The 55,940-nt window shown below is 70.8% G+C and carries 51 protein-coding genes, 3 tRNA genes and 1 pseudogene (1 of these 55 cut by a window edge); 29 read left to right on the top strand and 26 right to left on the bottom strand.

Features of this window, described 5'->3' with window-relative positions; translation table 11 throughout:
* Together MTQ12_RS08990 and MTQ12_RS08995 are read right to left on the bottom strand one after the other, a co-directional pair.
* Window positions 1-485: the 5' end (the start) of an aminotransferase class I/II-fold pyridoxal phosphate-dependent enzyme gene (locus MTQ12_RS08990; protein WP_247618325.1), read on the bottom strand. Its footprint begins 694 nt before the window's first position; the window shows 485 of its 1,179 coding nt (coding positions 1-485); it begins with the start codon at window positions 483-485; the stop codon falls past the left edge of the window.
* Window positions 486-516: 31 nt separating this feature from the next.
* Complete coding sequence (locus MTQ12_RS08995) at window positions 517-1,599, bottom strand: C2 family cysteine protease (protein ID WP_247618326.1); 1,083 nt, start codon at window positions 1,597-1,599, stop codon at window positions 517-519.
* A gap of 222 nt (window positions 1,600-1,821) precedes the next feature.
* Here MTQ12_RS08995 and infA point away from each other — a divergent pair, with 222 nt between their 5' ends.
* The 8 genes from infA to MTQ12_RS09030 all read left to right on the top strand — a co-directional run bounded on the left by infA (window position 1,822) and on the right by MTQ12_RS09030 (window position 7,867).
* Entirely contained in the window at window positions 1,822-2,043 is a 222-nt protein-coding gene (gene infA, locus MTQ12_RS09000; protein ID WP_137317958.1) for a translation initiation factor IF-1, read from the top strand.
* An 80-nt stretch (window positions 2,044-2,123) separates the two neighbouring features.
* On the top strand, window positions 2,124-2,237 hold the full coding sequence (gene rpmJ, locus MTQ12_RS09005) for a 50S ribosomal protein L36 (protein WP_247618327.1): 114 nt from the start codon (window positions 2,124-2,126) through the stop codon (window positions 2,235-2,237).
* 181 nt (window positions 2,238-2,418) lie between these two features.
* Window positions 2,419-2,787, top strand: a complete 369-nt coding sequence (gene rpsM, locus MTQ12_RS09010) for a 30S ribosomal protein S13 (protein ID WP_137317957.1) — start codon at window positions 2,419-2,421, stop codon at window positions 2,785-2,787.
* Window positions 2,788-2,822: 35 nt separating this feature from the next.
* Window positions 2,823-3,230 carry a 30S ribosomal protein S11 gene (gene rpsK, locus MTQ12_RS09015; RefSeq protein WP_137317956.1) on the top strand — a complete coding sequence of 136 codons (408 nt, stop codon included), beginning with the start codon at window positions 2,823-2,825 and terminating at the stop codon, window positions 3,228-3,230.
* A gap of 147 nt (window positions 3,231-3,377) precedes the next feature.
* Window positions 3,378-4,376: a DNA-directed RNA polymerase subunit alpha gene (locus MTQ12_RS09020; RefSeq protein ID WP_137317955.1), complete on the top strand. Its 999-nt coding sequence runs from the start codon at window positions 3,378-3,380 to the stop codon at window positions 4,374-4,376.
* Window positions 4,377-4,396: 20 nt separating this feature from the next.
* On the top strand, window positions 4,397-4,963 hold the full coding sequence (gene rplQ / locus MTQ12_RS09025) for a 50S ribosomal protein L17 (protein ID WP_137317954.1): 567 nt from the start codon (window positions 4,397-4,399) through the stop codon (window positions 4,961-4,963).
* Window positions 4,964-5,165: 202 nt separating this feature from the next.
* The gene (locus tag MTQ12_RS15215; RefSeq protein WP_348983863.1) at window positions 5,166-5,894 is read left to right on the top strand and encodes a penicillin acylase family protein; all 729 of its coding nucleotides are present in this window, start codon (window positions 5,166-5,168) and stop codon (window positions 5,892-5,894) included.
* On the top strand, window positions 5,891-7,867 hold the full coding sequence (locus MTQ12_RS09030) for a penicillin acylase family protein (protein WP_348983864.1): 1,977 nt from the start codon (window positions 5,891-5,893) through the stop codon (window positions 7,865-7,867). The genes MTQ12_RS15215 and MTQ12_RS09030 overlap by 4 nt, the downstream gene beginning before the upstream one ends.
* A gap of 51 nt (window positions 7,868-7,918) precedes the next feature.
* Here the strand turns inward: MTQ12_RS09030 and MTQ12_RS09035 are convergent, their stop codons facing one another.
* The 5 genes from MTQ12_RS09035 to purU all read right to left on the bottom strand — a co-directional run bounded on the left by MTQ12_RS09035 (window position 7,919) and on the right by purU (window position 13,303).
* The gene (locus MTQ12_RS09035; protein WP_247618328.1) at window positions 7,919-9,001 is read right to left on the bottom strand and encodes a hypothetical protein; all 1,083 of its coding nucleotides are present in this window, start codon (window positions 8,999-9,001) and stop codon (window positions 7,919-7,921) included.
* Window positions 8,998-10,152, bottom strand: a complete 1,155-nt coding sequence (locus tag MTQ12_RS09040) for a hypothetical protein (protein ID WP_137317952.1) — start codon at window positions 10,150-10,152, stop codon at window positions 8,998-9,000. The genes MTQ12_RS09035 and MTQ12_RS09040 overlap by 4 nt, the downstream gene beginning before the upstream one ends.
* Window positions 10,149-10,694 (bottom strand): hypothetical protein, encoded by a 546-nt coding sequence (locus MTQ12_RS09045; protein WP_247618329.1) that lies wholly within the window; start codon window positions 10,692-10,694, stop codon window positions 10,149-10,151. Before MTQ12_RS09045 ends, MTQ12_RS09040 begins: the two co-directional genes overlap by 4 nt.
* 1 nt (window position 10,695) lies before the next feature.
* Window positions 10,696-12,285 (bottom strand): phenylacetate--CoA ligase family protein, encoded by a 1,590-nt coding sequence (locus MTQ12_RS09050; protein WP_247618330.1) that lies wholly within the window; start codon window positions 12,283-12,285, stop codon window positions 10,696-10,698.
* Between the two features lie 166 nt (window positions 12,286-12,451).
* Entirely contained in the window at window positions 12,452-13,303 is an 852-nt protein-coding gene (gene purU / locus MTQ12_RS09055) for a formyltetrahydrofolate deformylase (protein WP_247618331.1), read from the bottom strand.
* Window positions 13,304-13,466: 163 nt separating this feature from the next.
* On the opposite strand from purU, the gene glyA reads away from it, so the two are divergent.
* Window positions 13,467-14,750, top strand: coding sequence for a serine hydroxymethyltransferase (glyA, locus tag MTQ12_RS09060; RefSeq protein ID WP_282599260.1), 1,284 nt, complete (start codon window positions 13,467-13,469; stop codon window positions 14,748-14,750).
* Window positions 14,750-15,637, top strand: coding sequence for a bifunctional methylenetetrahydrofolate dehydrogenase/methenyltetrahydrofolate cyclohydrolase (locus MTQ12_RS09065; protein WP_137317948.1), 888 nt, complete (start codon window positions 14,750-14,752; stop codon window positions 15,635-15,637). The genes glyA and MTQ12_RS09065 overlap by 1 nt, the downstream gene beginning before the upstream one ends.
* Before the next feature lie 104 nt (window positions 15,638-15,741).
* On the opposite strand, the gene MTQ12_RS09070 is transcribed toward MTQ12_RS09065, so the two are convergent.
* Window positions 15,742-16,224 carry a GNAT family N-acetyltransferase gene (locus MTQ12_RS09070; RefSeq protein ID WP_137317947.1) on the bottom strand — a complete coding sequence of 161 codons (483 nt, stop codon included), beginning with the start codon at window positions 16,222-16,224 and terminating at the stop codon, window positions 15,742-15,744.
* A gap of 93 nt (window positions 16,225-16,317) precedes the next feature.
* On the opposite strand from MTQ12_RS09070, the gene MTQ12_RS09075 reads away from it, so the two are divergent.
* On the top strand, window positions 16,318-17,136 hold the full coding sequence (locus MTQ12_RS09075; protein WP_247618332.1) for an exodeoxyribonuclease III: 819 nt from the start codon (window positions 16,318-16,320) through the stop codon (window positions 17,134-17,136).
* A 97-nt stretch (window positions 17,137-17,233) separates the two neighbouring features.
* Here MTQ12_RS09075 and MTQ12_RS09080 read toward each other — a convergent pair whose 3' ends face one another.
* From MTQ12_RS09080 to MTQ12_RS09090, 3 genes are all read right to left on the bottom strand, one after another.
* A complete protein-coding gene (locus MTQ12_RS09080) occupies window positions 17,234-18,295 on the bottom strand; it encodes a 2,3-butanediol dehydrogenase (RefSeq protein ID WP_137317945.1) in 1,062 nt (353 codons plus the stop codon).
* A gap of 236 nt (window positions 18,296-18,531) precedes the next feature.
* Window positions 18,532-18,762 (bottom strand): YbdD/YjiX family protein, encoded by a 231-nt coding sequence (locus tag MTQ12_RS09085; protein ID WP_247618333.1) that lies wholly within the window; start codon window positions 18,760-18,762, stop codon window positions 18,532-18,534.
* Window positions 18,759-20,996, bottom strand: coding sequence for a carbon starvation CstA family protein (locus MTQ12_RS09090; protein ID WP_247618334.1), 2,238 nt, complete (start codon window positions 20,994-20,996; stop codon window positions 18,759-18,761). The genes MTQ12_RS09085 and MTQ12_RS09090 overlap by 4 nt, the downstream gene beginning before the upstream one ends.
* A gap of 312 nt (window positions 20,997-21,308) precedes the next feature.
* On the opposite strand from MTQ12_RS09090, the gene trpS reads away from it, so the two are divergent.
* From trpS to MTQ12_RS09105, 3 genes are all read left to right on the top strand, one after another.
* Window positions 21,309-22,334: a tryptophan--tRNA ligase gene (gene trpS / locus MTQ12_RS09095; RefSeq protein ID WP_247618335.1), complete on the top strand. Its 1,026-nt coding sequence runs from the start codon at window positions 21,309-21,311 to the stop codon at window positions 22,332-22,334.
* Window positions 22,312-22,914, top strand: a complete 603-nt coding sequence (locus MTQ12_RS09100) for a 2'-5' RNA ligase family protein (RefSeq protein ID WP_137317941.1) — start codon at window positions 22,312-22,314, stop codon at window positions 22,912-22,914. The genes trpS and MTQ12_RS09100 overlap by 23 nt, the downstream gene beginning before the upstream one ends.
* Window positions 22,915-22,982: 68 nt before the next feature.
* Entirely contained in the window at window positions 22,983-24,020 is a 1,038-nt protein-coding gene (locus MTQ12_RS09105; protein ID WP_247618336.1) for a phosphatase domain-containing protein, read from the top strand.
* Window positions 24,021-24,151: 131 nt separating this feature from the next.
* Here MTQ12_RS09105 and MTQ12_RS09110 read toward each other — a convergent pair whose 3' ends face one another.
* From MTQ12_RS09110 to sdhC, 5 genes are all read right to left on the bottom strand, one after another.
* Window positions 24,152-25,333 carry a serine hydrolase gene (locus MTQ12_RS09110; RefSeq protein ID WP_247618337.1) on the bottom strand — a complete coding sequence of 394 codons (1,182 nt, stop codon included), beginning with the start codon at window positions 25,331-25,333 and terminating at the stop codon, window positions 24,152-24,154.
* A gap of 124 nt (window positions 25,334-25,457) precedes the next feature.
* The gene (locus MTQ12_RS09115) at window positions 25,458-26,255 is read right to left on the bottom strand and encodes a succinate dehydrogenase iron-sulfur subunit (RefSeq protein ID WP_247618338.1); all 798 of its coding nucleotides are present in this window, start codon (window positions 26,253-26,255) and stop codon (window positions 25,458-25,460) included.
* Window positions 26,255-28,015, bottom strand: coding sequence for a succinate dehydrogenase flavoprotein subunit (gene sdhA / locus MTQ12_RS09120; RefSeq protein ID WP_137317937.1), 1,761 nt, complete (start codon window positions 28,013-28,015; stop codon window positions 26,255-26,257). The genes MTQ12_RS09115 and sdhA overlap by 1 nt, the downstream gene beginning before the upstream one ends.
* Window positions 28,016-28,044: 29 nt before the next feature.
* Window positions 28,045-28,497, bottom strand: coding sequence for a succinate dehydrogenase hydrophobic membrane anchor subunit (locus MTQ12_RS09125; RefSeq protein ID WP_247618339.1), 453 nt, complete (start codon window positions 28,495-28,497; stop codon window positions 28,045-28,047).
* A gap of 5 nt (window positions 28,498-28,502) precedes the next feature.
* Complete coding sequence (sdhC, locus tag MTQ12_RS09130; protein ID WP_137317935.1) at window positions 28,503-28,880, bottom strand: succinate dehydrogenase, cytochrome b556 subunit; 378 nt, start codon at window positions 28,878-28,880, stop codon at window positions 28,503-28,505.
* 336 nt (window positions 28,881-29,216) lie between these two features.
* On the opposite strand from sdhC, the gene MTQ12_RS09135 reads away from it, so the two are divergent.
* From MTQ12_RS09135 to MTQ12_RS09155, 5 genes are all read left to right on the top strand, one after another.
* Window positions 29,217-30,410: a mannose-1-phosphate guanylyltransferase gene (locus MTQ12_RS09135; protein WP_247618340.1), complete on the top strand. Its 1,194-nt coding sequence runs from the start codon at window positions 29,217-29,219 to the stop codon at window positions 30,408-30,410.
* Between the two features lie 160 nt (window positions 30,411-30,570).
* Window positions 30,571-31,740, top strand: coding sequence for an amidohydrolase (locus MTQ12_RS09140; protein WP_247618341.1), 1,170 nt, complete (start codon window positions 30,571-30,573; stop codon window positions 31,738-31,740).
* The gene (locus MTQ12_RS09145; protein WP_247618342.1) at window positions 31,737-33,053 is read left to right on the top strand and encodes a BMP family ABC transporter substrate-binding protein; all 1,317 of its coding nucleotides are present in this window, start codon (window positions 31,737-31,739) and stop codon (window positions 33,051-33,053) included. The genes MTQ12_RS09140 and MTQ12_RS09145 overlap by 4 nt, the downstream gene beginning before the upstream one ends.
* Window positions 33,054-33,088: 35 nt before the next feature.
* Complete coding sequence (locus MTQ12_RS09150; protein ID WP_247618343.1) at window positions 33,089-34,195, top strand: adenosine deaminase; 1,107 nt, start codon at window positions 33,089-33,091, stop codon at window positions 34,193-34,195.
* Entirely contained in the window at window positions 34,192-34,854 is a 663-nt protein-coding gene (locus MTQ12_RS09155; RefSeq protein WP_247618344.1) for a hypothetical protein, read from the top strand. Before MTQ12_RS09150 ends, MTQ12_RS09155 begins: the two co-directional genes overlap by 4 nt.
* A 28-nt stretch (window positions 34,855-34,882) precedes the next feature.
* Here the strand turns inward: MTQ12_RS09155 and MTQ12_RS09160 are convergent, their stop codons facing one another.
* From MTQ12_RS09160 to MTQ12_RS09170, 3 genes are all read right to left on the bottom strand, one after another.
* Entirely contained in the window at window positions 34,883-35,629 is a 747-nt protein-coding gene (locus MTQ12_RS09160; RefSeq protein ID WP_247618345.1) for a hypothetical protein, read from the bottom strand.
* A 176-nt stretch (window positions 35,630-35,805) separates the two neighbouring features.
* The gene (locus tag MTQ12_RS09165) at window positions 35,806-36,669 is read right to left on the bottom strand and encodes a tyrosine-protein phosphatase (protein WP_247618346.1); all 864 of its coding nucleotides are present in this window, start codon (window positions 36,667-36,669) and stop codon (window positions 35,806-35,808) included.
* The gene (locus MTQ12_RS09170) at window positions 36,666-37,160 is read right to left on the bottom strand and encodes a MarR family transcriptional regulator (protein ID WP_247618347.1); all 495 of its coding nucleotides are present in this window, start codon (window positions 37,158-37,160) and stop codon (window positions 36,666-36,668) included. Before MTQ12_RS09170 ends, MTQ12_RS09165 begins: the two co-directional genes overlap by 4 nt.
* A gap of 416 nt (window positions 37,161-37,576) precedes the next feature.
* On the opposite strand from MTQ12_RS09170, the gene sucC reads away from it, so the two are divergent.
* Both sucC and sucD read left to right on the top strand, forming a co-directional pair.
* On the top strand, window positions 37,577-38,746 hold the full coding sequence (gene sucC, locus MTQ12_RS09175; protein WP_247618348.1) for an ADP-forming succinate--CoA ligase subunit beta: 1,170 nt from the start codon (window positions 37,577-37,579) through the stop codon (window positions 38,744-38,746).
* Between the two features lie 24 nt (window positions 38,747-38,770).
* Entirely contained in the window at window positions 38,771-39,667 is an 897-nt protein-coding gene (gene sucD, locus MTQ12_RS09180) for a succinate--CoA ligase subunit alpha (protein ID WP_247618349.1), read from the top strand.
* Window positions 39,668-39,797: 130 nt separating this feature from the next.
* Here sucD and MTQ12_RS09185 read toward each other — a convergent pair whose 3' ends face one another.
* Both MTQ12_RS09185 and MTQ12_RS09190 read right to left on the bottom strand, forming a co-directional pair.
* On the bottom strand, window positions 39,798-40,805 hold the full coding sequence (locus MTQ12_RS09185) for a hypothetical protein (RefSeq protein ID WP_247618350.1): 1,008 nt from the start codon (window positions 40,803-40,805) through the stop codon (window positions 39,798-39,800).
* Window positions 40,806-41,006: 201 nt separating this feature from the next.
* A complete protein-coding gene (locus MTQ12_RS09190; RefSeq protein ID WP_247618351.1) occupies window positions 41,007-41,399 on the bottom strand; it encodes a universal stress protein in 393 nt (130 codons plus the stop codon).
* Window positions 41,400-41,613: 214 nt separating this feature from the next.
* Here MTQ12_RS09190 and MTQ12_RS09195 point away from each other — a divergent pair, with 214 nt between their 5' ends.
* The 4 genes from MTQ12_RS09195 (at window position 41,614) to MTQ12_RS09210 (ending at window position 48,461) form a co-directional block, all read left to right on the top strand.
* On the top strand, window positions 41,614-43,242 hold the full coding sequence (locus tag MTQ12_RS09195) for a methyltransferase (RefSeq protein WP_247618352.1): 1,629 nt from the start codon (window positions 41,614-41,616) through the stop codon (window positions 43,240-43,242).
* A gap of 166 nt (window positions 43,243-43,408) precedes the next feature.
* Window positions 43,409-45,208 carry an N-acetylglutaminylglutamine amidotransferase gene (locus MTQ12_RS09200; protein ID WP_247618353.1) on the top strand — a complete coding sequence of 600 codons (1,800 nt, stop codon included), beginning with the start codon at window positions 43,409-43,411 and terminating at the stop codon, window positions 45,206-45,208.
* Window positions 45,209-45,212: 4 nt separating this feature from the next.
* A complete protein-coding gene (ngg, locus tag MTQ12_RS09205) occupies window positions 45,213-46,970 on the top strand; it encodes an N-acetylglutaminylglutamine synthetase (RefSeq protein WP_247618354.1) in 1,758 nt (585 codons plus the stop codon).
* A gap of 93 nt (window positions 46,971-47,063) precedes the next feature.
* A complete protein-coding gene (locus MTQ12_RS09210; RefSeq protein ID WP_247618355.1) occupies window positions 47,064-48,461 on the top strand; it encodes an osmoprotectant NAGGN system M42 family peptidase in 1,398 nt (465 codons plus the stop codon).
* A gap of 55 nt (window positions 48,462-48,516) precedes the next feature.
* Here the strand turns inward: MTQ12_RS09210 and MTQ12_RS09215 are convergent.
* Window positions 48,517-48,598: transfer RNA gene (locus MTQ12_RS09215), tRNA-Leu, on the bottom strand.
* A 71-nt stretch (window positions 48,599-48,669) separates the two neighbouring features.
* Window positions 48,670-49,137 carry a thioredoxin-dependent thiol peroxidase gene (gene bcp / locus MTQ12_RS09220; RefSeq protein WP_247618356.1) on the bottom strand — a complete coding sequence of 156 codons (468 nt, stop codon included), beginning with the start codon at window positions 49,135-49,137 and terminating at the stop codon, window positions 48,670-48,672.
* Between the two features lie 168 nt (window positions 49,138-49,305).
* On the opposite strand from bcp, the gene MTQ12_RS09225 reads away from it, so the two are divergent.
* The 3 genes from MTQ12_RS09225 to MTQ12_RS09235 all read left to right on the top strand — a co-directional run bounded on the left by MTQ12_RS09225 (window position 49,306) and on the right by MTQ12_RS09235 (window position 50,080).
* A complete protein-coding gene (locus tag MTQ12_RS09225) occupies window positions 49,306-49,593 on the top strand; it encodes a DUF3618 domain-containing protein (RefSeq protein ID WP_137317919.1) in 288 nt (95 codons plus the stop codon).
* Complete coding sequence (locus MTQ12_RS09230) at window positions 49,586-49,909, top strand: co-chaperone GroES (RefSeq protein ID WP_247618357.1); 324 nt, start codon at window positions 49,586-49,588, stop codon at window positions 49,907-49,909. Before MTQ12_RS09225 ends, MTQ12_RS09230 begins: the two co-directional genes overlap by 8 nt.
* A 95-nt stretch (window positions 49,910-50,004) precedes the next feature.
* Window positions 50,005-50,080, top strand: a tRNA-Lys gene (locus tag MTQ12_RS09235).
* Between the two features lie 165 nt (window positions 50,081-50,245).
* On the opposite strand, the gene MTQ12_RS09240 is transcribed toward MTQ12_RS09235, so the two are convergent.
* Both MTQ12_RS09240 and MTQ12_RS09245 read right to left on the bottom strand, forming a co-directional pair.
* Entirely contained in the window at window positions 50,246-51,499 is a 1,254-nt protein-coding gene (locus MTQ12_RS09240) for a hypothetical protein (RefSeq protein ID WP_247618358.1), read from the bottom strand.
* Window positions 51,500-51,801: 302 nt separating this feature from the next.
* Window positions 51,802-53,541, bottom strand: coding sequence for a hypothetical protein (locus MTQ12_RS09245; RefSeq protein WP_247618359.1), 1,740 nt, complete (start codon window positions 53,539-53,541; stop codon window positions 51,802-51,804).
* Window positions 53,542-53,884: 343 nt separating this feature from the next.
* Here MTQ12_RS09245 and MTQ12_RS09250 point away from each other — a divergent pair.
* Window positions 53,885-53,960 (top strand) — tRNA-His (locus MTQ12_RS09250).
* A gap of 622 nt (window positions 53,961-54,582) precedes the next feature.
* Here MTQ12_RS09250 and MTQ12_RS09255 read toward each other — a convergent pair.
* Window positions 54,583-55,629, bottom strand: a pseudogene (locus MTQ12_RS09255) (recombinase family protein); the annotation flags it as partial.
* Window positions 55,630-55,940: the final 311 nt, after the last annotated feature.

A 55,940-nucleotide genomic window follows, 5' to 3' on the forward strand; every position in this document is an offset into this window, starting at 1 on the left:
AGGACGAGCAGCCCGCCGCCGGCGAGCGCGGACTCGAGGGCGGGCCCGTCGACGTCCCAGCCGTCGGCGGTGCGGATCATCGGCACCTCGCGGATCTCGCGTCCGCACAGCGGCGGCACATTGAAGAACGGCATGTACGCCGGGGTCATGAGGACGACCGGGGTGCCCGGTGCGGTGAACAGGTCGATCATCGCGCGGTACGCGGTGATGACATCGGGCACAGCGGCGACCTGTGCGGGGGCGATGTCCCAGCCGAAGCTCCGTGCGCAGTGCTCGGCGGTGGCCTCGCGGAGATCCCGGAGCATCGCCGGCGGCGTGTAGGTGAAGAGCTCCTTCTCGGTGAGCTCGGCGAGGGCCGAGTGCACGGCCGGGGCGGTGCCGAAGTCGGCCTCGGCGATGAAGGCGCCCAGGGTCTCGGGGATCGCGGTCCACTTGAGGCCGCCGCGGGCGCGGAGCTGGTCCGGGGTGTACTCGGGAATCGTCATGCCTCCACGGTACCGCTCGGTCGGCGGGGCCTCAGCGCAGGCGGGGGCCGACATTGACGCTGATGAACGTGCGGCGGAGCTGGGCCGCGGAGAGGAACAGATCGGTGCGCCGGGGTTCGGCCTCGGCGCCGCCGAGCGGATTGTGCACATGGACCCGCAGCGGCCCGTGCGGGTCGGGTGAGCCGTCCTCGCTCAGCCGGGCGACCCGCCGCACCACGTAGACGTGGCCGTCCATGACGGCGACCGAGCGGTGCGCGTCGTCCTCCCGCGGCACCCGGAACGATCCGCCGGGTCGCACGAGCGTCGAGGCGACGACCGGACGTCCGGCCGCGAGCCAGTGCTCGATCCGCGACAGGCGCAGCGGGACCGGCTGGGCCGGGCACCACCGGCCGGTGAGGAGCCCGAGCGCGACGCCGGCGAAGTCCCCCTGGATCCGCCGGTAGGAGCCGCGCCCGTAGGTCAGTGCGGCCGCCTTCTCCACGAGCGAGGCGGCGTTCGGTCGCAGCCGGCGGTCCCCGGCGCGGTGCGCGGCGGGAACGCGGGGGCTCAGCGTCACCCAGCGGGCCCCCGGCGTGTGGAGCCGCACCTCGACGAGCCCGTTGTCGGTGGGCCGGACGAGCGAGGCGGTGAATCCGGGGCGCATGTGCTCGCAGGCGGCGAGCACTGCGATGAACCAGCAGTCGCTCAGACGTCCCTGCCGGATCGAGAGCGGTCGGACGGGCCGGTTCCGTTCCCCCTCCGCCGGCCGCGCAGCGGCGGACCCGGGGGCGGTGAGGCCGCGCAGCGGCACGGGGACCCAGCGGGCCGGCCCGCGCGGCACCGGTTCGAGCGCCGGCACGGTGTCGAGGGCGCGGGCCACCTCGGCGGCGGAGAGGTCGTGGGCGGCGGCGAGGAGCCGGGGGCCGCGCCGGTCGTCGATGCGCAGGCGGCTGCGGAGGCGCCCCGTCAGGGAGGAGGAGCGGCCGCGGGCGGGACGGAGCTCGGCGGACAGGGCGCCGAGGTCGGCGCGGGGGAGCGGGTCGACGGCGAGCAGCGTGCGGAGCAGACGGAGATCCTCGGCCCGGCGCGCCCGCACGGAGCGGGGCCGACGGACGCGACGACGCTCGGTTGGCATGCGCGACCCGATTCCGGTAGAGTAGTTCACTGGTCTGTTATGGGCAAGGAAAGAACCCGCCGTGTCGCACCCGAGCTTAGCGCACGGAGGCCCGCCGGCGGTGGATTCCCCACCTGCAGATCCCGGTCGAATCGGAACCCGCCCGGGAGACCGAAGAGGATCCGAGATACGAACGATGCGTGGCCGTCCTACGGCCACGGGAAGATGAGGTTGACGAACGATATGGCCAAAAAAGAAGGGGTCATTGAGATCGAGGGCTCTGTTGTGGAGGCTCTGCCGAACGCGATGTTCCGCGTCGAGCTGACCAACGGGCACAAGGTGCTCGCGCACATCTCAGGAAAGATGCGCCAGCACTACATCCGCATCCTCCCCGAGGACCGCGTCGTGGTGGAGCTGTCTCCCTACGATCTGTCCCGCGGACGTATCGTCTACCGGTACAAGTAAACGGTCTTTTCGACAGTTTTCGCCGCTCACAGCCCCCGGGTCCTGGCCCGGGGTCTTCGCGGTGAGAAGAAGGATTAACGATGAAGGTCAAGCCCAGCGTCAAGAAGATCTGTGAGAACTGCAAGGTCATCCGGCGCAACAGCCGCGTCATGGTGATCTGCGACAACCCGCGCCACAAGCAGCGTCAGGGCTGATTCGCTCACCTCGAGCAGATCGACACAGCTGTGCCGCACCCGCGGCGCCAGCGAGCACCACACCCAAGCAGGCCTCGCCCCCTGGACACAGGACGACACCCGCGGCTCGGAGGCCGCGGACCGGTGAGAGCACCGGACAGGTCTGAGCAAGCACCTCCGAACAACCCATGGAGTACACACAATGGCACGTCTTGCCGGAGTCGACCTCCCGCGTGAGAAGCGCGTGGAAGTCGCCCTGACATACATTTTCGGTGTGGGCCGCACTCGTGCGAGCCAGACCCTGACGGAGACCGGGATCAACCCGGACACCCGCGTGAAAGATCTGTCCGATGCCGAGCTCGTGCAGCTGCGCGACTACATCGAAGGCACATTCAAGGTAGAGGGCGACCTCCGTCGCGAGGTCGCCGCCGACATTCGCCGCAAGGTCGAGATCGGCAGCTACGAAGGCCTGCGCCACCGCCGGGGACTCCCCGTCCGCGGCCAGCGCACCAAGACCAATGCGCGCACCCGCAAGGGCCCCAAGCGCACGGTGGCCGGTAAGAAGAAGTAAGCCCTCCAGCCTTCGAATCAGGAGAATCCACACTTATGCCTCCCAAGACACGCGCAGCCTCCGCTGCCCGCAAGACCCGCCGCAAGGACAAGAAGAACGTCGTCAACGGCCAGGCCCACATCAAGTCGACGTTCAACAACACGATCGTGTCGATCACCGACCCGACCGGAGCCGTGATCTCATGGGCTTCCTCCGGTGAGGTCGGCTTCAAGGGCTCCCGCAAGTCCACCCCGTACGCTGCGCAGATGGCCGCGGAGTCCGCCGCCCGCCGCGCCCAGGAGCACGGCCTCAAGAAGGTCGACGTGTTCGTCAAGGGCCCGGGCTCCGGACGCGAGACCGCGATCCGCTCCCTCCAGGCCGCCGGCCTCGAGCTGGGCACCATCCAGGACGTCACCCCGACGCCGCACAACGGCTGCCGCCCGCCCAAGCGCCGGCGCGGCTGACCCGGACCGGCCGGACGATCCGGCGGACCCCACGGGTCCGCTGCGATCGGACGCCGGGCCACCCACCACCGCAAGCGTCACGAGTAGCGATACTCTCAAGTGCATTGCGAGCGTCATATAGCGGATGCTCGCCGAAAGGAAGCCCACGTGCTGATTGCACAGCGTCCCACGCTCACGGAAGAGGCTGTAGACACCTACCGGTCGCGGTTCGTCATCGAACCGCTCGAACCGGGCTTCGGCTACACCCTCGGCAACTCGCTGCGGCGAACCCTGCTGTCCTCCATTCCCGGTGCCGCCGTCACGAGCATCCGGGTCGATGGTGTGCTTCACGAGTTCACCACGGTCCCGGGCGTGAAGGAGGATGTCACCGAGTTCATCCTCAACCTCAAGTCCCTCGTAGTCTCCTCGGAGTTCGACGAGCCCGTCGTGGCCTACCTGCGCAAGCAGGGTCCCGGCGCCGTCACCGCCGAGGACATCTCCGCCCCCGCCGGAGTGGAGATCCACAACCCGGAACTGTTCATCGCCACCCTCAACGAGGACGGCCGCCTCGACATGGAGCTCACGATCGAGCGCGGTCGCGGCTACGTGTCCTCGGCGCAGAACAAGAACGCCGACGCCGAGATCGGCCGGATCCCGGTCGACTCGATCTACTCGCCGGTGCTCAAGGTCACCTACAAGGTCGAGGCCACCCGTGTCGAGCAGCGCACGGACTTCGACCGCCTCGTCGTCGACGTCGAGACGAAGCCCTCCATCACCCCGCGTGATGCCGTGGCCTCGGCCGGCAAGACCCTCGTCGAGCTGTTCGGGCTGGCCCGTGAGCTCAACGTCGAGGCCGAGGGCATCGACATCGGACCGTCGCCGGTCGATGCCGCCCTCGCCGCCGACCTCGCCCTGGCGATCGAGGATCTCGATCTCACCGTCCGCTCGTACAACTGCCTCAAGCGCGAGGGGATCCACACCGTGGGCGAGCTCGTCGGTCGCAGCGAGACCGACCTCATGGACATCCGCAACTTCGGTTCGAAGTCGATCGACGAGGTCAAGCAGAAGCTCAGCGAGCTCGGCCTGAGCCTCAAGGACAGCCCCGCCGGCTACGAGAGCCCGGTCGACGGCGAGGACGTGTCCTTCGTCGAGGACGAGCAGTTCTAAGAATTCCAAGGAGATAAATCATGCCTACGCCCACCAAGGGTCCCCGCCTCGGCGGCTCCCCGGCGCACGAGCGGATGCTGCTGAACAACATGGCGTCCCAGCTGTTCGAGCACAAGTCGATCACCACGACCGTGACGAAGGCCAAGCGCCTCCGTCCCGTCGCGGAGCGCCTCATCACCTTCGCCAAGCGCGGAGACCTGGCCGCACGCCGCCGCGTGCTCGGCCAGATCGCCGACAAGTCGATCGTGCACGAGCTGTTCACCTCGATCGCTCCGGCCGTGGCCGAGCGTCCGGGCGGCTACACCCGCATCACCAAGATCGGCCCCCGCAAGGGCGACAACGCCCCGATGGCCGTGATCGAGCTCGTCCTCGAGGCGTACTCGCCCAAGCAGGCGACCGTCAAGGAGGCCGAGGCGGCCACCGCCGCGGCCGCGCCCAAGGCCGAGGAGTCCCAGGACACCGGCTCGAAGGACGCGGAGTCGACCGAGGAGACTCCGGCGACCGAGCCGGACGTCACCACCGAGTCCGATTCCGAGGACGAGATGGCCGAGGCGGAGTCAGCCGAGGAGAAGTCCGAGGACAAGTGACCTGCTGATCCGCTCCCGCGGATCGACGATCGCCCCGACGGCGGTGCGTGCCGAGTGCACGCACCGCCGTCGTCGTCCTCCCCGGGGATCCGCGCTCCCGTGCGGCGGTGCGGCAGTCCGCGACGCTGTGGCGCGCCGCTGACCCGGGGCGGCATGGCGGATCCGGGATAGGCTCGGGGCAACCGAGGACAGGAGATCCCCGATGCCCCGCAGCCCCTCGCGCACCGACGTTCGCCCTGCTGCGCGCCGGCGCCGTGGACGCCTGCGGCGGATCCTCATGCTCGTCCTCGCCGCGCTGCTCGTCCTCGTCCTCGTGCTCAGCGGGGTCGCCGCCTGGTCGGTGGTGCGGGCCTTCCCGCAGACCGACGGCACCCTCGAGGTGCCGGGCCTCCAGGAGACGGTGACCGTGCAGCGCGATGCCCGCGGCGTCCCCACGATCACCGCCGCCCGCGCCGACGACCTGCTGTTCGCGCAGGGCTTCGTCCACGCCCAGGACCGCTTCTGGGAGATGGACTTCCGCCGGCACATGACGAGCGCCCGGCTCTCCGAGCTGTTCGGCGAGTCCCAGGTCCCCACCGACACCTTCCTCCGCACACTCGGCTGGCACCGCACCGCACAGGCCGAGGTCGCCGCACTGCCCGCCGAGGAGCGCGGGTACTACGAGGCCTACGCCGCCGGGGTCAACGCCTATCTCGAGGAGCGCTCCGGCGGCGGACTCGGTCTCGAGTACTCGGTGCTCGGGCTGCAGAACCGCGGGTCCTCCCCGGAACCGTGGACGCCGGCGGACTCCGTCGCCTGGCTCAAGGCGATGGCCTGGGACCTGCGGACGAACATCGAGGACGAGACCGCCCGCGCGCTGCTGGCCGGTGACCTCGATCCGGAGCGGATCGCCGATCTCTATCCCGGCACCCCTTCGACGAGCATCCGGTGATACTGGCCGAGGATCCCAGCGGCGCCGGGATCGGCGACGGCGAGGTGCCGCAGCCCGCCGGTGCTCCGGCGGAGCCTGCGCAGCGCGGCGGTGGAACCGCCGATCATCGGGAGCCGGGGAGCGCAGCGGCACACCCCGAGGCGGGCGCGCTGTTCGCCGCGGGCGGCCTGGCGGAGATCCTCGCCGAGGTCGACGCGCTCGTCGGCGGACAGGGCGAGGGCATCGGCTCGAACTCCTGGGTGGTGTCCGGTGAGCACACCGCGACCGAAAGCCCGCTGCTCGCCAACGATCCCCACCTCGGCGCCTCCCTGCCCTCGGTGTGGACGCAGATGCAGCTCCGCTGCTCCGAGGTCACGCCGGACTGCCCGTTCGACGTCGCGGGATTCTCCTTCTCGGGGCTGCCCGGGATCGTCATCGGCCACAACGCGCAGGTCGCCTGGGGGTTCACCAACCTCACCACCGATGTCGCGGACCTCTACGTCGAACGGGTCGACGCGGACGGCTACTGGCGCGACGGCGAGAAGGTCCCCTTCGAGACCCGGGAGGAGACCCTCCGGGTGGCCGGCGGCGAGGACGTCGAGATCACCGTGCGGACGACCGGGCACGGCCCGATCGTCTCCGGGCTCACCCCGGAGTTCACCGGGATCGCGGCCTCCCCGCCCACCGGAACCCATGCCGGGGCCGATGCCGGGGCCGGGCCTGGTGCCGGGGGCGGGGCCGGAACCTCTGCCGGGGAGAGCACGGACGCCGCGGACGACTGGTCCGGCGAGCACGCGCTCAGCCTGCGCTGGACCGCGCTCGAAGCCGGTACCACCGCGCAGGCGATCTTCGCCCTCAACCGGGCCCGGGACTTCTCCGACTTCCGGGCCGCGGCCGCGCTCTTCGACGTCCCGGCGCAGAACCTCGTCTACGCCGACGTCGACGGCAACATCGGCTACCAGGCACCCGGCCGGCTGCCGATCCGCGGCGCCGGGGACGGCTGGATGCCCCAACCGGGCTGGGACAGCGCCTACGACTGGCAGGGATTCATCCCGTTCTCCGAGCTGCCGGTGGAGTACAACCCGGACTCCGGGATCATCGTCACGGCGAACAACGCGATCGTCGACGACGCCTACCGGCACCCGCTCAGCCGCGACTGGGACTACGGGGACCGTGCCGCCCGGATCGTCGATCTCCTCGACGAGGCCGTCGCCGCCGGTCCCGTGACCGGCGCGGACCTCGCCGCGATCCAGCTCGACACCGTCTCCCCGGTGGCCGCACCCCTGCAGCGCGCCTACGCCGAGCTCACGGTGGACGACCCGGACGTCACCGAGGCCCTCGAGCTCCTCGCCGGCTGGGACGGACGCAACGACGCGGACTCCGCAGCCGCGGCCTATGCGAACGTCCTCTTCGACCGCGTGACCGCCGCGCTGCTCGCCACGCAGGGCACCGACATCCCCCGTGACGACCAATCGCGCATCGCACTGGTCCTCGACCAGCTGCTCGACGACCCGGGATCCCCGTGGTGGGCCGGGGACCGGGACGCCCTGCTGCGCACCGCGGCAGCCGAGGCGCACACGGAGCTCGTCGAGCTCCAGGGGGAGGACCCGGCCGGCTGGAGCTGGGGCGAGCTCCACGCCCTCACCCTCACCCACGGCTCCTTCGGGGAGAGCGGCATCGCCCCGATCGAGGCGCTGTTCAACCGCGGCCCCTATCCCGTGGGCGGCGGGTCCGGGGTGGTCAACGCGACCGGATCGGACCTCGACGCGGGCTTCGCGACGACCACCGTGCCCTCCCTGCGGATGGTCATCGACGTCGCGGACTGGGACGACTCGACCTGGCAGAACCTCACCGGAGCGAGCGGCCACGCCTTCCACCCGCACTACACCGACCAGGCCGAGCCCTGGGCCGCAGGTGTCCAGGACCGCTGGGCCTGGTCCACGGCCGCCGTCGACACCGCGACCGAGGACACGCTCACCCTGCGCCCGCGCTGATGCCGGGCAGGCACGGCAGGTGGCCGGGTGCGGGCATCGCGGACCGGCCGCTCAGACCGGCAGGCGTGGAGCCCGGGGGACGGGCGAGCTCGAGCGGCCGGCGGAGAACACCCCGCACGGCTCACCCTCCCGCCCGCGGCGTCCCAGGAAGGCGCGGAGCCCCTCCCGGGTGTCCGGGCAGTCCTTGAGCTCGGAGTGCGCGGCCACCCGCAGACCGTGCCGGCCCAGCACGAGCCACAGCCGCAGCAGGTCCCGGCCGCGCGCGATCCCCGTTATCGGATCCGTGCCGGAATCCTCGGCGCGGCCCCACACGACCAGGCGCGCCGGCGGGCGGCCGATCCCGGGCAGCACGGCCCGGACGGCAGAGCTCGCCGCCGTCGCGGCGGGCAGGGTCTTCACGGTGTCCGCCGTGCAGAGCACCCGGCGGGCGAGCGGCTGCACCCGGGCGAGCGCTCGGGCGACGACCGGGGCCGCCCGAGCACCGAGCACCGGGGCGAGCATCCGGGTGCCGGCGGGCAGCCGCAGGCAGTCGGCGGTGAGGCCGTCGCGCTGGTAGGCGGGGTCGCGCGGGTCGAGGCGCAGCCAGCCGAGCGTCTCCGCCGCCATCGCCGGAGTGGAGAGCACATGGGTGGCCGACTGCGCCTGCAGGTGGGAGAACAGCGGTTCGGGCAGCTGGCTGAGCGCGAGGTCCGAGCACCCCGGCAGCGCGGCGAACTCCGCGACCGCGGCATCGAGCGCGCGGTCATCGGGGAGGAGCCGGCCGCGGTCCACCTGCCGGGCGCGGAGTTCGCGCACGGTGAATCCGGTGAGCGCAGGAGCGGACGTGCGGGTGAACCGGAAGTCGAGGACGAGGTCCGGCCCGACCCCGGACACCGGGCCGGTCTGCAGGGACCACCCGGACTCCGCAGCCGCGATCGTGAGCGCCTCGACCCAGCAGCCGAGCGAGAGGTGGAGGTCCTCGTGCCGGGGATCGGCCTCGGGCAGGGTGCGCGCGGGGTCGACGGTGAGCCGCACCCCGGATCCGGTGGGAACGGGCCGCCACGGCTGGGTGTTGTGGGCCGAGGGCGCGCACCCGGCGACGGCGATCCAGCGCTCGCGCAGCGCGGGAGCGGGCTGGGGGCGGGGTGCACTCATCGCAGATCCCGGACGTAGGTGGTGAGCCCGTGGAGCGGCCGGCCGCCGGCCCGGTCGAACACCGCGGCCGACCCCGGGTTGTCCCGTCCGATCGAGGTCACCCGGAGGCGCCGGTACCCGCCGGCGATGAGGTTCGCGTACACCTGCCGGAGGACGAGGGTGAGCAGCCCGGAACCGGAGTGGTCGGGGTCGGTGCCCTGGATGAGGAGGATCGCGTCGCGGCCCCGGGTGCGGTGGGACGTGAGGAGCTCCGCGACCGCCCGCGGGCCGAGCCTGCCGTCGTGCCGCTGGAGGATCGCGGTGGGGTCGGGGACCACGAGTGCGAAGCACCTCGGGGGAGCGGCGGGAGGGTCGTCGAGACCGTCGGCGGTGACGATGAGTGCCGGGTCCATGAGGGCTTCGAGGCCGGCGGTCTGCCCGGCCATCTGCGCCGGCCCGATCTCCGTGTAGTACGGCAGGGCGGCGAACGCCCGGTTGAGGGTGGGCCGCAGGCGGCGCACGAACCGGCGGGTGCCCACGCGGGAGGGGTGGCGCAGACGCACCCCGGCGGCGGCCGCCTCGGCAGCGGTGGGCGCGGTGGCGCGGGCGGCCGGGACGCCGCCGAGGTCGACGATCCAGGAATCGGCCTGAGCCCAGCGGGTGAAGCCGTGCGCCTCGTAGGCCGCGGGCACGTGTGCCGGGTTCCACGGCGAGTCGAAGAACCCGCGCTCGGCGAAGCCCGCGGTGACGACCCCGCCGGTGGTGTTCGGCAGCGGCGACACCGGACCGAACAGGTGGGTGCAGCCGGTGTTACGGGCCCGCGCGCCGAGCGCCTCGAAGAGCTCTGCGGCGGCGTGCTCGTCGGCGAACTCGGTGGCCCCGAAGCACAGGGCGCGGACCGTGGGCGCGAGCGCCTGCGGCCCGGTCGACAGGCGTGCGTCGAGCGCGGCGCAGCGGTGGGCGGTGGTGCGGCCGGTGACGGTGCCGCCGGTGCGGGCCAGCAGCAGCTCGATCGGCGCCGGGAACCACGTGCGGCCGGTGTGCCAGGACCGGATCTCCGAGCGCAGCAGCGGCACCCGCAGTCCGGACGTGCCCTCGTCCCGGCCCAAGCGGGCCGGCAGCTCGAGGAACGCCGCGAGGTCCGCGCGGGTGCGGACGGGGGAGACGGTCACGAGCGGACCGGGCGGTCTGCTGCAGAGGTGCCGGCTGGCGCGGTGCCGGCGGGTGCAGTGACGGCGGTACCCGGACCGGCCGCGGAGGTCCCGGGCCCACCGGTGGTGGGTGCGTCCGCGGACTCGCCGGTGACCGGGGAGAACCGGTCGATGAGGCCCAGGCGGCCGTCCTCGGCGCGGAACTCGCCGTTCGTGTAGCCCCACTCCTCGGCGTCGAGGATCCGGATGAAGCCGCCGCGTGCCGGTGAGGACCCGTCCCCGCCGACCAGCCAGTGCATGATCGTGTGGTGCTCCGGGGTGCGGGCGAAGCGCAGGAGGTCGTCGCGGGTGGCGAAGGCGACGAGGAGGCCGATCCGGTCGGGGAACTCGTAGTAGCTGCGGTGCCACAGGTACCCCGGTGCGTGCTTGAGCGCGCGGGCGAGCTTCGGCCAGCGGCGGATCTGGCCGAGCATCGCGAGCGGGCTGCGGTAGCGGTTGCAGCCGAGGAAGAACGATCCGGCCCGCGCCTGCGGGGGTGCTGCGGAGAAGTCGTTCGAGCGCATGTCAGGCCTCCAGGTAGACGTTCTTGATCGTCGTCGTCGGGCGGGCGAACGGGCCGGCGCCGTGGTCGTGGACGCGCACCCGCAGGTCGGCGGCGCTCGGGTCCTCCTCGAGGGATTCGGCGAAGTCCCGGGACACCGCGGTGAGGTGGGCGACGACCCCGGCCCGCACCGTGTCGGCGAGCTCGCCGCGGGCGGCGTCGTCGAGGTCGGCCGCGGGCTCCGTGGCGGGGTCGCGCAGCTGCAGGTGGAGGGTGGGGCGCTGCTCGAGCTCCCCGACGTCGTCGAGGCTGATCCGGAAGCCCTCGATGAGATGGGCGCGCGGGTTGTCGGTGTAGATCCCGTTCTCCACATCGAGCGGGTAGATGTTGGCTCCCATGTAGGAGATCGTCGAGTCCGAGCGGCCGAACAGGAGGACGAACGGCAGCTTCATCCGCTGCCGGGCGAACGCCTCCGAGCACGCCGCGGCGAGCTCCGGGCGGGTGCGGGTGAGCTCGACCATGGTGGGGAAGTCGATGAGCCGGGCCTCGTCGCCGATGTTGTAGCGCAGGCGCGGACTCATCACCGCCGCGGAGTTGATGGTGACGACGAGATCGCCGTCATCGGTGGTCTCGAGGTAGGTCTCGAGCGGGTTGTACTGGAACACCATCGGGGTGCGCGCCTCGTCCTCCCCGAGCACCTCGGCCCGGAACCCCGGGTCCTCGGCCAGCGCCCGGCGGATGACGACGGACAGGTCGGACTCCCCGGCCATCCCGATCGTGAGGTCGGAGGCGCCGTAGCCGGAGTACACCCGGGCGAAGCGCTGCTCGAGGTGGTCGCGCAGGCCCTCCGTCATCGCCTCCCCGCCGACGAAGCCGTTGAGGGTGTAGGCGTCCCACACCTCGGGCTCGGCGGCCATCCGGTCGACGACGTGCTTGAGGAAGGGCGGGTAGGCGCTGATGAGGTAGGTGAAGCCGGGGCCGAAGTGCCGCAGGGTGTCGAGGATCTTGTCGAGGTCCGGCCCGGTGTTCTTCACCATCGCCACCTTCGCCATCGCCTGCCCGGTGTTCGTGCCGGTCGCCCAGGCGCCCATCGAGAAGGCGTTGATGCAGAACAGGTTCTCGCTGCCGAACAGCATGGTGACGTAGCCGGCCACATTCTTGTGGACGGTGTCGAGCTCCTTCTTCGAGCGCATCCAGTTGAACGGCGTGCCCGAGGATCCGGAGGACTCGTCGACGACGGTGCCGGCGATCTCGATCTCCCCGTTCCAGCAGCGCGCGGCCTCCGGGTAGGTGCGGACGTAGTCGTCCTTCGAGGTCGGGGTGTAGCGCTCGAGGTCCCACCAGGCGAAGGAGTACCCGGAGCGGGCGAGGTGGTCCTGGTAGGCCGGCACGTCGAGGCTCGCGTGCTGGCAGATCATCCAGGCGTTGAGCTTCGCGAACCGCTCGAGCGCCGGGTGGTAGTGGCGGGCGGTGAGGCGCCACACCGCCGGGTGCACGCGGTAGGCCCCGTAGACCGTGGTGAGGCCGGCGTTGGCGAGCCGCAGCAGCGCCTGCCGGGCGAGGTTGACGGGGCGGCGCGGGATCGGGAGCGTCCGGAGAGGTGTCTGTGCCATGCACCCACGCTAGACCGCCGGTCGCGCCCGGCGGAAGCGTGCGAAGGCCGATGTTCCGGATCCGGTACAGCGGTGGCGGATCCGGGCAGGAGCGGGGCCGCCGGGCGAGTGCCGGGCCCGAGGTGCGGCCGGCGCCGGGGTGGCCGGCGGGTGACGGACCCGCCGGTCAGCGGAAGACGACGGTCCGGTTGCCGTCGAGGATGACCCGGCCCTGCGCGTGCCAGCGCACCGCGCGGGCGAGCACGGACGCCTCGACCTCCTGCCCCTGCTCGACGAAGTCCGCCACCGGCTGGGCGTGGGTCACCCGGGCGACGTCCTGCTCGATGATCGGGCCCTCGTCGAGGTCGCTCGTGACGTAGTGCGCGGTCGCGCCGATGATCTTCACGCCGCGGGCGTGGGCCTGGTGGTAGGGGCGGGCGCCCTTGAAGCTCGGGAGGAAGGAGTGGTGGATGTTGATCACCCGGCCGCGCATCCGCTCGCACACCGCCGGGGACAGGATCTGCATGTAGCGGGCGAGCACGACGAGCTCGACGTCGAGCTCCTCGACGAGCCGCAGCAGCTGCGCCTCGGCGTCGTCCTTGGTCTCCGGGGTGACCGGGATGTGGTGGAAGGGCACTCCGTGGAACTCCGCCAGCGCTGCGAGGTCGGGATGGTTGCCGACGACGCCGACGATGTCCGTCGGCAGCGCCCCGATGCCCTGTTGGAAGAGGAGGGTGTTGAGGCAATGGCCGGCCTTCGAGACCATGACGAGGGTGCGCTGCCGGCGTGAGGCCGGGTGGAGCTCGATCGACATGCCGAGGCGCCGCACGACCGGGGCGAGGGCCTCGCGGATGACCTCCTCGGGAGCACCCGTGCGGAACTGGAGGCGGAGGAAGAACACCTCGGTGTCCTGGGAGCCGAACTGCTGGGACTCGGTGATCGTGGCGTCGACGTCGACGAGCACGCCGGTCACCGCGTGCACGATGCCGCCGCGATCGGGGCACGAGATCGACAGCACCCATTCCTGGTCGGTGAGCATGCCTCCCATGGTAGGGGCGGGCGCCTCGGCTCCGGGAGCCGGTCCGGCAGGCGGACCGGGTGCGGGGCCGGCTGCGGGCTCGTGGCGGCGACCGGGGTGTGGACTAGGATTGGGCCCGTGCGGTCGGTCGGCCGCAGCTGCACCGTCGCAAGGAGTCACAGGAATGAATGAAGCACCCGATTCGATGACCGCCTCGCTCGGCGCAGTCGACCCGGAGATCGCCGCGGTCCTCGACCAGGAGCTCGCCCGCCAGCGCGACTCCCTGGAGATGATCGCCTCGGAGAACTTCGTCCCGCGCGCCGTGCTGCAGGCCTCGGGCTCGGTGCTGACGAACAAGTACGCCGAGGGCTACCCGGGTCGCCGCTACTACGGCGGCTGCGAGGCCGTGGACATCGCGGAGAACCTCGCGATCGAGCGGGCCAAGGCGCTGTTCGGCGCCGAGTACGCCAACGTCCAGCCCCATTCGGGCGCCTCCGCCAACGCCGCCGTCATGCACGCCTTCGCCCGGGCCGGCGACAAGCTCCTCGGCCTCGACCTCGCCCACGGCGGCCACCTCACCCACGGGATGAAGATCAACTTCTCCGGCCGCCTCTACGACATCGCCTCCTACGAGGTCGACCCCGACACCTACCGCATCGACATGGACGTCGTGCGGCAGCGGGCGTTCGAGCACCGGCCCAAGGTCATCGTCGCCGGCTGGTCGGCCTACCCGCGGCAGCTCGACTTCGAGGCCTTCCGCTCGATCGCCGACGAGGTCGGGGCGGCCCTGTGGGTCGACATGGCGCACTTCGCCGGTCTCGTCGCCGCCGGACTCCACCCGAACCCGGTGCCGCTCGCCGACGTCGTGTCCTCCACCGTCCACAAGACGATCGGCGGCCCGCGCTCGGGCTTCATCCTCAGCCGCGACCCGGAGCACGCGAAGAAGCTCAACTCCGCGGTGTTCCCCGGCCAGCAGGGCGGCCCGCTCATGCACGCGATCGCGGCCAAGGCCGTGGCCTTCAAGCTCGCCGGGACCGAGGAGTTCGTCCAGCGTCAGGAGCGCACCCTCGAGGGAGCACGCATCCTCGCCGAGCGGCTGCTCGCCTCCGACGTCGCCGAATCCGGTGCGACGGTGCTGTCCGGCGGCACCGACGTCCACCTCGTGCTCGTCGACCTGCGGAACTCGCAGCTCGACGGGAAGCAGGCCGAGGACCTCCTCCACGAGGTCGGCATCACGGTGAACCGCAATTCCGTGCCCTTCGACCCGCGGCCCCCGATGGTCACCTCGGGCCTGCGGATCGGCACCCCGGCGCTCGCCACCCGCGGTTTCGGGGCCGCGGAGTTCACCGAGGTCGCCGACATCATCGCCGAGGCGCTCAAGCCCGGCCCCGATGTCGAGGCGCTGCGGGGACGGGTCGCGAAGCTCGCCGCCGACTTCCCGCTCTACGAGGGTCTGGAGCAGTACTGATGAGCGCGCAGATCCTCGACGGGAAGGCCGCCGCGGCGGCGATCAAGGACGAGCTGCGGGAGCGCGTCGCGAAGCTCCGGGAGTCCGGTGTCGTGCCCGGCCTCGGGACCGTGCTCGTGGGCGAGGACCCCGGCTCGCAGTCCTACGTGGCCGGCAAGCACCGCGACTGCGAGCAGATCGGCATCCGCTCGATCCGGAAGGACCTGCCGGAATCGATCAGCGCCGAGGAGCTCGACGCGGTCATCGACGAGCTCAACGCCGACCCGGAGTGCACCGCCTACATCGTGCAGCTGCCGCTGCCGGACCACATCGACACCGATGCCGTGCTCGAGCGGGTCGACCCGGACAAGGACGCCGACGGCCTCCATCCGATGAACCTCGGGCGGCTCGTGCTCAACGCCAACCGGCCGATCGCCTCGCCGCTGCCGTGCACCCCGCGCGGGGTCATCGAGCTCATGGAGCGCAACGGGATCGAACTCGCCGGGAAGCACGTCGTGGTCGTCGGCCGCGGCGTCACGGTGGGCCGGTCCATCGGATCGCTGCTCACCCGGCGGGAGCACAACGCGACGGTGACCCTGACCCACACCGGCACCCGGAACCTCGACGAGGTGCTGCGCACCGCCGACGTCATCGTCGCCGCCGCGGGGTCCGCCGGGCTCGTCACGCCCGAGGCGGTCGCCCCCGGTGCGATCGTGCTCGACGTCGGGGTGTCGCGGGTGGAGGATCCGGAGACCGGCAGGAGCCGGATCGTCGGCGACGTCGATCCCGGGGTGGCCGAGGTCGCCGCCTGGCTCTCCCCGAACCCCGGGGGAGTGGGCCCGATGACCCGGGCGCTGCTCCTGCGCAACGTCGTCGAGATCGCCGAACGGCAGGCCGGGCCGGCCTGAGAGACGCGGACGACGACAGCGGGCCCGGAACTCCCCTGGAGTTCCGGGCCCGCTGCGATCCGAAGCGATGCCGGCGTGCACGGTCGGCCGCGCACGCTCCCGCGTCAGAGCTTCATGTGGAAGAGCACGCGCGCCACACCGGGGCCGGCGTAGTCGCTCACGAGCTCGGCCTCGAAGCCGAGCGAGGAGTGGAAGGAGATCGCGTCGCTGTTCTCCGGCACCGTCGTCGCCTCGACCTCGTCCTCGCCGAGCCGGCGGGCGCGGTCGATGAAGGCGGTGTAGAGACGCCGGCCGATCCCGCGGTGGCGGAAGTCGTCGTGCGCGGCGACGAGGTGGATGTAGGACGGGCCGTCCTTGGGGAAGCAGCCCAGCAGGTACCCCACGATCTCGTTGCGGAAGCGGGCGACGAGACCCCCGGATGCCATCTGGCGGAACCAGTACGGGTCGTGCTCCTCGCTGAGATCCTTGTCGCCCCAGAAGTGCGAGGACTGCTCGGCGAGGAAATCGCGGAGCTCCATGGCATCGACCTCGTCGAGCGGATGGATGGTGAGCTGGTCCAGGTCGAATGTCGACGGCGTGTCGGTCATGGCGTCCTCCTTCGGAAGCAGTGCTGTGGACACAGTCTACGTGCTGCGGCCGACGGAGAGCAGTCGTCTCACGGAGCGTGCGAGGATTGCCCCATGATCCGAATCGCTGCAGTCAACGTCAATGGTGTGCGCGCCGCCTGGCGCAAGGGGATGAGCCCGTGGCTCGAGAGCGCGGGTGCGGAGATCGTCACGCTCCAGGAGGTCCGCGCCCCGAACGAGATCGCCGAGGGCGTGCTCGACGGGTGCGGGTACGCGGTGTACAGCGCCGACGCCGAGGCGAAGGGCCGGGCCGGCGTCGCCGTCCTGTCGCGGACTCCGGCGGAGGCCGTGCGGGTGGGGATCGGAGAGGAGTACTTCGCGCGGTCCGGGCGGTGGATCGAGACCGACCACCGACTGGCCGACGGCAGCACGCTGACCGTCGTGTCCGCCTACGTCCACTCCGGGGAGGCGGGCACCCCCAAGCAGGACGACAAGTACCGGTTCCTTGACCGGATGCTCGTCCGGCTGCCCGAGCTCCGGGCCGCCGCCGACCACGTGCTCGTCACCGGCGACCTCAACGTCGGCCACACCGAGCTCGACATCAAGAACTGGAAGGCGAACCGCAAGAAAGCCGGATTCTTGCCGGAGGAGCGGGCCTACTTCGATCGGTTCTTCGGGGAGCTCGGCTACGTCGACGTCCACCGGCGGCTGTCCGGCGAGGTGCCCGGGCCCTACACCTGGTGGTCGATGCGCGGCAAGGCCTTCGACACGGACGCCGGCTGGCGGATCGACTACCAGATGGCGACGCCTGAGCTCGCCGCCGCCGCGCGGGCCGCCCGGGTCGACCGGGCCGCGACCTGGGGCGAGCGGTGGAGCGACCATGCCCCGCTCGTCATCGACTACGACCTGCCGGGCCTCGCCGCCGGGGAGTGACCCGGGCACGGCCGGACGCGACGAGGGCCGCCGAGGTGATGATCACCTCGGCGGCCCCGTGCGCGGTGCACCGGCCGGGTGACCGTCGCCGGCGGGATCAGGCGTTCGGATCGACGAGGATCTTGACGTGCTCCTCGTTGTTGTTGATGAGCTGGTCGAACCCCTCGTCCACGAGTCCGTCGAGCCCGATCCGTCCGGTGATGAACGGGGCGAGATCGATCCGCCCCTCCTGCACGAGACGGATGGTCGCAGGGTGATCGTTCGCGTAGCCGATCGTGCCGCGCAGGTCGATCTCCTTGAGCACGAGCGTCGGCATGTCGACCTCGGGCTTTCTGCCCCAGATCGAGACGTTGACGATGACGCCGTTCGGGCGCACTGCGTCCATGAGGGTGTCGAGGACCACCGGCACCGAGCTGCACTCGAAGCCCACGTCGGCGCCCTGGCCGTCGGTGAGCTCACGGACGCGCTCGGCGACGTCGACCTCGCGCGGGTCGAACACCTCGTCGGCCACCCCGGTCTCCCGGGCCTTCGCCTTGCGGGCCTCGCTGAGCTCCGAGATGTAGACGGTGAGCCCCTCGGCCTTGAGCACGGCCGCGGTGAGCAGGCCGATCGGGCCCGCCCCGCCGACGAGCGCGACATCACCGGATCCCGCTCCGCTGCGCACGAAGGCGTGGTGGCCCACGGACAGCGGTTCGATGAGAGCGGCCTGATCGAGCGGGATGTCGCCGATCGGGTGGACCCAGCGGCGCTCGACGACGATCTTCTCCGACAGCCCGCCTCCGCGGCCGCCGAGGCCGATGAAGTTCATGTCGGGGGAGAGGTGGTAGGAGCGGCCGGGGCCGACCTCGACGTCGTCGCGGATGATGTAGGGCTCGACGACGACGTTCTGCCCGACCTCGAGGTCGGTGACGCCCTCGCCGAGCGCGGTGACGGTGCCGGAGAACTCGTGGCCCATGGTCACCGGGGCCTCCTCGCCGGAGATCGGGTGCGGTGAACCCTTCGGCGGGATGAAGATCGGACCCTCGAGGTACTCGTGCAGATCGGTGCCGCAGATGCCGCACCAGGCGACATCGATGGCGACTGCTCCGGGTTTCAGCTCCGGCTCGGGGATCTCCTCGATCCGGATGTCCTTACGGTCGTAGTAGCGGGCAGCTCTCATAGTGATTCTCCCATCGGAAAGCGTGCGGCGCGGTCCGCGCCGCACTTCTTACGGTAGTGGAGGCAACCCGGGGTGCGGGAGATCGGGGTGCGGGAGATCGAGATCGCAGAGGATCGCGGATCCGCTCTCAGGAACCTTCGGAAATCGAGTTCTGGGGCCGGGACGCGACGAGGGCCGCCGAGGTGATGATCACCTCGGCGGCCCTCGTGCTGAGCGGACTGCTCAGAGCCTGCGGCTCAGCAGCACCGGACCTTGGGGTTGCGGTCCTGCTCGTCGGTCAGATCGCGCCAGAACTCGCGCTCTCCCATGGCTCCCTCGCGGGTGCCGTGCCGGCGCTCGAACGACTCGAGGTAGTGGAGGTAGGCGTTCTCCCCCATGACCTCCTTGAGGTACCAGTGGACGGCCCGGAACGGCGCGGCGATCCGGGCGAGGACCGGGTTCGCAGTGCCTGTGGTGCTCGTGCTCATGAGTGCTCCCGTTGACCGACGGCGGAGGGCTCCAGCTTATCCCACTGCGCCCGGACCTCCTTCTCCGCCTTGGTCGCGATGAGACCGGCCGGCGCGAACCTGCGGGTCGGCTGGTAGGGCTCCTCCGTCGTCGGCAGCGGCTCGCGCGCGGTGATCGACTTGAAGGCCGCCCACAGCGCCATGACCACGACCATGAGCACGACGACGGCGAAGATGATCGACAGCGTACCCTGGATGAAGGTGTTGCGGACGACGGCGTTCATCGCCTCGACCCCCTCGGTGGTGCCCAGCGAGGTCTCGCCGGCGGCCACCGCATCGCGGTAGGCGACGTGCTGCGCCCAGTAGCCGAGCTTCGGATCCGAGGAGAAGATCTTCTGCCACGACGCGGTCATCGTCACCGCGAGGTCCCAGACGAGCGGAATGCCGGGGATCCATGCGTACTTCGCGTACCCCGACTTGCAGACGAGGGCGAACACCACCGCCAGTGCGATCGCCGCCAGCAGCTGGTTGGAGATGCCGAACAGCGGGAACAGCGTGTTGATGCCGCCCAGCGGATCCGTCACGCCCATGAGGAGGATCGACCCCCAGGCGCCGACCATGACGATGGTGGTGATCCAAGCGCCGACGTTCCACGAGGGATCGCGGAACTTCGGGATGAAATTGCCGAGCGCGTCGCCGAGCATGAAGCGGGCCACGCGGGTGCCGGCGTCGATCGTGGTGAGGATGAAGAGTGCTTCGAACATCACCGCGAAGTGGTACCAGAACGACATCCAGGCCGGCCCGCCGAACACGTTGTGGAGGATGTGCGCCATGCCCATCGCGAGCGTCGGAGCACCGCCGGTGCGCGAGACGATCGACTCCTCGCCGACGTCCTGAGCGGTCTGCTCGAGGAACTCGGCCGAGGTCTGGACGCCGGACATGCCGAGCGAGTTGTTGATGAAGTCGGCAGCCCCCTGCGGGGTGCCGCCGGTGAGCGGCTCCGCGGCGTTCATCGCGAAGTAGATGCCCTTGTCGAGGCAGACCGCGGCGACGAGCGCCATGATCGCGACGAAGGACTCCATGAGCATGCCGCCGTAGCCGATGAGGCGGGCCTGGCTCTCCTTCTCGATGAGCTTCGGGGTGGTGCCCGAGGAGATCAGCGCGTGGAACCCGGAGAGGGCGCCGCAGGCGATGGTGATGAAGAGGAACGGGAACAGGGCGCCGGCGAAGGCCGGTCCCGAGGTGTTCGAGGCGAACTCGGTGATCGCCGGCATCTGTACGGTCGGGTTGACCACGAGGATGCCGACGGCGAGCAGCACGATGGTGCCGATCTTCATGAAGGTCGAGAGGTAGTCGCGCGGGGCGAGCAGCACCCACACGGGCAGGACCGCGGCGAAGAAGCCGTAGATCATCAGGCACCAGGCGAGCGTGGTCTTGTCGAGGTGGAACACCTCGGCCCAGACCGGGTTGTTGTGCACCCAGCCGCCGGCGATGATCGCGAGCACGAGCAGGGCGACGCCGATGACCGAGGTCTCGATGACCCGGCCGGGGCGCAGGTAGCGCATGTAGACGCCCATGAACACGGCGATCGGGATGGTCATCGCGATCGAGAACACGCCCCAGGGGGACTCGGCGAGGGCGTTGATGATGACGACGCCGAGCACCGCGATGAGGATCGTCATGATGAGCAGGATGCCGACCGAGGCGATGAAGCCGCCGACCCGGCCGAGCTCGTCGCGGGCCATCTGGCCGAGCGAGCGGCCGTTCCGGCGCATCGAGAAGTAGAGGACCATGTAGTCCTGCACGCCGCCGGCGATGATGACGCCGAAGATGATCCATAGCGTGCCGGGCAGGTAGCCCATCTGGGCGGCGAGGATCGGGCCGACGAGCGGACCGGCGCCGGAGATCGCGGCGAAGTGGTGGCCGAAGAGCACGCGGCGGTCGGTCGGGGTGAAGTCGCGGCCATTGTCCTTGAGCTCGGCCGGGGTGGCGCGGCTCGGGTCGGGGCGGCAGATCTTCCACTCGATGAACTTGGCGTAGAACCGGAAGGCGATGAGGTAGCTGCCGACGGCGGCGGCCACGAACCAGCTCGCGCTGAGGTTCTCGCCCCGGACGAAGGCGACCATGACCCAGCCGATCGCGGCGATGAGGGCGATGGCGACCCAGATGACGATCTTCGTCGGGGTCCAGCGCGGCCTCTCGACGACCGCCACGGGCGGCAGGGTCTCATCGGTCTTGACGTACTCAACCGACATGCGTGCTCCTTAACGGGAAATGATGTGTGCGGAACGATGCGCGGCGACCGCGGTCTGCACTGACCTGCGGGTGCTGCGGTTCTGCGGTGCGGGCGTGGTGCGGCCTGCACGCTCTTGGGGAGCCTGGCAGTTCGCACAACTGTGTCTGTGCGGTCGCTGACAGACACTCCAGGGTGCACCCGCCCCGCACCGTTTGTCCAACCGAGCCGGTCGGGAAACCGAGAATGACGTCCGAATCGTTATCGAACAGCGCCCAGGGAGGCGGCGTAGGGGGTCGGGCCGAGTCCGCGCCCGGGCGAGCGCAGTGGCACAATGGGCACCATGACGCAGACCTCCGAATCGCAGCACCGTCCCCGTTCCCTCTCCGGGATCCAGGCCACCTCGGACTCCCTCCACCTGGGCAACTACATCGGGGCGCTGCAGCAGTTCGTCGAGCAGCAGGAGACGCACGACGCGTTCTTCTTCATCGCCAACATGCATGCGATCACCGTCGAGCAGGACCCCGTCGAGCTGCGGGAGCGCACCCTGCGCACCGCCGCGCAGTTCATCGCCTCCGGGCTCGACCCGGAGAAGTCGACGATCTTCATCCAGTCCCACGTCCCGCAGACCACTCAACTGGGCTGGGTGCTCGAGTGCACCGCCTCGCTCGGCGAGGCGCAGCGGATGACCCAGTTCAAGGACAAGGCCGCGAAGAACGAGCACATCTCCCTCGGACTCCTCACCTACCCCGCGCTCATGGCCGCCGACATCCTGCTCTACCAGGCCGACGTCGTGCCGGTGGGGGAGGACCAGCGGCAGCACCTCGAGCTCACCCGCAACCTCGCCGGGCGCTTCAACCAGCGCTACGGGCAGACCTTCACCGTGCCGGAGCCCGGGATCCTCAAGCAGACGGCGAAGATCTACGACCTCCAGGACCCGGGGGCCAAGATGTCGAAGTCAGCGGCGAACCCGGCCGGGCGGATCGACGTCCTCGACGAGCCGAAGGCGCTGACGAAGAAGTTCAAGTCCGCCGTGACCGACAACGACACCGTCATCGCCTACGACCCGGAGACCAAGCCCGGCGTCTCCAACCTCCTCACCATCTACTCCTCCTTCTCCGGGGAGCCGATCGAGTCGATCGTCGCGCAGTTCGAGGGGAAGATGTACGGCCACCTCAAGGTCGCACTCGCCGAGCTCGCCGTCGAATCGCTGACCCCGGTGCGCGAGCGCACGCACGAGCTGCTCGACGACCCGGCCGAGCTCGAGCGGATCCTCCACGCCGGCGCGGACCGCGCCGAGGCGATCGCCCGTCGAACCATCGAGGACGTGTACGCCCGTGTCGGATTCCTCTCCCGCTGAGACCGTCGGCCCCCGCTGGGGCGCGCCCCCGGACGCCCCGGCGATGCCGGCTCCCGATGCGGACGGAATGGTCGCCCTCGGCATCACCCTCGACGTCCCGGACCCCTATGCCACCGAGCTGCGCACGGCGCGGCTGGGGTACGGGGACGAGCGGGCGGCGACCGTGCCCACCCACATCACCGTGATCCCGCCGATGGAGATCCCCGGTGATTCCTGGCCGGTGGTGCGCGCCCACATCCGCGCCGTCGCCAACGACACCTCGCCGTTCGTCATCGAGCTGCGCGGCTCCGGCACATTCATGCCGACCTCGCCGGTGGTGTTCATCTCCGTGGCCCGCGGCATCTCCGAGTGCCAGACCCTGTCGAGCCGGCTGCGCCACGGCGTGCTCAACCAGCACCTCGCCTTCCCCTACCACCCGCACGTCACGATCGCCCAGGACGTGTGCGAGGAGGAGCTCGAGCGCGCCTACCGCGAGTACGCCGGATTCGAGGCCCGATTCATGGCGCACGGCTTCGGGGTGTACTTCCACGATGCGTCCGGGCAGTGGCGGCTGTTCGACAAGGTGCCTTTCGGTCCGTGAGCGCGGTCCCCGAGTTCCCCGGCGGGCGCGGCGCACGCCGTGATCCGTGGGACAATGCACTCGTGGCCATGAAGAATCAGACTCCGCTCAATCTGTCCCCCGAGGTCCTCCACACCGCAGCCCGGTGGGAGGACCGCTATCACGAGTGGGCGCGCGGTGTGGTCCGCAAGCGCGACTGGCGCCCCACCGTCATCGCCTACGACTCCTACGGCACGGAGACGAGCATCCGCGTGCTCGCCCGGGTCGTGCTCACCAAGACCGGGCAGCCGGCCGCGGACACGAAGGCGAGCATCCGCGGCTGGCGCTCCTTCGGCAACGTGCCGCTGTCGGACGAGACCGCGTGGGTGCGGGTCGGCGACACCGAGCACATGGTGACCGCCGACCGCGGCGGGATCGTCGATGCGGTCATCCCCGGGGACTTCGCCCCGGGTCCGGTGGAGATCGAGATGTGGACGACCGACTCCCTCGTCGACCGTGCGACGGTGCGCATCATCGGGCAGGAGCAGACCTTCGGGATCATCTCCGACATCGACGACACGGTCATGGTGACCGCCCTGCCGCGTCCCATGCTCGCGGCATGGAACACCTTCGTGCTCGACGAGCACGCCCGCAATCCCGTGGCGGGCATGTCGGTCCTCTACGACCGGCTCACCTACATGCGGCCGAATTCGCCGATCATCTACCTGTCGACCGGCGCCTGGAACGTCGCACCCACCCTCAAGCGGTTCCTCGGGCGCAACCTCTACCCGGACGGCCCGCTGCTGCTCACCGACTGGGGCCCGACAGCCACCCGGGCGTTCCGCTCCGGGCAGGAGCACAAGCGCTCCACGCTCGAACGGCTCGCCCGCGAGTTCCCCACCATGAAGTGGCTGCTCGTCGGCGACGACGGCCAGCACGACGAGGCGATCTACGGCGAGTTCGCCGAGAACCACCCGGACAACGTCGCCGCCGTCGCGATCCGGCAGCTCACCGTCGGCGAGGCGGTGTGGGCCGGCGGTCGCTCGCAGCAGGGCGGCCGCGGCACCGGGGTGCCCTGGGTCTACGCCAGCGACGGCGCGGGGCTGGCCTCGAAGCTCACCGAACGCGGGATCATCTCCGCGATCTGAGCCGGGCCGCGCTCAGCACTCGGTCCGGCCCTGAGACGGCCCGCCTCGAAGTGGAGTGTGGGGCTTGTGGAGGAGTGCAGGGCGAACAGCGCCACCACATGCTGCCGAGAGCCCCACACTCCGAACCGGGGTCAGGAGTGTGGCGCGCGGGCGGTGCTGCGGCGGCGCAGCAGCACGAAGCCGAACGTGCCGAGGAGCAGCACCGCGCCGGCGGCCGCGAACAGGATGCGCGCATCGAAGGCACCGGAGTCCGACGCCTCGGCCCCGCCGGTGACGTCTGCGGCCGGGGCGGCGGTGGACTCCGTCGGCGTCGGCCCGGCGGTCGGCTCCGGAGTGAGGCGGACCTCGGCGACGGGTTCGGGGTCATCCTGGTTGAAGGCCCACTCGATGAGGTCGAGCGCGGCCCGGCGGGTGCCGTTGTCGCTCGTCAGCACCGCCGAGGCATAGGTCTTCCCGTCGCGCTCGACGACGGCGACGAAGGAGCCCTTCGCGGCCTCCGTGTAGCCGTTCTTCAGTCCCAGCCCGCCGTCGACTTCACCGACGACCCGCGTGTGGTTGCCGATCTCGTAGCCGGCGACCTTCTCACCGGTGTCGGGGTCCGTGGCTCCGGGGAAGTCGTAGGTCTCCGTGCGCAGGATCCCCATGAGGTAGTCGTCGCGGAGGACCGCGCGGGCCACGATCATCTGGTCGGCGACCGTCGTCACCTGCCCCTCCGCATCGAGGCCCGAGGTGTTGCGCGCCACCGTGCCGGTGAGACCGAGCTCCGCGGCCTTCGCGTTCATCAGCCGCACCGCCTCGTCCTGCCCGCCGACGGCGTTGCCGAGCGCGTGCGCGGCGTCGTTCGCACTCGACATGAGCATCGCGTGGAACAGGTCGTCGACCGTGTACTCGTTCTGCTGGACGATCCCCGCCTTCGTGCCGTCGACGGCCATGTCCGCGAACACCGGCTCGTAGACCTGCTCGGGGTCGTCGAGCACCTCGACGAGGGCGAGCGCGGTGAGGAGCTTGATCACCGAGGCCGGCGCCCGGCCGGCGTCGATCTCGTGGGCGGCGAACGCCTCCCCGGAGTCGAGGTCGGCGACGATCCACGCCTCGGCGACGGGTTCGGGAGCCGGGGTGCCGGGGCCGAGGTCGGGGGAGGCGTAGATCGGCTCGGACTCCTCCGGCGCGGGCTCGGGGGCGGCGAGCGCAGGCACCGGCCCGGCGCCGAGGAGCCCTGCCGGCCCGGCGGTGGACAGCGGTCCGGCCGCGGGCGCGAGGAGCAGGACGGCGGGGAGCAGGAGGGCGGCGGGGCCGCGGAGAGCATCGAACACACGAGAAGTCTATGCGCTGCGTCCGCAGACCGGGGTGGATGCACGAAGCGCCCGGAGCGGGGTCCGGGCGCTTCGGCTGCGCTGTGCGGGTGCGGGCGGTGCCGGTCCGGCGGGCCCGCCGGGGTCAGAAGGCGCGGGTGAGGAGCGCCTGCTTGACCTCGGCGATCGCTTTGGTCACCTGGATGCCGCGCGGGCACGCCTCGGTGCAGTTGAAGGTCGTGCGGCAGCGCCACACGCCCTCCTGGTCGTTGAGGACCTCGAGGCGCAAGTCCGTGCCCTCGTCGCGGCTGTCGAAGATGAACCGGTGGGCGTTGACGATCGCGGCCGGGCCGAAGTACTGGCCGTCGGTCCAGAACACCGGGCACGAGCTCGTGCACGCGGCGCACAGGATGCACTTCGTGGTGTCGTCGAAGCGCTCACGGTCCTCCGCGGACTGCAGACGCTCACGGGTGGGCTCGTTGCCGTCGGTGATGAGGAACGGCATGACCTCGCGGTAGGACTGGAAGAACGGCTCCATGTCCACGATGAGGTCCTTCTCCAGCGGCAGACCCTTGATCGCCTCGACCGTGATGGTCTTGTCGGTGTCGAGGTCCTTGAGCAGGGTCTTGCAGGCGAGCCGGTTGCGGCCGTTGATCCGCACCGCGTCGGAACCGCACACGCCGTGCGCGCACGAGCGGCGGAACGACAGCGAGCCGTCGATCTCCCACTTGATCTTGTGGAGGGCGTCGAGCACGCGGTCGGTCCCGTGCATCGTGACCGTGTAGTCCTCCCAGTGCGGCTCGGAGTCCTTCTCGGGGTCGAAGCGGGCGATCCGGATGGTGCAGTCGAACGACGGGATCTCGCCGCCGCCCCCGCCCAGGTGATCGGGGATGTCGACCTTGGATGCCGGTTCTGCGGTGGTGGTCTCGGGATTCGCACTCATCAGTACTTACGCTCCATCGGCTGGTAACGGGTCATGACGACGGGCTTGGTCTCCAGACGCATGCCCTTGATGCCCTCGGACTCGCTGTCGGGGTCGAGGTAGGTCATCGTGTGGTGCATGAAATTCTCGTCGTCGCGATCGGGGAAGTCCTCGCGGAAGTGACCGCCGCGCGACTCCTTGCGGTGGATCGCGGCGACCGCGACGACCTCGGCGATCTCGAGCAGGAAGGCAAGCTCGATCGCCTCGAGCAGGTCGAGGTTGTAGCGCTTGCCGCGGTCCTGGATCCCGACGTTCGCGTAGCGCTCCCGCAGCGTCGCGATGACGTCGAGGGCGTTGCGGAGGGTCTCGTCGGTGCGGAATACCTGCACGTCGGCGTCCATCACGTCCTGCAGGTCCTTGCGGATCGCGGCCACCGACTCGGTGCCGTCGGCGGTGCGCATCGACTCGATCATGTCGACGACGCGGGCCTCCGGGCCCTCCGGGAGCTCCGGCATGACGGCGGTCGCGGCGTACTCCGCGGCGGCGATGCCGGCGCGCTTGCCGAACACGTTGATGTCGAGCAGCGAGTTCGTGCCGAGACGGTTGGAGCCGTGCACGGACACGCAGGCGCACTCGCCGGCGGCGTAGAGGCCGGGGACGACGTCGGTGTTGTTCGACAGCACCTCGGCCTTGATGTTCGTCGGGATGCCGCCCATCGCGTAGTGGGCGGTCGGGAACACCGGCACCGGCTCGGTGTAGGGCTCCACGCCGAGGTAGGTGCGCGCGAACTCGGTGATATCGGGCAGCTTGGCGTCGATGTGCGCCGGCTCGAGGTGGGTGAGGTCGAGGAGCACGTAGTCCTTGTTCGGACCGCAGCCGCGTCCCTCGCGCACCTCGTTGGCCATCGACCGGGCGACGATGTCGCGCGGGGCGAGGTCCTTGATGGTGGGGGCGTAGCGCTCCATGAAGCGCTCGCCGTCGGAGTTGCGCAGCACCGCGCCCTCGCCGCGGGCGGCCTCGGACAGGAGGATGCCGAGGCCGGCGAGGCCGGTCGGGTGGAACTGGAAGAACTCCATGTCCTCGAGGGGGAGGCCCTGGCGGTAGGTCACCGCGACGCCGTCGCCGGTCAGGGTGTGGGCGTTCGAGGTGGTCTTGAAGACCTTGCCGAAGCCGCCGGTGGCGAACACCACGGCCTTCGACCGGAAGACGTGGATCTCTCCGGTGGCGAGCTCGTAGGCGACGACGCCGGCGGGGCGGCGCACGCCGTCGACCTCGGTCATGACGAGATCGAGCACGTAGAACTCGTTGTAGAACTCGACGCCGTGCTTGACGCAGTTCTGGTAGAGCGTCTGGAGGATCATGTGGCCGGTGCGGTCCGCGGCGTAGCAGGCGCGGCGCACCGGGGACTTGCCGTGGTCGCGGGTGTGCCCGCCGAAGCGGCGCTGGTCGATCCGGCCCTCGGGCGTGCGGTTGAAGGGCAGACCCATCTTCTCGAGATCGAGGACGGCGTCGATCGCCTCCTTGGCCATGACCTCCGCGGCATCCTGGTCGACGAGGTAGTCACCGCCCTTGATGGTGTCGAAGGTGTGCCACTCCCAGTTGTCCTCCTCGACGTTGGCGAGGGCCGCGCACATGCCGCCCTGGGCCGCGCCGGTGTGCGAACGCGTGGGGTAGAGCTTGGTCAGCACCGCGGTCCGGGCCCGCTGCCCGGACTCGATGGCCGCTCGCATGCCCGCGCCGCCGGCGCCGACGATGACGACGTCGTACTCATGTACCTGCATAGAATTCAGTTCTCCTTGTAGTGCCTGCGTCAGCCGGCGGTGCAGAAGGAAGCGAGCAGAGCCGGGTCGGCGCCGACGGGGCAGGGCTCGAAGGTGAAGATCACGAGGGTGCCGAGCGTGATGATGATCGCGGAGGCGACGTAGAGCACCACCTGCAGCGCGATCCGGGTGCCCGGGCGCTCGGCGTAGTCGGCGATGATCGTGCGCATGCCGTTGGTGCCGTGGACCATCGCCAGCCACAGCATGACGAGGTCCCAGATCTGCCAGAACGGATTGGCCCACTTGCCGGCGACGAAGCCGAAGTCGATGGCGTTGACGCCGTCGCCGAGCCACAGGTTGACGAACAGGTGGCCGAAGATCAGGACGACGAGCACGATGCCGGACAGGCGCATGAAGAGCCAGGCGAAGAGCTCGGTCTTCGAGCGCGTCGAGGCGTGGCGCGTGTAGCCCGTGCGGGGTGCGGGAATGGTCGAAGCAGTCATTCTCATCAGCCTCCGAAGACGTGCATGAGGTGGCGGGGGAGGAAGCCGATCATCACGACGAGCCACAGGATCATGGCTCCCCAGAACAGCTTCCGCTGGTTCTTCGGGCCGCCCTTCCAGAAGTCGACCAGGATGACCCGCAGGCCGTTGAAGGCGTGGTACACGATGGCGGCGACGAGGCCGATCTCGGCGAGTCCCATGAGCGGGGTCTTGTAGGTCGCGATGACGGCGTTGTACGCCTCCGGCGAGACGCGAACGAGTGCTGTGTCGAGCACGTGCACCAGCAGGAAGAAGAAGATGCCGACGCCGGTCACGCGGTGCGCGACCCAGGACCACATCCCTTCGTTCCCTCGGTACAGAGTGCCCGTAGACGCTTTGGCCACGGGGCATCCTCCAAGTGGATACGAGCATTTGGGTTACCTCATGAAGTTACGCCGGTTTTCCCAGCGGTGCCAATCGAAACGCACGCTTCCTGCGCATTTCATGAGAGAAGCGCGCACCCGTCTGACCAGCATCCGGACGCTCGGCGTCCGAAAGGTATATACCGGACACAAGTGTGCCGTATTCATCACCGACTATCCGCTGCGACTCTCCGCCGCGCATCGGCGCTGTGCGGGGCGGCCGCGGGCCGGGGAGCCGCGCTGCGCCCCGGGCGCGGGATCCGGTGCGCGGCGGGTCGCTCAGCGGACCCGTGCGGGGAGTCGACCACAATGGGTGGGATGATCGCCGATGCCCCTGCCCCTGCCCCTGCCCCTGCCCCTGAACCTGTCGCCGGCGCGCCCGCCGCTCCTGCTGTGCCGCTCGCGGACCCGCACTTCCACGCGGTGATCCCCGCCGGGGGATCCGGCACCCGGCTGTGGCCGGTGTCGCGGGCGCACGCCCCGAAGTTCCTCCACGACGTCCTGGGCGTGGGCCGCTCGCTGCTGCAGTCGACTTGGGACCGGGTCGAGGCGCTCGTCTCCCCGGACCGGATCACCGTGGTGACCGGCGCACCCCATGTCCAGGCGGTGCGGGAGCAGCTGCCGCGCCTCGGTGCGGACCGGATCCTCGCCGAACCCAGCCCCAAGGACTCGGCCGCGGCGATCGGGCTGGCCGCCATGCTCATCGCCGACGAGGACCCGGATGCGATCATCGGCTCCTTCTCCGCCGACCACTCGATCACCAACGTCGACGAATTCACCGCGGTCATCGCCCAGGCGTGCGCCGCGGCGACCGGCGGGGACATCGTCACCATCGGCATCACCCCCACCTACCCCGCCACCGCCTACGGCTACATCCGGACCGGGCCGCTGCTCGCGCTGCCCGAGGCGCCCACCGCCCGCCGCGCCCTCGCATTCGTGGAGAAGCCCGCGGCCGGCCGGGCCCGCGAGTACACGTACTCCGGCTCCTACCGCTGGAACGCGGGGATGTTCATCGCCCGTGCGGATGCGCTGCTCGCGGTCATGGCGGAGCAGGCCCCGGAGCTCCACGCCGGGCTGCGGGAGATCGCCGACGCCGCCCCCGGTGCGGAGCGCGAGCGGGTGCTCGCAGAGGTGTGGCCGGGGCTGGAGAAGAAGGCGATCGACTACGTCGTCGCCGAGCCCGCCGCGGCGGCCGGGCGGGTCGTCGTCATCCCCGGGGACTTCGGCTGGGACGACGTCGGGGACTTCGACTCGGTGGCGAAGCTGCGCCAGCCGGTGCGCGGCGAGGAGCACGGGGTGTTCTCGGTCGGTCGCGAGGTCGACGTCGTCGACATCGATGCCTCCGGCGTGGTCATGTCCGATCAGGACCGGCTGATCGCGATCGTCGGCCTCCACGACGTCGTCGTCGTCGACACCGCCGACGCCCTGCTCGTCGCCGCGCGCTCGCACGCGCAGGACGTCAAGCGCGCCGTCGCCCGTGCCGCGGAGATCGGGCGGGAGGACGTGCTGTGACGCACGCCCGCGCAGCGTCCGGCGACCGGCTGTCACGGAACGTCATCCGGTGTCATGTGCGCTCGTCATCGGGACTAGAATCGGGGATCACCCCGTCGTCCACCGCGATGTCCCCGGTGCCGTCCGTCCGTTCGTCGTCCATCCGAAAGACCGAGTGCGCGTGATCCGATCCGCCCTGGCCCCTCATCTCGACTCCCTCGTCGGGTTCCGACGCGACATCCACGCGCACCCCGAGCTGTCCTTCCAGGAGTTCCGCACCACCGACCGGATCGTCGCAGCGCTCACCGCCGCCGGACTCGCGCCGCGGCGCCTCGAGGGCACCGGGGTCGTGTGCGAGGTGGGTTCCGGGCCGCTCGCACTCGCCCTGCGCGCCGACATCGACGCCCTCCCGCTCGACGACCTCACCGGCACCGACTTCGTCTCCACCGTGCCCGGCGTCGCCCACGCGTGCGGGCACGACATCCACCTCAGCGCCCTCGTCGGCGCCGGGATCGTGCTGGCCGACATGCACCGCAGCCGGCCCGGCGGGCTCGGCGGCACCGTGCGCCTGATCTTCCAGCCCGCGGAGGAGGTCACGCCCGGCGGAGCGCTCACCGTGATCCAGCAGGGTGCGCTCGCCGACGTCCCGCAGGTGTTCGCGATCCACTGCGATCCGAACGTCGACGTCGGGCACGTGGGATCGCGCATCGGGGCGATCACCGCGGCCGGCGACACCGTCATCGTGCGGCTGCGCGGCCACGGCGGCCACACCTCGCGCCCGCACCTCACCGAGGACCTCGTCTACGCGCTCGGCAAGGTCGCCACCGACCTGCCCGCCACCCTCCACCGGCTCATCGATCCGCGCCACGCGATCTCGCTCGTGTGGGGCGCGATCGAGGCCGGGCACGCGGCCAACGTCGTGCCCAACGAGGGCTCGATCATGGGCACCCTGCGGTGCCTCGACGTCGACGGCTGGAATCAGGTCGCCGAGGTGCTCCCCGGGCTCGTCGACCGGATCACCGGGCCGTTCGGGGTCGAGGTCGAGCTCACCCACCGGCGCGGCGTGCCCCCGGTGGTCAACACCGAGCCGGAGGTCGCGCTCATCGAGGCCGCCGTCAAGGAGGAGCTCGGCGAGGACAGCGTGCAGCTCACCCCGCAGTCGATGGGCGGGGAGGACTTCGCCTGGTACCTCACCCACTGCCCAGGAGCCCTCGTGCGGCTCGGCACCCGCACGCCCGGCGGCGTCACCTACGACATCCACCAGGGGGACTTCCTCGTCGACGAGGGCGCCCTCGAGATGGGGGTGCGCGTGTTCGCCTCCACCGCCCTCAAGGCGCTGGGACTGCGATGACGACCGCACGCCGGGCTCCGGGTGCGGCGGCGGGTCTCGCCGCGGCCGCGCTGCTCACCGCGTGCGGGGCACAGCCGCAGGAGGCCGCTCCGGCGACGACGACCGGCTGCATGGTCTCCGCCCCGGCGGGCTTCGCCGACCGGTCGATCGGCCAGCTGAGCTTCGGTGAGCTGTCCCATGCGCAGTCCGCAGGGTTCCTCGCCTCGACGTCCTCCCAGCGCGTGAGCACGCTCGCCGGCACCGAGGAGGCGCTCGGCCGCTACGCCGGCGGGGACTGCTCGCTCGGCGCGCTCGTGGGCCCCGGAGGGGCCGAGGCGCTCGCCGCCGTCGCCGCCCGGGCCCCCGACACCGCGTGGCTCGCCGTCGCCACCGGCGGCACCGACTACCCGGACAACGTCGTCACCATCGACTTCGACCTGCGCGAGCCCGCGTTCATCGCCGGCTACGCCGCGGCGGCGAGCTCGGAGACCGGCACCGTGGCGATGTTCGTCTCCCGCGGGTTCGCCGGCGGCGAGGAGCTCCTTGCCGCCTTCGACGCCGGGGTCGAGCAGCGCAACGACGACACCGGATCCGAGGTCGCCGGGCTGCGCGAGGGCTCGGTGTCCCAGCGCACCGTCGACGACACCCCCGCCGCCGGCCGCGCCTACACCGAGGACGCGATCGAGGCCGACGCCGACGTCATCGTCCCCTTCGCCTCGGGCGCGGCGAGCGGCGTGCTCGAGGTGTTCACCGAACACTACGCGCCGGACGATGAGGACACGGCGGACGGCACGGGCGACGCCGCCGGCGGGGACGGCGCGGGTGATACGGACGGTGCGGCTGGTGCCGGCGGTGCGCCTGGCGCGGACGGTGGGTCCGGTCCCGGCACGGCCGCGGCGGGGACCGCCGGGCCGGGGATCGCCGGCGACGGCGCGGCGGACGGCGACGGCGGGACCGGCGAGGAGCCGGAGGAGGAGCTCGGGCCGACCCTGATCTGGTACGGCACCGACGGGGCGCGCACGCTCGACGACGACCTCGGCGAGCACGTCATCGCCTCGACCGTGCCGAACGTCGCGGCGGGCTTCCAGTCGACGGTCGCCGGCTGGCCGGTGACCGGGTTCGCCGGTGAGATCGAGGAGCCGGAGGGGGAGGAGCGCACCATCGGCGACATCGCCGTGCGCGCGCCCGCCTACACCGGCACGATGGACAACGGCGGGGTGGAGGTCGTCGCCTCCGACGGGCTGCTGAGCACCGTGGCCGGGCTGTCGCGCGACATCGCCGACGTCCGCGACCGGATCCGGGCCGGCGAGATCGACGTCCCCGGCGCCGACTGAGCGTCGGCCCGGGGCCGGTGGCGTAGGCTGGTCGCGTGGACCAGACTCTCTTCCCGACTCCCCACGGAGTCGACGCCGATGACCCGATTCTCCGACTCCCCAAGGTGTCGCTGCACGACCACCTCGACGGCGGGCTGCGACCCGCGACGATCGTCGAGCTCGCCCGGAAGGTCGGCCACACGCTGCCGGCCGACGACCCGGCGGACCTCCGCGCGTGGTTCTCCGCCTCGGCGAACTCCGGGGAGCTCACCCGCTACCTCGAGACCTTCGAGCACACGATCGCGGTCATGCAGACCGCGCCCGCGCTCACCCGGGTGGCCCGCGAGTGGGTGCTCGACCAGGTGGCCGACGGCGTGTTCTACGCCGAGGCGCGCTGGGCGCCCGAGCAGCACCTGCGCGCGGACCTCGACATGGACGCCGCGGTGATCGCCGTCCAGGCGGGCCTCGACGAGGGCGAGGCGATCGCCGCGGAGGCCGGGCACGTCATCCGCACCGGGCAGATCCTCACCGGCATGCGGCACGCGGACAACTCGCTCGCCGTCGCCGAACTCTCGATCCGCCACCGCGACACCGGCGTGGTCGGTTTCGACATCGCCGGCGGCGAGGCCGGCAACCCGCCGGCCGCCCACCTCCAGGCCTTCGACTACCTCCACCGCGAGTGCTTCCCCGTCACCATCCACGCCGGCGAGGCCGCGGGCGTGGAGTCGATCCTCGAGGCCGTGCAGGTGTGCGGCGCGCAGCGGATCGGCCACGGCGTGCGGATCGTCGAGGACATGGACATCATCGACGGCGACGGCACGCTCGGCCGGCTCGCGGCGTGGATCCTCGATCACCAGGTGCCGCTCGAGCTGTGCCCCTCGTCGAACCTCCAGACCGGGGCCGCCGGGTCGATCGCCGACCACCCGATCACCGGGCTCAAGGACCTCGGGTTCGCCGTCACCGTCAACCCCGACAACCGGCTGATGTCGGCGACTTCGGTGAGCCGCGAGATGCGCCTCCTCGTCGACGAGGCCGGCTGGGACCAGGGCGACCTCGAATGGGCGACGGTCAACGCGCTCGGCTGCGCGTTCATCCCGCTCGACGCCCGCGAGCGCTTCATCGACGAGATCCTCATCCCCGGATTCGAGCGGATCACTCTGTGACCGACCGGCCCGCACCCACCGCGGTCCGCCGTCCGTGGACCCTGTGGGCCGCACTCGTGATGGTGGCCCTCGAGGTCGCGGTGCTCGTCGTGTCGGCCGGCTTCTTCGTCGTGCTCTCCCGCTCCGGGGACACCGAGGTCGGGTCCTCGCTGCTGTCGCTCGCGGTGATGTTCGGCGTGCTCGCGCTCGGCCTCGTCGCCGTGATCATGGGCCTCTACCGGATGCACCGCTGGGCGCGGCCGGCGACGGTCGCCTGGCAGGTGCTGCTCATCCTGTTCGGCCTCTCCGTGCTCGGCTCCGGCTGGCTGCTGCCGGTCGGCTCGATCGTGCCGGCCGTGCTGTGCCTCGCCGCGCTCTTCGCCCCGCCCTCGCTGGCCGCCTACGGCGCCGCGATCGCCGAGCACGAGGCGCGGGCCCGGGCCGCGCAGGACGCGCTCGCCGCCGGGATCACGGACGATGCCGGGAGCGCGGATCCTGCGGATGATGCAGAAAGTGCTGGGGACGCGGACGATGCGGTGGGCGCGGGCAGGGCAGATGGCGCCAACGGTGCGGGCAGTGCGGACGGTGGGCGCAGCTCGGATCGTTCGGGCCGTGCGGGTCGTCCTGAGCGCCCGGCGCGTGCGAAGTCGAACCCGGCCCGTTCGAAGAAGAAGCGGTAGGCCTCAGCCCAGAGGAGCGCGGTAGGCCTCAGCCCAGGTAGGCGCCGCAGGCCTCGGTGAGGAAGTCGCCGGCCGCCTCGCCCTCGGAGTCGCCGAGCGTCGCCGCGGTGCGCTGGATGCCCCACCACACCTCGGGCGCGCTCGCCCACAGCAGCCGCAGCTCCTCGCGGGAGCCCGGGTCGTCGGCGAGCTGCTGGGCGGCCTGCTCGATCCGCTCGTTCGCGTCCTCGGCGGTGCACCGCTCCTCGGTGCTCGGTCCCGTCGGCCTGACCTCGGCGATCTCGTCCGTGTTCGCGGCCTCGAGGGTGTAGGCCGAGGACCCGACCTCGGTGACGGCGAAGGTGCCGAGGATGCGGTAGAACGGCGCCCGCTCGGCATCGACCGCCTCGGCGGGGAGGGTGATGCTCACACTGTCCGGGGTCGACGGCGTGAGCGTGACCTCGCCCTCCGCGCCGGGCTCCTGGTAGCTGTGGACGTAGACGTCGAGGTAGGCGTCCTCGCCGTCCGCCGCGGCGGTCTGCAGCCCGGACCACACGGGATCGCCCTCGACGGGCCCGCCGGGGGACACATCGACGAGCGTGATCGCGGGAGCGGAGTCGGGGGTCTCGACGGGGGTCGCCACCTCGGGGCTCACCGAGGGCCGCGGGTCCGGGCGCTCGGTGCCGGTCGCCTCGCAGCCGGTGAGGGCGAGCAGCGCGCACGCGGCGGCTGCGGGAACGGTCAGGAAGCGCTGGCGCACACTCATCACCTTCAGCTGGGGGACGTCGACGGTCACGTGCAGTCTAGGGGCGCGCGGCCCCGGCACCCGGGAGCAACGCCGCAGGCACCGGGCGCGGGGTTCCGCCGGAGGGGTGCAGGCGGAGGGATCGGTCGGTGGGGCTCGGTCGGCAGACTCGGTCGCAGGGGCTCGGTCGGCGGGCTCGGTCGGCGGGCGGTGCCCAGGAGCGGGGCTCAGCCGGCGGACGGGTCCGGGCGCGGGTCCGGCGGGGCGAGGAGGGGGGCGAGCGCGCCGACCTCGTCCGCCTCGAGGCCGAGCCGGGGGAGCACCTCGGCGGCGGGGTGCGCGCGGAGGAACGCGGCGAGCGCCTCGGTGCGGGACCGGGCCCAGGGCTCGAACACCGCGGGCGGCTCGTGCTTCTCCACCGGATGTCCCGAGGTGCGGTGGTACTCGTTGACCCAGTCGAGGGAGCGCCGGTAGTCGGCGATGATCTCGGCGTCGGCGACGCCGGCGAGCTGGAGCAGCCACGCGGAGACCAGCCCCGTCCGGTCGCGGCCGGCCGAACAGTGGATGTAGACGCCGGGACGGGGAGAGGTGGGGCGGGATGATCCGGAACCGGGCTCCGCGGGATCGGAGGAGTCGGGGGAGCGCGTGCCGGCCGGGAGCCGGGCGATCCGGGCGAGGGCGTGCATGACCGCGGCGAGCTCGGCGGGGAAATGGGCGAGGAGCAGCGGGTAGTGCTTGGGGTGGTTGAGATAGGGGTGGTCGAGCGCCTCGACGTAGTCCGCGACCGCGAAGTCCTCGACCGGCAGCTGGAGGATGTCGAAGGACTCCCAGGCGGCCGCCGAGACCTGCGGGTCCGTGGGGCGGCGGTGCACCTCGGGTGCGGTGCGGAGGTCGATGACATGGCCGATCCCGTGGGCGGCGAGCTGCCGCCAGCCCTCTGCGGTGAGGCGCTCGCGCCGGCCCCCGCGGACCACGCGGCCGAACGCCGTGGCGCCGTGGGCGGTGGGCAGCCCGCCGAGGTCGCGGAGGTTGAGCGCGCCGTCGAACGCGAGCTCGCGGGCATCGAGGGACGGGCGGTGCCGGGCGCTCATTCGTCCTCGCCGTCGAACCCGGTGGAGAGCTGGCGCAGGAGCTCGCTGAGCTTGCGGCGTTGCGGGGCGGAGAGCTGGGCGAGGAGCTCGGCCTCGAGGACGAGGAGCTCGGCGAGCGCCCCGTCGACCTTCGCCTGCCCGGCCTCGGTGAGGCGCACGAGCACGCCGCGGCGGTCCGCGGGATCCGGGTGCCGGGAGACCCAGCCGGCGGTGGCGAGCCGGTCGATCCGGTTGGTCATCGTGCCCGAGGTCACCATCATCTCGCCGATGAGGCGGGAGGGGGAGAGCTGGTAGGGCGCCCCGGAGCGGCGCAGCGCGGAGAGGACGTCGAAGGCCCACACCTCGAGCCCGTGGTTGTGGAAGGTGACCTTGCGGGCCTTGTCGAGCTGCTTGGACAGGCGGGAGACCCGGGACAGGACCTCCATCGGGGACACGTCGATGTCGGGGCGCTCGTGGCGCCACGCCGCGACGATCCGGTCGACCTCATCCATGCCTCCATGATACGTCGCCGTCAAGATACCGGTGCCTCAAGATTCTTGACGGCGAGGGCGGTGGGCGACGACGGACGCGGACGGTGGGCACGGACGGTGGGCATGGACGGTGGGCATGGACGGTGGGCAGGCGGGACGGCGGGCACCTCGGGCCGGGCGACGTGAGCGGGCGGGACGGCGGGCGGAACCGGTGCCGGCGCCTCGGGCCGGGACGATGTTCCTGTTCCTCTTCCTGTTCCTCTTCTTGTCCTTGTCCTTGTGCCGTGTCCATGTTCGGCCGGGCCGCTTGTGCCCGCGGTCCGATGAGCGACTAGGGTGGGAAGCGGTTGATTCGCTTCATACCCACCCGCAAGCGGCGCGCCCGCAGGGACCCGATCCGGACCCGGGCCGGGCGCGCACGGACGTAAGGAACACACGTGGATCTTTTCGAGTTTCAGGCGCGTGACCTCTTCGAGAAGCACGGGGTGCCCGTGCTCCGCGCACAGGTCGCCGACACCCCCGAGGAGGCGCAGGCCGCGGCCGAGGCGCTCGGCGGCGGCACCGTCGTCGTCAAGTCGCAGGTCAAGATCGGCGGCCGCGGCAAGGCCGGCGGCGTCAAGCTCGCCCACAGCCCGGCCGAGGCCAAGGAGAAGGCCGGGGAGATCCTCGGCCTCGACATCAAGGGCCACATCACCAAGAAGGTCATGATCGCCGAGGGCGCGGACATCGCCGAGGAGTACTACTTCTCGATCCTCCTCGACCGCGCCAACCGCACCTACCTCGCCATGTGCTCCAAGGAGGGCGGCATGGACATCGAGACCCTGGCCGAGGAGCGCCCCGAGGCGCTCGCCAAGGTCCCCGTGTCCCCGCTCACCGGGATCGACGCCGCGAAGGCCCAGGAGATCGTCGACGCCGCCGGCTTCGAGGGCGATGTCGCGGCGAAGATCGCCGCGGTGCTGCAGAAGCTGTGGACCGTGTTCGACGCCGAGGACGCCACCCTCGTCGAGGTCAACCCGCTCGTGTTGACCGCGTCCGGTGACATCATCGCGCTCGACGGCAAGGTCTCGCTCGACGAGAACGCCGAGTTCCGCCACGAGGACCACGCGGACCTCCAGGACATCGACGCCGAGGACCCGCTCGAGCTCAAGGCCAAGAAGCTCGGCCTCAACTACGTCAAGCTCGACGGCGAGGTCGGCGTGATCGGCAACGGCGCGGGCCTCGTCATGTCGACGCTCGACGTCGTCGCGTACGCCGGGGAGGACCACGGCGGCGTGAAGCCGGCGAACTTCCTCGACATCGGCGGCGGCGCCTCGGCCGAGGTCATGGCCAACGGCCTCGACGTCATCCTCGGCGACGAGCAGGTCAGGAGCGTGTTCGTCAACGTGTTCGGCGGCATCACTGCCTGCGACGCCGTCGCCAACGGCATCGTCAAGGCCCTCGAGATCCTCGGCGACCAGGCCACCAAGCCGCTCGTCGTGCGCCTCGACGGCAACAACGTGGAGGAGGGCCGCGCGATCCTCGAGCAGGCCGGACACCCGCTGGTGACCCTCACCGACACGATGGACGGCGGAGCCGACAAGGCCGCCGAACTCGCCGCCGCGAACTGATAGCCCGAAAGGTCGTATAACACCATGTCGATTTTCCTCAACCAGGATTCGAAGATCATCGTCCAGGGCATCACCGGCGGTGAGGGAACCAAGCACACCGCGCGGATGCTCGCCGCGGGCGCCAATGTGGTCGGCGGCGTCAACGCGCGCAAGGCCGGCACCACCGTGAGCCACAAGGACGCCTCCGGCGCGGACGTCGAGCTGCCCGTGTTCGCCTCCGTCGGCGAGGCGATGGAGGCCACCGGCGCGAACGTGTCCGTCGCCTTCGTGCCCCCGGCGTTCTCCAAGGACGCGGGTTTCGAGGCCATCGATGCCGGCATCGAGCTCCTCGTCATCATCACCGAGGGCATCCCGGTCCAGGACTCCGCCGCGATCTGGGCCCACGCCACCGAGAAGGGCAATGCGACCCGGATCATCGGCCCGAACTGCCCGGGCATCATCTCCCCCGGGGAGTCGCTCGCGGGCATCATCCCGGCGAACATCACGCAGAAGGGCAGGCTCGGCCTCGTGTCGAAGTCGGGCACCCTGACCTACCAGATGATGTTCGAGCTGCGGGACCTCGGCTTCACCACCGCGATCGGCATCGGCGGCGACCCGGTCATCGGCACCACGCACATCGACGCGCTCGCCGCGTTCGAGGCGGACCCGGAGACCGAGGCGATCGTGATGATCGGCGAGATCGGCGGCGACGCCGAGGAGCGCGCGGCCGAGTTCATCAAGGCCAACGTCACCAAGCCGGTCGTCGGCTACGTCGCGGGCTTCACCGCGCCGGAGGGCAAGACCATGGGCCACGCCGGTGCGATCGTGTCCGGTTCGTCCGGCACCGCGCAGGCGAAGAAGGAGGCCCTCGAGGCCGCCGGCGTCAAGGTCGGCAAGACCCCTTCGGAGACCGCGCAGCTCATGCGCGACCTCCTCGCCTGATCCCCGGGAGGTAGGCCGCGGGGCTGCCGTGCGGCAGATGCCCGCGAAAACTGCAGTGGCCCGCACAACCTGAACAGGTTGTGCGGGCCACTGCAGTTTCTGCGGGAGTTTCGTGGCTCGGGCTGCGTGGTCAAGCGGCGCTGCGGGTTGCGAGGTGTCGGCGGATGCGTGCGCACAGGCGTCGCATCGTCGCCGGGTCGAAGAGATCGCGCCATTCGAGGCGGATGACCTCCCAGCCGGCGGCTCGGAGCGCCGCCTCGCGCCTGCGCTCTTTCTTCAGCGCGGCCCGGCCGTCCGCATCGTCGAGGAAGTACTTGCCGTAGCCGTCGAACTCGATCGCGAGCTTCGTCCCGGAGTGGGCGAAGTCCACACGTGCGACGAACCCGTGCTCGTCGTACACCGAATACTGCTCGACCAGGTCGCCGAGCAGCCCGGCCCGATCGAGACGGATCTTGAGGAGCGCTTCGCCCGCGCTCTCGCTGCGTCCGCTGAGGAGGCGGAGAAGCGCGTCCTCGACGTGCAGTCGCCTGCCGGGATGCGAGTCCCGAGCGACGATGAGGTCCTCGGCGGTGAGCACTCCGCTGCGGAGGGCGGCCTCGGCCATCGGCAGCCCTTGGTCGAGGCCCCGGGTGCGTGCGATGTCGAGGACGGTCCGGGCGGGCGAGGTGGCACGCAGTCCCGACACCTCGACGATCTGGTCGGCACCGACCTGCGCCGGTCGGAGCCGGGTGTACCCCTTCTGCCTGCTCTTGCCCGGTCGCTGCACCTCGACGAGCGGTCTCTCGTCGATCGCGAAGGGGAGGGCATGGAGATGGGCGGCACTGCCGTGCGAGAACACCGCAGCTCCGTTCGACGCGAGCCGGGCCCCATGCCGGGTTGCGGTGAACGCCTCGATGAGGAGGGCACGACCGGTGGCGTAGCGGATGTGCGCGGCGCTCGACCCGAGTGCGGCCAAGCGGTCGTCATCGATCGGTTCGATCATCCGGGTGCCGGGGCGGTGGAGCGGGTCGGTGCATCGGCGGTGCAGCAGGTACACGCCGGACATCAGTCGCTTGAGGCAGCACGCCGTCATGGCGGATATCGTGCGCCAGTGCGCCCCATGATCGAAGAGATCCTGCTGAGTGACGATGAGGGTCATGGCACCAGGCTTCATCGCCCGGCAGCCACGGACAAGACCCCCTCCATTCTCTGTGGACAACCGCCCGTCCTCAGGTCACAAGGGCTCCATGAGGCGAAAGTCCCGCGATTCCTGCATTCACCCCTTCGACCTGAACAGGTTGCGAGGGGGATTGCAGGAATCGCGGGACTTTCGGGGTGGCCCGGGGCGGGTGGGTCCGGGTCAGGCCTTGACGGAGACGACGGGGACGGGGGAGCCGAGGATGATCCGCTGGGCGGATGAGCCCATGATGAGCTTCCCGACGACCGAGCGCTTGCGGGAGCCGATGATGATCATCGACACCTCGGGGGAGGCCTCGGCCAGGGCGAGGATCTCCTCGACGGCATCGTTGCCGCGGAGGAACTGCTTGAGCTCGTACTTGATGCCCGCGGACTGGAGCTTCTTCACGATCTCGGCGAGCTGCTCCTCCGAGGCGACGCCGCGCTCGTCCTTCGACTCGCCGATCCCGGCGTTGAGCACGAGCAGGGTGTCGTCGAAGGCGCGGGCCTGGCGGATGCCGAATTCCACTGCCGCGGTGCCTTCGGGGTTCGGCGTGTAGCCGACGAGAATGGTCATGGGGGAGTCTCCTCAACGGGGGCCGGTCGTCCCTGTCCACCTTAGTCGGCGCAGGCCGGGCCGTGCACGGAGCGTGCGCGCAGGGCGGTGCACCGTTCTGCCGGCCCACCCGAGTCGTCGGCCGGGGCGTGTTCGGCGGAGACTTCCCGACGGGATGAGCCGGCTCACCGAACTCGTCCCCGTCGCCGCCCCGCGGCCTCCGTAGACTGGCGCCATGCCCGCCTCCCTCGTGCCCGATGCCCTGCTGAGCCCCGATGGACTGATCGCCGCGCGCGACCGGGAGCTCGCCGCGGTGTTCGACGGCTGGCCGCTCGGCCATCCCGACGCCCGGCTCGTGCAGGAGTATCTGGCCGGACGTGCGGCCGGAGCCCTCGACATCTCCGGCCGGCCGACGGGCACTGACGGTACCGGCCCCACCGGGGCGACCATCGCGGAGGCGAGCGGGGGCGACGCCCCGCTGCCGCTCTCGATCGTCCTCGACGACCCGGACGGTGCGCTCGCCCTCGCGGTCGCTCACAGCGACTCCGGCCCGGTCCTCGCCTTCGCGGACTCGATCGCGGCCGAGGCCGCCGCGCGCCGGTCCGTCGATGCCGTCGCGGCGGTGTCCGACCGGGTGCGATCGGCGGCACCCCTGCAGTCCACCGCGGTTGCGGAGAGGGACGGGCCTGCGGCGGCCGGAGACGGAGAGCCGGGTGCGGGCGGCGGAGAACCGGATGCACAGGACAGTGGGACCGCAGCGAGCGGCGCCGGCGCGCCCGCGGAACCCGCCGAACACCCGGGCCTGCAGGCGCTCGCCGTCGCAGCACGGTCCGCCTCGGAGCCGTGCCGGGTCATCCTCTCCGCGCCCAAGGCGGTGCGGGTGCTCACCGAGTACCTCGAGGTGCTCGCCCCGGCGGCCGAGGAGTTCCTCGTCGTCGGACGCGACAAGCACATGAGCCGGGGGCTCAACGCCGAGCTCGCGAAGTTCTACGACCGCGTCGATGTGTCGCCCGGCCGCGCGAAGTCCCGACTCCTCATCGCCTCGCGACCGCGGAGCGCGGCTTCGCAGGGAACCGCATCGCACGCTCCGGTCCCGGGTGCCTCCGATCGGATCCCCGCCCCGCGGACCGCTGCCGTGAGCACGCGGGTCCCCGGCATCCCGGACATCCGGGTGAGCGCGTTCGGCGCCTGCTTCGGCGGCCCGACATCCGACCCCGGATCCGAGCTCCTCCTCGACGCCGTCCGCAGCCACCTCGGCCCGGCGGCACCGGCGACGGACCTGCCCGAAGCCGACGGCTCCCCGCCCGCGGCAGCGGAACCCGTTCCCACGGACGCCGACCAGCCGGTGGCGCCCCGCCGTATCCTCGACCTCGGCTGCGGCAACGGCTGGCTGCTCGCCGCGCTCGGCGCGCTCCACCCCGGAGCGGCACTCACCGGTGTGGACGTGTCCCGGGCGGCGATCGCCTCGGCCACGGTGACCTGCGCCGCCGGGACGCCTGACGGGAACGGCTCACGGGCTCGTGCCGCCGACCCGCACCACTCGCAGCCGACCTGTCCGCGGCTCCTCCTCCAGGACGCGACAGCTCCGCTGCCCTGGGGCGCGGGAGCCGAGGCAGTCGCGGCCGGCATGTTCGACCTCGTCGTCCTCAACCCGCCGTTCCATGACGGGACGACCATCGAGACGGGCACCGCGCGGACCCTCATCCACCGGGCGCACGAGCTGCTCGCCCCCGGTGGGCGCCTCGTCTGCGTCTTCAACTCGCACCTGCGGTACCGCCCGATCGTCGACCGCGTCTTCGGGACCTCCGTGCAGTGGGCGCGCGACCGCCGATTCACCGTGGTGAGCGCCGCAGTCCCGGCGTGACGGCACAGGCCGCCTTGCTGCGACCGGGACCAGCTCGGATCTCCTCGGCGGAGCCGCCGTGACCTCGCCCACCTTCCCCGTCCGCCCGAACCGGCACCGTGCCCGAACCGATAGGATGAGAATCCGGACGAGCTCCGGGACGCCGACGAGAAGGATGTGAGAGGCCATGTGCGGAATCTGTGGTGAGATCGGGACCGTCCACGCGCCGGACAGCGCCGCGGTCCAGGCGATGAGCGAGGTCATGATCCCCCGCGGCCCCGACGGCCACGGCCTCTACGAGAAGGACCACGTCGTCTTCGGCCACCGCCGGCTCGCGATCATCGACCTCTCCGAGGCCGGCGCCCAGCCCATGCACGACCCGGACACGCGCCTGAGCATCGTCTTCAACGGCTGCATCTACAACTACCCCGAGCTCCTCGAGGAGCTCCGCGGGCTCGGCCACTCCTTCCGCGGCCACTCCGACACCGAGGTCATCCTCAAGGCCTACGCGCAGTGGGGCGAGGACTTCGTCCACCGCCTCAAGGGCATGTTCGCCTTCGCGCTGTTCGACGAGCGCTCCGGCCGCGTGCTCGTGGGCCGCGACCGCCTGGGCATCAAGCCCTTCTACTACGCCGAGGTCGACGGCGCCTTCCGCTTCGCCTCCTCCCTCCCGGCGATCCTCGCCGGCGGGGGCGTCGACACCCGGATCGACCCCGTCGCCCTCCACCACTACATGACCTTCCACGCCGTGGTGCCCGCGCCGTACACCATGCTCCAGGGGGTGCGGAAGCTCCCACCGGCCACCCTCATGTGGATCGAGCCCGACGGCACCCGCACCGAGCGGACCTACTGGGAGCCGATCTACGAGGACGATCCGGCGAAGGCCGACTGGTCGGACAACGACTGGGAGGACGCGATCCTCGAGAGCCTGCGCACCGCGGTGCGCCGCCGCCTCGTCGCCGATGTGCCCGTCGGTGTGCTGCTGTCCGGCGGACTCGACTCGAGCCTCATCGTCGGCCTGCTCGCCGAGGAGGGCCAGCACGGGCTCAACACCTTCTCGATCGGCTTCGAGGCCGCCGGCGGCGAGGAGGGCGACGAGTTCAAGTACTCCGACGTCATCGCCGAGCACTTCGGGACCCGCCACCACCAGATCCGGATCGACACCGCCCGCATGCTGCCGGCGCTCGGGAACGCGATCCATGCGATGTCCGAGCCCATGGTGTCCCACGACGCCGTCGCCTTCTACCTCCTCAGCGAGGAGGTCGCCAAGCACGTCAAGGTCGTCCAGTCCGGGCAGGGTGCCGACGAGGTGTTCGCCGGCTACCACTGGTACCCGCCGATGTACGCCGCCGGGACCGACCCGGAGGCCGCGCTCGCGAGCTACCGGGGCGCCTTCTTCGACCGCAGCCACGAGGAGATAGCGCAGCTCGTCAGCCCCCGGTTCCTCGCCGGCTCGGACGTATCCGGCGAATTCGTCGACGCCCACTTCCGGCACCCGGGCGCGTCGAGCGCGATCGACAAGGCGCTGCGGATCGACACCCAGATCATGCTCACCGACGACCCGGTCAAGCGCGTGGACAACATGACGATGGCGTGGGGCCTCGAGGCGCGCGTGCCGTTCCTCGACCACGACCTCGTCGAGCTCGCCGCGCAGTGCCCGGCCCGCCTCAAGACCGCGCAGGACGGCAAGGGCGTGCTCAAGGAGGCCGGTCGCAGGGTCATCCCGGCCGCGGTCATCGACCGGCCGAAGGGCTACTTCCCGGTGCCGGCGCTCAAGCACCTCGCCGGCCCCTACCTCGACATGGTGACCGACGCCGTGACCGGGCAGACCGCACGGGACCGTGGGCTGTTCCAGCAGGACTCCGTGGCGCAGCTGCTGCAGGATCCGAACGGGAACCTTACGCCGCTGCGCGGCAACCGCCTGTGGCAGATCGCGCTGCTCGAGCTGTGGCTGCAGAGCCATGGCATCACGGGGCCGGCCGCCTGAACCCATGCCCCAGCCCACCGCCCACCCCGGCCCGGACCCGACCGGCACCGGCGAACAGGAGACACCGATGAAGACCGACGTGATCCAGGAGCTGGGCTGGGGCCGACTGGTCTTCGGCCAGACCTTCTCGGAGATCGAGGAGATCGGCCGCGTGCTGCGCGACGAGGCCGGCGGCACGCGCGACATCTGCATGTACCTCAAGGATCCGCACGTGCTCGTGGCACTCCACCCGGAAGAGTACTTCATCGACCCGAGCCACACGTATCGGCTCGACCTCAGCGGGGAGATCCCGGAGTCGACCCCGATCCCCGGGATCGAGATCCGCCCCGTCCGCACGAAGGACGAGGCCGAGCGGATGAACCGGATCTACGTGCTCCGGCAGATGGTGCCCGCCGATGTCGAGGTGATGTGGGACAACCACAACCACAACCCTGCGGTGCAGTACCTCGTCGCGGTCGACACCGCCGACGGGGAGATCATCGGGACCGTCACCGGCGTGGACCACCGGGCGCTGTTCGACGACCCGGACCGCGGTTCCTCGCTGTGGTGCCTCGCCGTCGATCCGGCGACCGTCCACGCCGGGCTCGGCAAGGAGCTCGCGATCACCCTCGCCCATCGGATGCGCGATGCCGGCGCGGCGTTCATGGACCTGTCGGTGATGTGGGACAACGAGGGCGCCATCAAGCTGTACGAGCGTCTCGGCTTCGACCGCACCCCGGTCTACGGCATCAAGCGCAAGAACGCGATCAACGAGAAGCTCTACGCGAAGCGGCAGATCGAGGGACTCGAGGAGCTCAACCCGTACTCGCGGATCATCGCCGACGAGGCGATCCGTCGCGGCATCCGCGTCACCGTGCTCGACGCCGACACCGGCTACATCCAGCTCGAGCACGGCGGTCGCACCGTCATCACCCGGGAATCCCTGTCGCAGTACACCACCGCGGTGGCGATGAGCCGGTGCGAGGACAAGCGGGTCACCCGCAAGATCGTGGAGAAGGCCGGGGTGCGCGTGCCCCGGGGCCGCAGCGCCACCTTCGATCAGGAGGACGTCGAGTTCCTCGACGAGGTCGGCGCTCTCGTCGTCAAGCCGGTGCGCGGTGAGCAGGGCGCCGGGATCACCATCGGGGTGCAGACGGAGAAGCAGCTCAAGGACGCGCTCCGGCGTGCCGGGGGCGAGGGCTCCGAGGTGCTCCTCGAGGAGTTCGCCGAGGGCGACGACCTGCGGATCCTCGTCATCAACGGCCGCGTGTCCGCGGCGGCGATCCGCAGGCCGGCGACGATCGTCGGCGATGGTGAGACGCCGATCCACGAACTCATCCGCCGCCATTCGAAGCGGCGCGCCGCCGCGACCGGCGGGGAGTCGAAGATCCCGCTCGACGACGCGACCGAGGCGACCGTGCGCGAGGGCGGCTACACCTTCGACGACGTGCTCGAGGCGGGGGAGCGGCTGCAGGTCCGCCGGACCGCGAACCTCCACACCGGCGGCACCATCCACGACGTCACCGACCGGCTCAGCCCAGCCCTCGCCCAGGCGGCGCTCACCGCGACCCAGGCGATCGACATCCCGGTCAGCGGCATCGACCTGCTCGTGCCCGACGTCGAGGGCGAGGAGTACGTGTTCATCGAGGCCAACGAGCGCCCCGGCCTGGCGAACCACGAGCCCCAGCCGGTGCCGGCGGAGTTCATCGACTACCTGTTCCCGAACTCCGCGCGCACCCCGTGGACCTGGCAGCCGGAGAAGCCGCAGGACCCCGTCAACTGAGGTCCCCGCGCGCCGCCGCCCGAGACCGTTTCACCGGCGGTTCGTCGAGCCGCTACTCTTGCCGTGAGCAGTGAGAACGCAGCAGGAGGTACCATGAAGGACCATACGGACGACGTCGCCGGGATCGATGCGGTCGGCACCGACACCGCAGGAACGGACACGACCACCACCGGCACCGCCCGGGCCGGCACCGCACCGAGCGACGACCGGAAGATCGACGTGCAGGAGCTCGGCCGGGCGAACCTCACGGGGTTCCAGGAGCTGTCGACGGGTGAGATCGACACCGAGTGGATGATCGACATCCTGTTCCGGCTGCTGCGCACCCCCAGCCCCTCGGGGCGCACCGATGCGGTCATGCAGTACATCGGCGACATCGTCAACGACCTCGGACTCGACTCGACGGTGACCCGGCAGGGCACCCTCATCGTCGACCTGCCGGGGGAGACGGAGACCTTCGACCGCTCGCTCGTCGTGCACGCCGACACGATCGGCTGCATGGTGTCGGGTCTCAAGCCCAACGGGCGCCTCTCAGTTGTGCCGGTCGGCACCTTCTCCGCACGCTTCGCCGAGGGCGCCCGGGTGCAGATCGTCACCGAGTTCCCCGACCTCGTCTACACCGGCACCGTGCTGCCGCTCAAGTCGAGCGGACACGCGTTCGGCGACGAGATCGACACGCAGGGCGTCGGCTGGGAGCACGTCGAAGTCCGCGTCGACGAGCGCGTCGAGTCGAGGGAGGGGCTCGAGGAGCTCGGCATCGAGATCGGGAACACCGTGGCGCTCATGGCCGGGCCGCAGCGGTCCCGCTCCGGGTACATCAACTCCCGCCACCTCGACGGCAAGGCCGGGGTCGCGATCGCGCTCGCCGCGGCGAAGAGCGTCAAGGAGGGCCGTCTGCGCCTGCCGCACCGGACGAGCATCATGGTGACGATCTTCGAAGAGGTCGGCCACGGCGCCTCGTCCGGGGTGTCCGACGACGTCGCAGAGCTCGTGTCGATCGACAACGCGGTGTGCGCGCCGGGTCAGAACGCGATCGAGTACGGCATCACGATCCCGCTCAAGGACATGCACGGGCCCTTCGACTACCACCTCACCCGCAAGCTCATCACGCTGGCCCAGCGCCACGAGCTGCCGGTGGCCCGCGACATCTTCCACTTCTACCGCTCCGATGTCGCCGCCGCGCTCGAGGCCGGCGCCGGGGCGCGTGCGGCGCTCCTGGCGTTCGGACTCGACGCCTCGCACGGCTGGGAGCGCACGCACGTCGACTCCCTCAGGGCCTGCGCGGAGCTCGTCACGCTGTGGCTGCAGACGCCGCTCACCCTCGAGGAGTGGGACGCGAACAAGACCGGAGACCTCAAGGACTTCCCGTCCCAGCGGCAGCCGGCGATCGGGGAACGACCCGGCGACATGCAGCACGAGGGCAAGATCTCCAACGTCCCGCGCTACCGGCCCGACGAGGACCCGGGCACGGACCTGCAGCCCGACCAGGGCTGAGATCGGTCGCTCCCCGGCGCTGCGGTGCCGGGGGGAGCGGGCCGGGGCCGAGGTGTGCGCGAGAGGGGACTTGAACCCCTACGTCCGAAGACACTGGAACCTAAATCCAGCGCGTCTGCCGATTCCGCCACTCGCGCGAGTCGCACCGAGATCCTATCCCACGAGCAGGTGGAGCCGTGCTCGAGGTGCCCCGGTGCGACGGCAGCGCTCAGTCGAGGCCGAGCTGCTTGCGGAGCCGGGCGACGTGCCCGGTGGCCTTGACGTTGTACTGGGCGTGCTCGACCGTGCCCTCGGCGTCGATCACGACAGTGGAGCGGATGACGCCCAGCACGACCTTGCCGTAGTTCTTCTTCTCGCCGAACGCGCCCCACTCCTTCATCATCTCCTTGTCCGGATCGGACAGGAGCGGGAAGTTCAGCCCCTCCTTCTCGACGAACTTCGCGAGCTTCTCCGGGGAGTCAGGTGAGACCCCGAGCACTGCGACGCCGGCGGCCTCGAGCGCGGCGAGGGAGTCGCGGAAGTCGCATGCCTGGGTGGTGCAGCCCGGGGTCATGGCCGCGGGATAGAAGTACACGACCACACGGCGGCCGCGGTAGTCCGACAGCGTAACGGGGGTGCCGGTGGAATCGGGCAGGGTGAAGTCCGGGGCGGTGTCGCCGATCTCGAGGCGGGGCACGATGGAGTCCTTTCTCTGGCGGTCTGTCCGGTTCAACCATAGCCGCCGGGATTCGGTAAGCTCAGGGGCGAAGGATACGGTGCGGCACCCGGGCGCAGCAGCGGCGACTGCAGGCTCTGGGCGCGGGGCGCGGCACCGCCACACCCGCCGACCCGAGGACACATCACCATGAGCAGCAACGTCTACACCTCCGACGTCACCGTCGACTCCGCCGACAAGGCCCAGCTCGTCGAATCGATCCGCCTGCGCGAACAGCGCCTCGCCGCGAATGTCGACGAGCTCATGGGGCGGGTGCACCCCTCGGCGCTGGCGAACCGCGCGGCGGAGAGCGCCAAGTCCGTGCTCGTGGCCGACGACGGCTCGGTCAAGTCGGATCGCGCGGCGCTCATCGGCGGTGTGATCCTCAGCGTCGCCGCACTCGTCACCTTCCTCGCCATCCGGAAGTCGCGTGCCTGATTCCGCAGGCCTCCCGATCCGGATGCTCCACGACCGGATCCTCGTCCAGCCGGATCGGGAATCGGGCGAGCGGAAGTCCCGCGCCGGGATCGTCATCCCCGCCACCGCGGCGGTGGGCCGCCGGCTCGGCTGGGGAGAGGTCGTCGCCGCGGGTCCGCACGTCCGCCAGGTGAGCCTGGGCGACATGATCCTCTTCGATCCCGAGGACCGCGCCGAGGTCGAGTTCGAGGGCAGTGCGTACACGCTCCTGCGGGAGCGCGACGTCCACGCGATCGGACAGCAGGTCGGCGACGAATCGACCGGGCTCTACCTCTGATCCGGTGCCCGGAGTGAAACGTGCCACATTCTCCGGATTCCGCGGATTCGAGTTCTCGTCGGCCTCGGAGTGAGTGTATAGTGGTGACTCGTTGCGCACCTCTAGCTCAATTGGTAGAGCAACTGACTCTTAATCAGTGGGTTCCGGGTTCGAGTCCCGGGGGGTGTACCACCGAAAGCGTCCGTCCAGGTCTGATGCCCCGGGGCGGGCGCTTTCTCATGTGCCCGGCTACCTGCGCGATGCCCAGGTGTGCGGCCCGGAGGCGGGGGCGCGTCAGCCCGGTGAAGCCTCGACGGCAGTCCGGTTCGGGGTGGTTCGGTCGGGGCCGCGGGGGCTTCAGTGCTCGTCGGAGCCGCGACGGCCGATGACGAAGGCGATGAAGGCCAGGCACAGCAGGCCGATGGCGATGAGCGCTGCGAGCGGCCAGCTGAAGCCGAACCCGGTGGCGTCACCGGCGGCATCGATATCGGAGTCGGTGTCGGGATCAGGGGTCGCGTCGTCGGTCCCGTCGCTGATGACGTCCTGGTCGTCCTGGGAACCCGGAGCCTGCGGCACCGGGTCGGAGTAGTCCTCGTTCAGCGCCTGGCCCGAGTTCCCCGCCTGCGGAGCCCAGTCGGTGCCGGCCCTGTTGGGGACCTCGGTGCCCGAGGAACCGCCGCTGCCGGTCACCGGATCGTTCGTCCGCGGTCGCCGGTCGCCGGATCCGGAACCGCGGTCGTCCGCTCCCGAACCGGAGTCGTCGGACTCGGGGTCGGCCGGCTCGTCACCGCTGTCGTCGGGGTCATCGGAGTCGTCGCGCGGTCCGGAATCGTCACGCCCCGGGTCATCCGGGATCGGTTCGGGCTCAGGGGAGCTCGGAGTCGGGGTGGGTTCCGGGGTCGGTTCGGGCTCAGGGGAGCTCGGAGCCGGGGTGGGCTCCGGGGTGGGGGTGCCGCTCGGAGTCCCCTCATCCGGATCGGTTCCACCATCGCCGGGGTTCTCCGGGTCGCCCGTGGGAGTCGGGGTCGGCGTGGGCGCCGGCGTCGCCGACGGAGAAGAGGTGTCCGTGGGAGTGGGGCCCGGTGTCGGGGACGCGGTCTCCGTCGGACTGGGGTCGGGCGTCGGCCCGGACGTCGGCGTATCCGTCGGCTCCGGTGCCGCGGTCGGGCCCGGCGTCGGATCTGCGGTCGGTTCCGGTGTCGGATCTGCGGTCGGATCGACCGGCCTCAGGCCGGGGTCATCGCTCGGGTCCGAGCCCGGTTCGCTCGGGCCGATCTCCGGGTCCTCAGCGGGCGCCTCGGCATCGGTGCCGCTGTCCTGCGGAACGTCCTGCGGGGATTCCTGCTGCGGAGCCTCCGGCGCCGGTTCCGTCGGGATCGCGGCGGGGCCCGGAACGTTCGTGGGCCGCGGTGAGGGGGCGGGCGCCTCGGCGGCGGGTGCCTCGGGAGCGGCAACGGGCGCCTCGGGTGCGGTGTCGGACTCGGATGCCGGGGGAGCGGGTGCGGGCCCGGCCGTCGGAACGGCTGCCGCCCCGATCGCGGAACCGCCGGCGATGAGCACAGCGACGCCCACGGCGGCGGCGGTGCGGCCGATCATCGGCGTGGGGCGCACGAGCGTTCCTCGGGGTCGACATCGAGTGGAGGAGTTCCGGGTGTGGCCCGGGATCGTCGTGACCGGCGCTCGCTCGGATGGTGACCGTGCGGGGGATGGCCGTGACGCTCCTGTGATCATCGTAACGACTACCGCGCGTAGAAGACGAAAGCGATGGTTACACAACGACCGCAATTCGTGCTCGGATGCATGCGCGGGACCGATCCGGTGCCGGTCGCACGCGGCGGACGTCCTCCGGAGGCGCTGCGGACGCCGTGCCGCGCGCCAGCCCAGGCGTCACCGGGAGAGCGCCCCCGCCGGCGTCACTGGGAGGGGTAGCCGACGACGCGGTCCTGCCCGGCGCGGACGATCGCGTGGGATCCGGAGTCAGTGACGGCGAGGAGGTTCGCGTCCGAGCGCCACGCGGTGTTGCCGTGGACGAGGTAGCGGGTGTCGTCGATCGAGGAGGGTACGATCTCCCCGCGCGGCTCGGCCATCCGCAGGTGGTGGGCCGCGCCGTTGCGCACGAGCAGCCCGCCGTCGACGGTGAAGAGGTAGGGGCCGATGACGGCCAGGCGGTATCCCTGCCCGCGCACCCAGTTCGCCTCGCCCACCGCGTTGGTCGTGGTCGACACGGTGGAGAAGATGCGACCGTCCGCGGCGGAGTGGACGACGAGCTGGATCCGGTGGCCGCTCGTCGCGCTCGCGCCCGGTTCGCCCCACAGCGACACGATCTTGCCGTGCCCGGCGGTCACCCAGCGGAAGATCTGCAGGTCGTCGGACGGGCTCTCGAGGAGGATCTCGGAGCTCTCGGCGGTGTCGACGTCCGTCGTGGTCACCGTGCCGGAGAACTCCGCGCTGATGAGCGCGGTGCCGTCGAGCGCCATCGGTGTGTACCCCGGGTCCGGGGTGGGGATCGCGGTGAGGCCGTCGCGGGTGAAGGTCGACAGGGAGTTGCCCTCCTTGATGAGCACGCTCGTGCCGGCCGAGGAGATGCGGGCGTCGTCCGGGATCGTGTACTCGATCGGGGCGGTCTCGCCGTCGAACAGGGCCTGGGCGCGGTCTCCGGTGCGCCACACGAGCGCGCGCTCGCCATCGATGACGGTGTCGACCGCGAAGCTGATCGGCGCGTCGATGTCCTCCGTGTACCGGGACTCGCCGGTTTCCGGGTCGAGGACGGCGAGGGCGTTGCCGTCGACGACGAGCACGCCGCGGCCCGTCGCCGTGACCGAGGCGGTCGCCGGCACCTCGGACTCCCACGTCGGCTGGGCGGCGAAACCGGGGACCGGGGTCCGGCCGTCCTCGAGGGCGAGCGAGTCCTCCGAGGTGTTCGTGCTGCCGGCCGGGATGCTCTGCGGGGTCAGCCCGTCGGGGGAGCCGATGATCCGGGGCAGGAAATAGGCGCCGAGAGCGACGACGAGCATGACCGCGAGAACGATCGTCGGTGCGGTGAGACCGCGCACCCGCGACCGACGGGGGTGATGCCGAGCGGCCCCGCTGTCGGGGGCCTTCGAGCGGGTGGGCGCACTGCGCGCGGACTGCGCCGCGGTCCGGCGGTCGGCCTGGCGCTGGGCCCGGCGGCGGGTGCGCGCGCTCCCCCCGGGGGCGGCCGGGCCGGAGTACGGGGTGCCGATCGGGTAGCCGTCGGGCGTGCTGCCGCGCGGTGCGGTGGGATCGGAGGGGGCCGGCGCCTCGGGCGCGGTGGGTTCGGTGGTTTCCGCCTGCGGGGCCGTCCGGGGTCGAGGCGCGGTCGGCATGGCCGGGTGCGGCGGGGATGCCGGGGCCATGGGCTGCTGCGGGGGCCCGGACTGCTGCGGAGGGGCGAGCGATTGCGGAGGGGTGAGCGGGGCGGCCTGCATCGCGACGCGGCCGGTCGGATCGATGTGGAGCGTGCGCACGGTGCCGTCGTCGTGGATCTCGAGGGTGACCGGCGCCCCGCCCTCGCGGGCGAGCGCGGTGAGTCGGGTCATGGCAGCGCCGAGGTCGGGATGGTGGGAGGTGGCACCATCCACGGTCACTGCCGCTGATCTGTCGGCGGAGACGTGCACCTGGGCGCTGGGCATGGAACGGGTGACCTCGGATCGGGTTCGGAGATGGGAAGGCGTGCGGCGACGACAACGGAGACCAGCATACGAACGCGGCCCCCGGATCACCGCGTCCGAGTCCGAATAGTTACCCATCGGCGACCCAATCGTTGCGTTCCTCAGCGTCCGTGGAGGAACGGCCGAGGCTGGGGTCAGCGGGCGTTCCGGCTGCTGTCAGGTGCGGGCTCGGGGCGGGCGCGGTCGAGGAGGGAGGGGCGGGCGAGGGTGGGTGCTCGGAATGCGGGATTCATCACACCGGACTCGGTTTGCCCCGGCCCTGCGATCGCCCTAGAATGGTCGGTGCTGCCTGCTGGCAGCGATGGTGGCTATAGCTCAGCTGGTAGAGCACCGCGTTGTGGTCGCGGGGGTCGCGGGTTCAAGTCCCGTTAGCCACCCCAAATGTGCGAGGTGTGAACTTTCGCCCGAGGAGCCATCCTCGGGCGGGGTTCGCACCTCGTTCTCGTTCCGGGCGTTGTCCGCCCAGGTCAGCGCATCTGCCTGGACCTCGCGGCTGGTCAGCGCGTCGAACGGTCGGGCGTACCCGGCCCGGACCTCTCCCTCTTCCTCGATGTAGATCTTGGTGAAGAAGGCTTGGTTGCACAGTCGGCGGTTCGCGTCGTCACAGCGGGCGTAGATGTCGGCCGCGTGCTCCAGCAGGTTCAGCGAGTCGTCCAGGTTGTCGCGAGCCGTGGCGTACTCGTCGTGGTGGGCATCGATCCGGTTCTTGATCGTCTCCAGCCCGCCGCTGATGCGGTCCTGTTCCTTCTTCAACAGGTCCAGCGGGATCGCTCCGGCGTAGTGTGCCTGAAGCAGTTTGCCCTGCTCCTCCTCCAGCCGAGCCCGTTCCTTCGTCAGGTCCGACAGCGCGTCCGACTCCGAAGCCATGAGCGCGTCGAACTTGGCATGCAGATGTGCCCCCACGGCGTGCCGAGTCTCAGCACTGATCTGCACCTTCTCGTAGTGCCGCTCGACCAGCCGCTCGACCTCTTCGATGAGCATCGCCTGCCGGGTGCAGTCACCGCGCCGGGCGTGACGGTCGGCGCAGACGAAGTACGGGTAGATGTTCCCGGTGCTGCTCTTGGCGTTGCATACCAGCAGCCGCGAACCGCACTGCCCGCAGAACACGGTGCCTTTCAGGTAATGGTCATGCACACGACTAGCATCCGCTGCGGTCCGGTGCGACTGCAAGACCGTCTGCACCTGGTACCAAACCTCCGGTGGCACCAACGGCTCGTGCGTGCCCTTGTAGGTCACGCCCTGATAGCGGACATCGCCCTTGTAGTACGGGTTGGTCAGCATCCGCTGGATCGAGGACTTCCCGATCGGGCGTGACGGCCGCCGTGGCGTCGCGGGCGTGCGCAGACCCCGCGCGGTCAGCTCCTCATGCAGTTGGCTCGTGGTCCATTCCCCGGAGGCGTAGACCATGAACGCCCAGGCCACGAGCTTTGCCCGTTCCGGATCGATCTCCACGGTACGGACCTCACGCCCGTTCTCATCACGGACCCCGACGTTGCGATACCCCAACGGAGCCTTGCCGATCGTGCCGCCCCGTGCAGCTTTCTGCGACAAACCCTTGACTGTCTCAGTCGCCAGGTTGCGCGAGTAGAACTCTGCGATCGTGGACATGATGCCGTGCAGCAGCATCCCCGACGGAGTCTCATCGATGTTCTCGCTCGCTGACACCAGCATCACACCCGCGTCGCGCAGCGCCAGATGGATCGCGACGTCATTCGCCGGGTTCCTCGCCAGACGGTCGACCTTACGAACGATGCAGTAGTTGACCTTGTGCGTAGCGACGTACTTGATCATCCGCATCAGATCGGGCCGATCAGCCTTACGGGCAGACTCACCTGCGTCCACGAACTCTTCCACGATCGTGGCGCCCATCTGCTCCGCTTTGCGCTGGTTCGCCTCGCGCTGGGCCGGGATCGAGTACCCCTCGTCGGTGCCGCCCTTCTCCGCCTGCTCCTTCGTCGAGACGCGCAGGTAGGACACGGCGATCGCCTCACCGGGAGGGTTCGGTGCCACCAAGCTATTCACGGCGGACGCATCGTCAACGATCGTCATGGCTCTTCTCCTTCAGTCGGTGATCCTGATTTCCGACAGGAGAAGACGACTGCGGATGTTGAGCGAAGAGAATGAGCCCGATGGGCCGTAAGGACAAGACCACGAGGGTCAAGTGGTAAGTTCCCCCACCACCGTGGTGAATCGCCCCGGGGATAATAGAGGCAGGGAGATTGGAAGAAGGAGTTTCTCTCATGCCAGTGAAGTACACCGACGAGCTCAGGGCTCGTGCAGTAGAGCTCGTCATTCACGCTCAGGCCGATCCCGCGACTGCCAACGGCTCGATTACTCGGGTCGCGAAAGAGCTCGGGTTG

Origin of the sequence: Brevibacterium sp. R8603A2, assembly GCF_023072605.1 — a bacterium.
In the GTDB taxonomy this organism is placed as follows: domain Bacteria; phylum Actinomycetota; class Actinomycetes; order Actinomycetales; family Brevibacteriaceae; genus Brevibacterium; species Brevibacterium pityocampae.

Coding starts and splice junctions, on each gene's coding strand:
- MTQ12_RS09050 (WP_247618330.1), bottom strand. CDS start 12,285: ATGGCACAGACACCTCTCCGGACGCTCCCGATCCCGCGCCGCCCCGTC.
- MTQ12_RS08995 (WP_247618326.1), bottom strand. CDS start 1,599: ATGCCAACCGAGCGTCGTCGCGTCCGTCGGCCCCGCTCCGTGCGGGCG.
- MTQ12_RS09105 (WP_247618336.1), top strand. CDS start 22,983: ATGAAGAATCAGACTCCGCTCAATCTGTCCCCCGAGGTCCTCCACACC.
- MTQ12_RS09035 (WP_247618328.1), bottom strand. CDS start 9,001: ATGAGTGCACCCCGCCCCCAGCCCGCTCCCGCGCTGCGCGAGCGCTGG.
- MTQ12_RS09190 (WP_247618351.1), bottom strand. CDS start 41,399: ATGACCATTCTCGTCGGCTACACGCCGAACCCCGAAGGCACCGCGGCA.
- MTQ12_RS09085 (WP_247618333.1), bottom strand. CDS start 18,762: ATGAGCACGAGCACCACAGGCACTGCGAACCCGGTCCTCGCCCGGATC.
- MTQ12_RS09200 (WP_247618353.1), top strand. CDS start 43,409: ATGTGCGGAATCTGTGGTGAGATCGGGACCGTCCACGCGCCGGACAGC.
- purU (WP_247618331.1), bottom strand. CDS start 13,303: ATGCTCACCGACCAGGAATGGGTGCTGTCGATCTCGTGCCCCGATCGC.
- trpS (WP_247618335.1), top strand. CDS start 21,309: ATGGGCACCATGACGCAGACCTCCGAATCGCAGCACCGTCCCCGTTCC.
- MTQ12_RS09195 (WP_247618352.1), top strand. CDS start 41,614: ATGCCCGCCTCCCTCGTGCCCGATGCCCTGCTGAGCCCCGATGGACTG.
- MTQ12_RS09065 (WP_137317948.1), top strand. CDS start 14,750: ATGAGCGCGCAGATCCTCGACGGGAAGGCCGCCGCGGCGGCGATCAAG.
- MTQ12_RS09135 (WP_247618340.1), top strand. CDS start 29,217: ATGATCGCCGATGCCCCTGCCCCTGCCCCTGCCCCTGCCCCTGAACCT.
- MTQ12_RS09165 (WP_247618346.1), bottom strand. CDS start 36,669: ATGAGCGCCCGGCACCGCCCGTCCCTCGATGCCCGCGAGCTCGCGTTC.
- MTQ12_RS09080 (WP_137317945.1), bottom strand. CDS start 18,295: ATGAGAGCTGCCCGCTACTACGACCGTAAGGACATCCGGATCGAGGAG.
- MTQ12_RS09145 (WP_247618342.1), top strand. CDS start 31,737: ATGACGACCGCACGCCGGGCTCCGGGTGCGGCGGCGGGTCTCGCCGCG.
- sucD (WP_247618349.1), top strand. CDS start 38,771: ATGTCGATTTTCCTCAACCAGGATTCGAAGATCATCGTCCAGGGCATC.
- rplQ (WP_137317954.1), top strand. CDS start 4,397: ATGCCTACGCCCACCAAGGGTCCCCGCCTCGGCGGCTCCCCGGCGCAC.
- sdhA (WP_137317937.1), bottom strand. CDS start 28,015: ATGCAGGTACATGAGTACGACGTCGTCATCGTCGGCGCCGGCGGCGCG.
- rpsM (WP_137317957.1), top strand. CDS start 2,419: ATGGCACGTCTTGCCGGAGTCGACCTCCCGCGTGAGAAGCGCGTGGAA.
- MTQ12_RS09090 (WP_247618334.1), bottom strand. CDS start 20,996: ATGTCGGTTGAGTACGTCAAGACCGATGAGACCCTGCCGCCCGTGGCG.
- ngg (WP_247618354.1), top strand. CDS start 45,213: ATGCCCCAGCCCACCGCCCACCCCGGCCCGGACCCGACCGGCACCGGC.
- MTQ12_RS09225 (WP_137317919.1), top strand. CDS start 49,306: ATGAGCAGCAACGTCTACACCTCCGACGTCACCGTCGACTCCGCCGAC.
- MTQ12_RS09185 (WP_247618350.1), bottom strand. CDS start 40,805: ATGACCCTCATCGTCACTCAGCAGGATCTCTTCGATCATGGGGCGCAC.
- MTQ12_RS09045 (WP_247618329.1), bottom strand. CDS start 10,694: ATGCGCTCGAACGACTTCTCCGCAGCACCCCCGCAGGCGCGGGCCGGA.
- MTQ12_RS09210 (WP_247618355.1), top strand. CDS start 47,064: ATGAAGGACCATACGGACGACGTCGCCGGGATCGATGCGGTCGGCACC.
- glyA (WP_282599260.1), top strand. CDS start 13,467: ATGAATGAAGCACCCGATTCGATGACCGCCTCGCTCGGCGCAGTCGAC.
- MTQ12_RS09125 (WP_247618339.1), bottom strand. CDS start 28,497: ATGACTGCTTCGACCATTCCCGCACCCCGCACGGGCTACACGCGCCAC.
- MTQ12_RS09115 (WP_247618338.1), bottom strand. CDS start 26,255: ATGAGTGCGAATCCCGAGACCACCACCGCAGAACCGGCATCCAAGGTC.
- rpmJ (WP_247618327.1), top strand. CDS start 2,124: ATGAAGGTCAAGCCCAGCGTCAAGAAGATCTGTGAGAACTGCAAGGTC.
- MTQ12_RS09245 (WP_247618359.1), bottom strand. CDS start 53,541: ATGCCCAGCGCCCAGGTGCACGTCTCCGCCGACAGATCAGCGGCAGTG.
- rpsK (WP_137317956.1), top strand. CDS start 2,823: ATGCCTCCCAAGACACGCGCAGCCTCCGCTGCCCGCAAGACCCGCCGC.
- MTQ12_RS09070 (WP_137317947.1), bottom strand. CDS start 16,224: ATGACCGACACGCCGTCGACATTCGACCTGGACCAGCTCACCATCCAT.
- MTQ12_RS09170 (WP_247618347.1), bottom strand. CDS start 37,160: ATGGATGAGGTCGACCGGATCGTCGCGGCGTGGCGCCACGAGCGCCCC.
- MTQ12_RS09075 (WP_247618332.1), top strand. CDS start 16,318: ATGATCCGAATCGCTGCAGTCAACGTCAATGGTGTGCGCGCCGCCTGG.
- infA (WP_137317958.1), top strand. CDS start 1,822: ATGGCCAAAAAAGAAGGGGTCATTGAGATCGAGGGCTCTGTTGTGGAG.
- MTQ12_RS15215 (WP_348983863.1), top strand. CDS start 5,166: ATGCCCCGCAGCCCCTCGCGCACCGACGTTCGCCCTGCTGCGCGCCGG.